The 57,671-nt window shown below is 59.2% G+C and carries 44 protein-coding genes and 3 pseudogenes (2 of these 47 cut by a window edge); 23 read left to right on the plus strand and 24 right to left on the minus strand.

Annotation, left to right across the window (positions count from 1 at the left end; all coding sequences use genetic code 11):
• Positions 1 to 1,815: the 3' portion of an AAA domain-containing protein gene (locus tag BLU48_RS09215; protein ID WP_057024079.1), read on the plus strand. Its footprint begins 1,689 nt before the window's first position; the window shows 1,815 of its 3,504 coding nt (coding positions 1,690-3,504); the start codon falls outside the window, past its left edge; its stop codon occupies positions 1,813 to 1,815.
• Between the two features lie 145 nt (positions 1,816 to 1,960).
• On the plus strand, positions 1,961 to 4,159 hold the full coding sequence (locus BLU48_RS09220) for an OsmC domain/YcaO domain-containing protein (RefSeq protein ID WP_057024078.1): 2,199 nt from the start codon (positions 1,961 to 1,963) through the stop codon (positions 4,157 to 4,159).
• Positions 4,160 to 5,297: 1,138 nt separating this feature from the next.
• Here the strand turns inward: BLU48_RS09220 and BLU48_RS09225 are convergent.
• The 5 genes from BLU48_RS09225 to BLU48_RS09245 form a co-directional block, all read right to left on the minus strand.
• Entirely contained in the window at positions 5,298 to 6,464 is a 1,167-nt protein-coding gene (locus tag BLU48_RS09225) for a cystathionine gamma-synthase (RefSeq protein WP_057024077.1), read from the minus strand.
• Positions 6,461 to 7,837 carry a pyridoxal-phosphate dependent enzyme gene (locus tag BLU48_RS09230; RefSeq protein WP_057024076.1) on the minus strand — a complete coding sequence of 459 codons (1,377 nt, stop codon included), beginning with the start codon at positions 7,835 to 7,837 and terminating at the stop codon, positions 6,461 to 6,463. The genes BLU48_RS09225 and BLU48_RS09230 overlap by 4 nt, the downstream gene beginning before the upstream one ends.
• Positions 7,838 to 8,117: 280 nt before the next feature.
• Positions 8,118 to 8,600, minus strand: coding sequence for a VOC family protein (locus tag BLU48_RS09235; RefSeq protein WP_057024075.1), 483 nt, complete (start codon positions 8,598 to 8,600; stop codon positions 8,118 to 8,120).
• Between the two features lie 54 nt (positions 8,601 to 8,654).
• Positions 8,655 to 9,056, minus strand: coding sequence for an ester cyclase (locus BLU48_RS09240; protein ID WP_057024074.1), 402 nt, complete (start codon positions 9,054 to 9,056; stop codon positions 8,655 to 8,657).
• Between the two features lie 16 nt (positions 9,057 to 9,072).
• Positions 9,073 to 10,278 carry an MFS transporter gene (locus tag BLU48_RS09245; protein WP_057024073.1) on the minus strand — a complete coding sequence of 402 codons (1,206 nt, stop codon included), beginning with the start codon at positions 10,276 to 10,278 and terminating at the stop codon, positions 9,073 to 9,075.
• Between the two features lie 94 nt (positions 10,279 to 10,372).
• Here BLU48_RS09245 and BLU48_RS09250 point away from each other — a divergent pair, with 94 nt between their 5' ends.
• Positions 10,373 to 11,266 carry a LysR family transcriptional regulator gene (locus tag BLU48_RS09250; RefSeq protein ID WP_057024072.1) on the plus strand — a complete coding sequence of 298 codons (894 nt, stop codon included), beginning with the start codon at positions 10,373 to 10,375 and terminating at the stop codon, positions 11,264 to 11,266.
• 148 nt (positions 11,267 to 11,414) lie between these two features.
• Here BLU48_RS09250 and BLU48_RS09255 read toward each other — a convergent pair whose 3' ends face one another.
• A complete protein-coding gene (locus tag BLU48_RS09255) occupies positions 11,415 to 12,341 on the minus strand; it encodes a universal stress protein (RefSeq protein ID WP_057024071.1) in 927 nt (308 codons plus the stop codon).
• Positions 12,342 to 12,600: 259 nt separating this feature from the next.
• Here BLU48_RS09255 and BLU48_RS09260 point away from each other — a divergent pair, with 259 nt between their 5' ends.
• The 3 genes from BLU48_RS09260 to BLU48_RS09270 are packed head-to-tail and all read left to right on the plus strand — an operon-like array spanning position 12,601 to position 15,207.
• The gene (locus BLU48_RS09260) at positions 12,601 to 13,674 is read left to right on the plus strand and encodes an NAD(P)-dependent alcohol dehydrogenase (RefSeq protein ID WP_057024105.1); all 1,074 of its coding nucleotides are present in this window, start codon (positions 12,601 to 12,603) and stop codon (positions 13,672 to 13,674) included.
• A gap of 36 nt (positions 13,675 to 13,710) precedes the next feature.
• A complete protein-coding gene (locus tag BLU48_RS09265) occupies positions 13,711 to 13,926 on the plus strand; it encodes a hypothetical protein (protein ID WP_057024070.1) in 216 nt (71 codons plus the stop codon).
• 42 nt (positions 13,927 to 13,968) lie between these two features.
• Positions 13,969 to 15,207 carry an MgtC/SapB family protein gene (locus BLU48_RS09270; protein ID WP_057024069.1) on the plus strand — a complete coding sequence of 413 codons (1,239 nt, stop codon included), beginning with the start codon at positions 13,969 to 13,971 and terminating at the stop codon, positions 15,205 to 15,207.
• On the opposite strand, the gene BLU48_RS09275 is transcribed toward BLU48_RS09270, so the two are convergent.
• Positions 15,149 to 16,108, minus strand: a complete 960-nt coding sequence (locus BLU48_RS09275; protein ID WP_057024068.1) for a diguanylate cyclase domain-containing protein — start codon at positions 16,106 to 16,108, stop codon at positions 15,149 to 15,151. The two genes, BLU48_RS09270 and BLU48_RS09275, sit on opposite strands and share 59 nt — an antisense overlap.
• Before the next feature lie 200 nt (positions 16,109 to 16,308).
• On the opposite strand from BLU48_RS09275, the gene BLU48_RS09280 reads away from it, so the two are divergent.
• The gene (locus BLU48_RS09280) at positions 16,309 to 17,223 is read left to right on the plus strand and encodes a universal stress protein (protein ID WP_057024067.1); all 915 of its coding nucleotides are present in this window, start codon (positions 16,309 to 16,311) and stop codon (positions 17,221 to 17,223) included.
• A gap of 208 nt (positions 17,224 to 17,431) precedes the next feature.
• Here BLU48_RS09280 and BLU48_RS09285 read toward each other — a convergent pair whose 3' ends face one another.
• Positions 17,432 to 17,995: a GNAT family N-acetyltransferase gene (locus BLU48_RS09285; protein ID WP_057024066.1), complete on the minus strand. Its 564-nt coding sequence runs from the start codon at positions 17,993 to 17,995 to the stop codon at positions 17,432 to 17,434.
• Between the two features lie 305 nt (positions 17,996 to 18,300).
• Positions 18,301 to 19,047, minus strand: a complete 747-nt coding sequence (gene fnr, locus BLU48_RS09290) for a fumarate/nitrate reduction transcriptional regulator Fnr (RefSeq protein WP_057024065.1) — start codon at positions 19,045 to 19,047, stop codon at positions 18,301 to 18,303.
• Positions 19,048 to 19,363: 316 nt separating this feature from the next.
• On the opposite strand from fnr, the gene BLU48_RS09295 reads away from it, so the two are divergent.
• Positions 19,364 to 20,260: a universal stress protein gene (locus BLU48_RS09295; protein ID WP_057024064.1), complete on the plus strand. Its 897-nt coding sequence runs from the start codon at positions 19,364 to 19,366 to the stop codon at positions 20,258 to 20,260.
• Between the two features lie 62 nt (positions 20,261 to 20,322).
• Here BLU48_RS09295 and BLU48_RS09300 read toward each other — a convergent pair whose 3' ends face one another.
• Entirely contained in the window at positions 20,323 to 20,865 is a 543-nt protein-coding gene (locus BLU48_RS09300) for an Hsp20/alpha crystallin family protein (RefSeq protein WP_057024063.1), read from the minus strand.
• Positions 20,866 to 20,942: 77 nt separating this feature from the next.
• Entirely contained in the window at positions 20,943 to 22,304 is a 1,362-nt protein-coding gene (locus BLU48_RS09305; RefSeq protein ID WP_231989057.1) for a basic amino acid/polyamine antiporter, read from the minus strand.
• Between the two features lie 465 nt (positions 22,305 to 22,769).
• Between BLU48_RS09305 and BLU48_RS09310 the strand changes: the two genes are divergently transcribed.
• From BLU48_RS09310 to BLU48_RS09320, 3 genes are all read left to right on the plus strand, one after another.
• Positions 22,770 to 23,984 (plus strand): aldose 1-epimerase family protein, encoded by a 1,215-nt coding sequence (locus BLU48_RS09310; protein WP_057024061.1) that lies wholly within the window; start codon positions 22,770 to 22,772, stop codon positions 23,982 to 23,984.
• Positions 23,985 to 24,217: 233 nt separating this feature from the next.
• Positions 24,218 to 25,096, plus strand: a complete 879-nt coding sequence (gene hchA, locus BLU48_RS09315; RefSeq protein WP_057024060.1) for a glyoxalase III HchA — start codon at positions 24,218 to 24,220, stop codon at positions 25,094 to 25,096.
• A gap of 23 nt (positions 25,097 to 25,119) precedes the next feature.
• A complete protein-coding gene (locus BLU48_RS09320) occupies positions 25,120 to 25,812 on the plus strand; it encodes a PA1136 family autoinducer-binding transcriptional regulator (RefSeq protein WP_231989027.1) in 693 nt (230 codons plus the stop codon).
• A 110-nt stretch (positions 25,813 to 25,922) separates the two neighbouring features.
• Here the strand turns inward: BLU48_RS09320 and BLU48_RS09325 are convergent, their stop codons facing one another.
• From BLU48_RS09325 to BLU48_RS09340, 5 genes and pseudogenes are all read right to left on the minus strand, one after another.
• Positions 25,923 to 26,675, minus strand: coding sequence for a methyltransferase domain-containing protein (locus tag BLU48_RS09325; RefSeq protein WP_057024058.1), 753 nt, complete (start codon positions 26,673 to 26,675; stop codon positions 25,923 to 25,925).
• Between the two features lie 302 nt (positions 26,676 to 26,977).
• Positions 26,978 to 27,841 (minus strand): methyl-accepting chemotaxis protein, encoded by an 864-nt coding sequence (locus tag BLU48_RS32620; protein ID WP_414896209.1) that lies wholly within the window; start codon positions 27,839 to 27,841, stop codon positions 26,978 to 26,980.
• A pseudogene (locus BLU48_RS32625) lies at positions 27,833 to 28,984 on the minus strand (MCP four helix bundle domain-containing protein); the annotation flags it as partial. The gene BLU48_RS32620 and the pseudogene BLU48_RS32625, both read right to left, overlap by 9 nt.
• Before the next feature lie 419 nt (positions 28,985 to 29,403).
• Complete coding sequence (locus tag BLU48_RS09335) at positions 29,404 to 29,844, minus strand: bleomycin resistance protein (RefSeq protein WP_057024056.1); 441 nt, start codon at positions 29,842 to 29,844, stop codon at positions 29,404 to 29,406.
• A gap of 236 nt (positions 29,845 to 30,080) precedes the next feature.
• On the minus strand, positions 30,081 to 30,668 hold the full coding sequence (locus tag BLU48_RS09340) for a TetR/AcrR family transcriptional regulator (RefSeq protein ID WP_046068320.1): 588 nt from the start codon (positions 30,666 to 30,668) through the stop codon (positions 30,081 to 30,083).
• A gap of 135 nt (positions 30,669 to 30,803) precedes the next feature.
• Here BLU48_RS09340 and BLU48_RS09345 point away from each other — a divergent pair, with 135 nt between their 5' ends.
• From BLU48_RS09345 to BLU48_RS09360, 4 genes are all read left to right on the plus strand, one after another.
• Positions 30,804 to 31,835, plus strand: coding sequence for an NADP-dependent oxidoreductase (locus BLU48_RS09345; RefSeq protein WP_057024055.1), 1,032 nt, complete (start codon positions 30,804 to 30,806; stop codon positions 31,833 to 31,835).
• 57 nt (positions 31,836 to 31,892) lie between these two features.
• Positions 31,893 to 32,339 carry a GNAT family N-acetyltransferase gene (locus tag BLU48_RS09350; protein WP_057024054.1) on the plus strand — a complete coding sequence of 149 codons (447 nt, stop codon included), beginning with the start codon at positions 31,893 to 31,895 and terminating at the stop codon, positions 32,337 to 32,339.
• Positions 32,340 to 32,451: 112 nt separating this feature from the next.
• Entirely contained in the window at positions 32,452 to 32,814 is a 363-nt protein-coding gene (locus BLU48_RS09355; RefSeq protein ID WP_057024053.1) for a VOC family protein, read from the plus strand.
• A gap of 106 nt (positions 32,815 to 32,920) precedes the next feature.
• The gene (locus tag BLU48_RS09360; protein WP_057024052.1) at positions 32,921 to 33,220 is read left to right on the plus strand and encodes a hypothetical protein; all 300 of its coding nucleotides are present in this window, start codon (positions 32,921 to 32,923) and stop codon (positions 33,218 to 33,220) included.
• A gap of 169 nt (positions 33,221 to 33,389) precedes the next feature.
• Here the strand turns inward: BLU48_RS09360 and BLU48_RS09365 are convergent, their stop codons facing one another.
• Positions 33,390 to 33,974, minus strand: a complete 585-nt coding sequence (locus tag BLU48_RS09365; protein ID WP_057024051.1) for a DUF6630 family protein — start codon at positions 33,972 to 33,974, stop codon at positions 33,390 to 33,392.
• A gap of 448 nt (positions 33,975 to 34,422) precedes the next feature.
• Here BLU48_RS09365 and BLU48_RS09370 point away from each other — a divergent pair, with 448 nt between their 5' ends.
• Together BLU48_RS09370 and BLU48_RS09375 are read left to right on the plus strand one after the other, a co-directional pair.
• Complete coding sequence (locus BLU48_RS09370; RefSeq protein ID WP_057024050.1) at positions 34,423 to 36,195, plus strand: ShlB/FhaC/HecB family hemolysin secretion/activation protein; 1,773 nt, start codon at positions 34,423 to 34,425, stop codon at positions 36,193 to 36,195.
• Between the two features lie 39 nt (positions 36,196 to 36,234).
• A complete protein-coding gene (locus tag BLU48_RS09375) occupies positions 36,235 to 42,360 on the plus strand; it encodes a YDG domain-containing protein (RefSeq protein ID WP_083348198.1) in 6,126 nt (2,041 codons plus the stop codon).
• 129 nt (positions 42,361 to 42,489) lie between these two features.
• On the opposite strand, the gene BLU48_RS09380 is transcribed toward BLU48_RS09375, so the two are convergent.
• The gene (locus BLU48_RS09380; RefSeq protein WP_082636685.1) at positions 42,490 to 42,933 is read right to left on the minus strand and encodes a winged helix-turn-helix transcriptional regulator; all 444 of its coding nucleotides are present in this window, start codon (positions 42,931 to 42,933) and stop codon (positions 42,490 to 42,492) included.
• A gap of 47 nt (positions 42,934 to 42,980) precedes the next feature.
• Here BLU48_RS09380 and BLU48_RS09385 point away from each other — a divergent pair, with 47 nt between their 5' ends.
• Positions 42,981 to 43,925: an aromatic alcohol reductase gene (locus BLU48_RS09385; protein ID WP_057024048.1), complete on the plus strand. Its 945-nt coding sequence runs from the start codon at positions 42,981 to 42,983 to the stop codon at positions 43,923 to 43,925.
• Between the two features lie 78 nt (positions 43,926 to 44,003).
• Here BLU48_RS09385 and BLU48_RS09390 read toward each other — a convergent pair.
• Together BLU48_RS09390 and BLU48_RS09395 are read right to left on the minus strand one after the other, a co-directional pair.
• Positions 44,004 to 44,105 (minus strand): annotated as a pseudogene (locus BLU48_RS09390) (methyl-accepting chemotaxis protein); the annotation flags it as partial.
• 65 nt (positions 44,106 to 44,170) lie between these two features.
• Positions 44,171 to 44,791, minus strand: a complete 621-nt coding sequence (locus tag BLU48_RS09395) for a LysE family translocator (RefSeq protein WP_057024047.1) — start codon at positions 44,789 to 44,791, stop codon at positions 44,171 to 44,173.
• Positions 44,792 to 44,934: 143 nt separating this feature from the next.
• On the opposite strand from BLU48_RS09395, the gene BLU48_RS09400 reads away from it, so the two are divergent.
• From BLU48_RS09400 to BLU48_RS09420, 5 genes are all read left to right on the plus strand, one after another.
• Complete coding sequence (locus tag BLU48_RS09400) at positions 44,935 to 45,723, plus strand: NAD(P)-binding domain-containing protein (RefSeq protein WP_057024046.1); 789 nt, start codon at positions 44,935 to 44,937, stop codon at positions 45,721 to 45,723.
• Between the two features lie 87 nt (positions 45,724 to 45,810).
• Positions 45,811 to 46,476: a TIGR02466 family protein gene (locus tag BLU48_RS09405; RefSeq protein ID WP_057024045.1), complete on the plus strand. Its 666-nt coding sequence runs from the start codon at positions 45,811 to 45,813 to the stop codon at positions 46,474 to 46,476.
• Between the two features lie 191 nt (positions 46,477 to 46,667).
• Complete coding sequence (locus BLU48_RS09410; protein WP_057024044.1) at positions 46,668 to 47,201, plus strand: sigma-70 family RNA polymerase sigma factor; 534 nt, start codon at positions 46,668 to 46,670, stop codon at positions 47,199 to 47,201.
• Positions 47,198 to 48,166 (plus strand): FecR family protein, encoded by a 969-nt coding sequence (locus BLU48_RS09415; RefSeq protein WP_057024043.1) that lies wholly within the window; start codon positions 47,198 to 47,200, stop codon positions 48,164 to 48,166. Before BLU48_RS09410 ends, BLU48_RS09415 begins: the two co-directional genes overlap by 4 nt.
• Positions 48,167 to 48,241: 75 nt before the next feature.
• Positions 48,242 to 50,671 (plus strand): TonB-dependent siderophore receptor, encoded by a 2,430-nt coding sequence (locus BLU48_RS09420; protein ID WP_057024042.1) that lies wholly within the window; start codon positions 48,242 to 48,244, stop codon positions 50,669 to 50,671.
• Positions 50,672 to 50,715: 44 nt separating this feature from the next.
• Here BLU48_RS09420 and BLU48_RS09425 read toward each other — a convergent pair whose 3' ends face one another.
• The 4 genes and pseudogenes from BLU48_RS09425 to BLU48_RS09440 form a co-directional block, all read right to left on the minus strand.
• Positions 50,716 to 51,843 carry a sensor histidine kinase gene (locus BLU48_RS09425; RefSeq protein ID WP_057024041.1) on the minus strand — a complete coding sequence of 376 codons (1,128 nt, stop codon included), beginning with the start codon at positions 51,841 to 51,843 and terminating at the stop codon, positions 50,716 to 50,718.
• 251 nt (positions 51,844 to 52,094) lie between these two features.
• Positions 52,095 to 52,610: pseudogene (locus BLU48_RS32635) on the minus strand (methyl-accepting chemotaxis protein); the annotation flags it as partial.
• 1,160 nt (positions 52,611 to 53,770) lie between these two features.
• Entirely contained in the window at positions 53,771 to 55,924 is a 2,154-nt protein-coding gene (locus tag BLU48_RS09435) for a TonB-dependent siderophore receptor (RefSeq protein WP_057024039.1), read from the minus strand.
• A gap of 293 nt (positions 55,925 to 56,217) precedes the next feature.
• On the minus strand, positions 56,218 to 57,671 hold the 3' portion of the coding sequence (locus BLU48_RS09440; RefSeq protein ID WP_057024038.1) for an autotransporter family protein. It continues 1,114 nt past the right edge of the window; the window shows 1,454 of its 2,568 coding nt (coding positions 1,115-2,568); its start codon lies beyond the right edge, outside the window; it ends in the stop codon at positions 56,218 to 56,220.

Below are 57,671 nucleotides of genomic sequence, written 5' to 3' on the forward strand. Positions count from 1 at the left end.
CAGCGCGAGCTGTTGAACTGGCAGGCGGTGATTGGCGTATTACCCGGCGCGACCGGCAAGCCTGCCGCACAGGTGACGCTGGAGGACTGCGACGCCTGGGCGGACACTTCGTTGCGCTTCGAGACCTTCCTGCTGGCCACCCATTATTGGGAGGGGCGTTGGTTGATGGAAGTCGCCGAGGAGTTGCCGCTGATCCTCAAAAGCCGTAAAAAAAATGGCCGCAAGACCCTGGAAAAAAACTGGCGGCGCTGGATGAAACTCACGCCTTGTGTGGTCGCGACGTTTCACCGATTACCGGGCGAGCTGTCGTGCAGCCGTCGTGATGGCGATGGTTATGTCAAAGACTATGGGCTGAACTTCATCGACCTGCTGATCGTCGACGAAGCGGGCCAGGTGCTCCCCGAGGTGGCGGCGCCGTCTTTCGCTTTGGCCAGGCAAGCTCTGGTGATCGGCGACACTCAGCAGATCGAACCCATCTGGTCGATACCGGCAGCCGTGGATATCGGCAATTTGCTCTGCGCCGGTCTGTTGTCACGCAGCAGCGTGGACGACGATTACGAGGCGTTCTGTGACAGCGGGCGCAGCGCCGCCAATGGCAGTGTCATGGCGATTGCGCAGTCGACCAGCCGCTATCACTACGACCCTGACCTGGCGCGCGGCCTTTACCTCTACGAACACCGCCGTTGCTATGACTCGATCATCGATTACTGCAACGCCCTCTGCTACAAGGGCAAGCTGCAACCGCGCCGGGGCGCCAAGCCGCAAGGTGGCTTGCCGGGGCTGGGCTACCTGCACATCGACGGGATGTGCCAGCAGAAACAGGGTGGCAGCCGTCATAACCTGCTTGAGGCACAGACCATTGCGGCCTGGATCAAGGCCAACGAACAGCAGCTCGTTGAGCGCTACGACAAAGAGCTCTGGGAGATTCTTGGGGTGATAACCCCCTTCGGCGCCCAGACCCGAGCGATCATCGAGGCCTGCAGCGCATTAGGCATTCGCACCGGTAAGCTCGACGGTGAGATGACCGTCGGCACGGTGCATTCTTTCCAGGGCGCAGAGCGTCCCGTGGTGATTTTCTCGGCGGTGTACTCCAAGCACGCCGACGGCGCGTTTATCGACCGTCGGGACAGCATGTTGAACGTGGCTGTGTCCCGTGCCAAAGACAGTTTCCTGGTGTTCGGCGACATGGACCTGTTCAGCCAGATACCCGCCAGTAAGCCTCGTGGGCGCCTGGCCCAGTACCTTTTGCACAGCCCGGAAAACGCACTGGCGTTCGACTTCCAGCCCCGGGTGGACCTGCTCACGGCGCGCACCGGCTTGAGCCACCTGCATGAATTTGCCGAGCATGACCGGTTCCTGTTGCGCACCCTGGAAACGGCACGCCAGCAGGTGCAGATCGTGACGCCCTGGGTCAAGTTGCGCGGAATGCGCGAAAGCGGCGCCTTGGATGCAATGGTCGGCACGGTGCAGCGGGGCGTGCAGGTGACGGTCTACACCGACTTGCGCTTCAACACCGACATCAACCCCGGCAGGTCCGAAGGCAACCCGGGCAAAATCGCTGAATTCAAGGAGGCGATTGCGGCGCTCAAACACCATGCCGTACAGGTGCGCGTGGTCAACAAGGTGCACAGCAAGCTGGTGATGGCCGATGAGGAGTTACTCTGCGTTGGCTCATTCAATTGGTTGAGCGCCGCACGTTCCGGCGATTACGTGCACCACGAAACGTCCATGGTCTATCACGGGCCGGACGTCAGCAGTGAGCTGACGATCAACCGCACGAGTCTGGCGCGACGCCTGAGCTCAAGCCAGCCTTAGCCTGGCGCAATGCTATGCCAGGGGGCTACAGGCTGCTGGCATAGCGACACCGATCGGCAGCCCGCACGCAAAACCCTGAGACTTCCCGGCGAAAATCTTCATAATGACGGCCAATTTGTTTAGCTCGTTATTCTGGTGTGCCCGCATGGAAATTAAGGTCAACTTTCTCGACAACCTTCGGCTTGAAGCCAAGTTCGATGACTTCACGGTCATTGCCGACCAGCCCATCCGCTACAAGGGCGACGGTTCGGCACCGGGGCCATTCGATTACTTCCTGGCTTCGTCGGCGTTGTGTGCGGCGTACTTTGTGAAGTTGTACTGCCAGACGCGCAATATTCCCACGGAGAATATTCGCCTGTCGCAGAACAACATTGTCGACCCGGAAAACCGCTACAACCAGATCTTCAAGATCCAGGTCGAGCTGCCTACGGATATCTCCGACAAGGATCGCCAGGGCATCCTGCGTTCCATCGACCGGTGCACCGTGAAGAAAGTCGTGCAGGCCGGGCCGGAGTTTGTGATTGAAGAGGTAGAGAATCTCGACGCCGACGCCCAGGCATTGCTGATGCCCAACTCGACGTCTGAGGCAGGCACCTACATCGCCGGCAAGGACCTGCCACTGGAACAGACCATCACCAACATGTCCGCGATCCTCGCCGGCCTGGGCATGAAGATCGAGATCGCTTCGTGGCGCAATATTGTGCCCAACGTCTGGTCGCTGCATATCCGCGATGCCCATTCGCCGATGTGCTTTACCAACGGCAAGGGCGCAACTAAGGAGGGCGCCCTGGCGTCGGCGCTGGGCGAGTTCATCGAACGGCTCAACTGCAACTTCTTCTACAACGACCAGTTCTGGGGCGAGGAGCTGGCCAATGCGCCGTTCGTGCATTACCCGGATGAGCGCTGGTTCCAGCCGGGCCCGGACGATGAGCTGCCGAGTGAAATCCTCGATGCCTACTGCCTGAAGATCTACAACCGCGAGGGCGAGCTGCGCGGCTCGCACTTGTTCGACACCAATTCCGGTAACGAAGCCCGCGGCATTGTCTCGTTGCCGTTTGTGCGCCAATCCGATGGCGAGGTGGTGTATTTCCCCTCCAATCTGATCGAAAACCTCTACCTGAGCAACGGCATGAGCGCCGGCAACACTTTGGCCGAAGCCCAGGTGCAGTGCCTGTCGGAGATTTTCGAGCGGGCGGTGAAGCGCGAAATCATCGAAGGCGAATTCGCGCTGCCGGACGTACCGGCCGAAGTATTGGCCAAATACCCTGGCATCCTCGCCGGCATTCAGGGCCTGGAAGCCCAGGGCTTCCCGGTGCTGGTCAAGGATGCGTCCCTGGGCGGTGAGTTCCCGGTGATGTGCGTGACCTTGATGAACCCGCGTACGGGCGGGGTGTTTGCCTCGTTCGGCGCGCACCCTAGCCTGGAAGTGGCGCTGGAGCGCAGCCTCACCGAGCTGCTGCAAGGCCGCAGCTTCGAAGGCTTGAACGACCTGCCGCAGCCGACCTTCGAAGGCCAGGCGGTCACCGAGCCGAACAACTTTGTCGAGCACTTTATCGACTCCAGCGGCGTGGTGTCGTGGCGCTTCTTCAGTGCCCAATCCGATTATGAATTCGTCGAGTGGGACTTCTCAGGCCACGGCGAAGATTCCAACGCCCAGGAGGCCGCGACGCTGTTCGGCATCCTCGAAGGCATGGGCAAGGAGAGCTACATGGCGGTGTACGAGCACCTGGGTGCCACCGCCTGCCGCATTCTGGTGCCGGACTACTCGGAAATCTACCCGGTGGACGACCTGATCTGGGACAACACCAACAAGGCGCTGTTTTTCCGCGAAGACATCCTCAACCTGCACCGCCTCGACGAGGACGAGTTGCAGGCACTGGTCGAGCGCCTGATCGAAAGCGAGCTGGACGACTACACCGACATCACCACCCTGATCGGCATCGAGTTCGACGACAACACAGCGTGGGGCCAGTTGACCATCCTTGAGCTGAAGCTGCTTATTTTCCTGGCCCTCAAGCAGTATGAAGAGGCCAAGGAATGCGTGGAGATGTTCCTGCAGTACAACGACAACACCGCCGAGCGTGGCCTGTTTTACCAGGCGATGAATGCGGTGCTGGAGATGGAGCTGGATGACGACCTGGAGCTGGCCGACTACGAAGCCAACTTCCGGCGCATGTTTGGCAATGAGCGCATGGATGCGGTGATCGGCTCGGTGGACGGCAGCGTGCGGTTCTATGGGTTGACGCCGACGAGCATGAAGCTGGAAGGGCTGGATCGGCATTTGCGCCTGATCGACAGCTACAAGAAGCTGCATGCGGCGCGGGCCAACGTAAGCCTTGGCTGATTTACACTGTCAATGCGGGAGGGGGCTTGCCCCCGATAGCGGTGGGTCAGTTGCAAATAAGCTGACTGATGCACCGCCATCGGGGGCAAGCCCCCTCCCACATTTTTGATCGATGTTTGACGTTAGATGTGCACCAGGGCTTGGGCCAGATCCTTGCGCAGATCCTCTACATCCTCAACCCCCACCAACATAATCTCGAGCTGATTGCGCATTCAATGTGGGAGGGGGCTTGCTCCCGATAGCGGTGGGTCAGTTGCAAATAAGCTGACTGATGCACCGCCATCGGGGGCAAGCCCCCCTCCCACATTTTTGATCGATGTTTGATGTTAGATGTATGCCAGGGCTCGGGCTGAATTGGCGCGCAGGTCCTCCACATTCTCAACCCGCACCAACATAATCTCGAGCTGATTGCGCATTCAATGTGGGAGGGGGCTTGCCCCCGATAGCGGTGGGTCAGTTGCAAATAAGCTGACTGATGCACCGCCATCGGGGGCAAGCCCCCTCCCACATTTTTGATCGATGTTTGATGTTAGATGTATGCCAGGGCTCGGGCTGAATTCGCGCGCAGGTCCTCCACATTCTCAACCCGCACCAACATAATCTCGAGCTGATTGCGCATTCAATGTGGGAGGGGGCTTGCCCCCGATAGCGGTGGGTCAGTTGCAAATAAGCTGACTGATGCACCGCCATCGGGGGCAAGCCCCCTCCCACATTTTTGATCGATGTTTGACGTTAGATGTGCGCCAGGGCTTGGGCCAGATCCTTGCGCAGATCCTCTACATCCTCAACCCCCACCAACATAATCTCGAGCTGATTGCGCATTCAATGTGGGAGGGGGCTTGCTCCCGATAGCGGTGGGTCAGTTGCAAATAAGCTGACTGATGCACCGCCATCGGGGGCAAGCCCCCCTCCCACATTTTTGATCGATGTTTGATGTTAGATGTATGCCAGGGCTCGGGCTGAATTGGCGCGCAGGTCCTCCACATTCTCAACCCGCACCAACATAATCTCGAGCTGATTGCGCATTCAATGTGGGAGGGGGCTTGCCCCCGATAGCGGTGGGTCAGTTGCAAATAAGCTGACTGATGCACCGCCATCGGGGGCAAGCCCCCTCCCACATTTTGATCGATGTTTGGCGTTAGATGTGCGCCAGGGCTTGGGCCAGATCCTTGCGCAGATCCTCTACATCCTCAACCCCCACCGACAACCGTACCAGCCCATCGCCGATTCCCAACTGCGCCCGCGTCGCCGCCGGGATGCTCGCATGGGTCATGATCGCCGGGTGTTCGATCAGGCTTTCCACGCCCCCCAGGCTCTCGGCCAGGGCGAAGATATTGATGTTTTCCAGGAAGCGCGTTGCACCGGCCAGGTCGCTGTTCAAATCCACCGAAATCATCCCGCCAAACCCGCGCATCTGCTGTTTTGCCAACTCGTGCTGTGGGTGGGATTTCAAGCCTGGGTAGTGAACACGCGATACCTGAGGCTGTTGTTCCAGCCAGGTGGCCAGGTCCAGGGCATTGCTGCAATGGCGCTCCATGCGCAGCGCCAGGGTCTTTACCCCGCGCAAGGTCAGGAACGCGTCGAACGGCCCGGCAATAGCGCCCACTGAGTTCTGCAGAAAGCCCAAGCGTTCTGCCAGCTCAGGGTTGTCGCCCACAACGGCGATACCACCGATCACATCGGAATGCCCATTGAGGTACTTGGTAGTGGAGTGCACCACAATATCGAAACCCAGCTCCAGCGGCCGCTGGATCCACGGGCTGGCGAAAGTGTTGTCGGCCACGCAAATAATCCCGCGGGCACGGCAGATACGCGCAACTGCGCGCAGGTCGGTCAGGCTCAGCAGCGGATTGCTCGGGGTCTCGACCCAGACCATGCGCGTGTCGTCCTGCAACGACGCTTCAAAGGCCGACAAGTCGCTCAGGTCGACATAGCTGAAACGGTGCCCGGCACTGCGCTGGCGTACCTTGTCGAACAGGCGGAACGTGCCGCCATACAGGTCATTGCCCGAGACAATATGTGCGCCGGCATCCAGCAGCTCCAGCACCGTGGAAATCGCCGCCAGCCCCGAGGCAAACGCAAACGCCTGGCTGCCGCCTTCAAGGTCGGCTACGCAGCGCTCCAGGGCAAAACGCGTGGGGTTGTGGGAGCGCCCATAGTCGAAGCCCTTGTGCACGCCGGGGCTGTCTTGCAGGTAGGTGGAGTTGGCGTAGATCGGCGGCATCAGCGCGCCCGTGGTCGGGTCGGGTGACTGCCCGGCGTGGATCACACGGGTGGCAAACGCGCTTTTATCGGGCTGACTCATGCAAGGGATCTCCGTAGGTGGTTAAGCAGGTCGACGCGGGTAATCAGGCCATGGAAGCCTGAGGCGTCAGCAATGATGGCGACCAGGCCGCGATCCAGTTCTGCCTGCAGTTCGGCCAGGCTGGCGCTGGGGGCCAGGGTGTGCAGGGTGTCGGTCATGGCGCTGGCGACGGTCATGGAAAAATCCGCGGCATCGTGGTGCAGGCCCAGCAGGATGTCGGACTCATCGATGACGCCCACCAGTTGTTGGCCGTCTACCAGCACCGGCAGTTGCGACACATCAGCCAGGCGCATGCGCTGGAAGGCGGTGAGCAGGGTGTCGTCGGGGCTGACGCTGATCACGCGGCCGTCTTCGAAGCGGCGGGCGATCAGGTCGCGCAGGTCGCCGTAATGCTTGTACTGCAACAGGCCGGCGTCGTTCATCCATTGGTCGTTGTAGACCTTCGACAAGTACCGCGTGCCGGTGTCGCAGACGAAGGTCACCACACGTTTGGGCGTGGTTTGCTCACGGCAGTAACGCAGGGCGGCGGCTAGCAGGGTGCCGGTGGATGAGCCCCCGAGAATGCCTTCGGCCTTGAGCAACTGGCGGGCGTGGTCGAAGCTTTCTTCATCGCTGATGGAGTAGGCGTGGCGCACACTGGAGAGGTCGGCAATCGAGGGGATGAAATCCTCGCCGATGCCTTCCACGGCCCAGGAGCCGGGCGTTTCCAGCTGGCCGCTGCGGCTGTACTCGGCCATTACCGAACCCACCGGGTCGGCCAGTACCATGGCCAGCTCAGGCTGCACGCGCTTGAAGAAACGGGTCAGCCCGGTGAGGGTGCCGGCCGAGCCGACGCCCACCACAATTGCGTCGACATCATGCTGGGTCTGCGCCCAGATCTCCGGCGCGGTGCTGGTCTCGTGGGCCAGGGGATTGGCCGGGTTGTTGAACTGGTCGGCGAAGAAGGAATCCGGAATATCCTTGGCCAGGCGTGCTGCAACGTCCTGGTAATACTCGGGGTGGCCCTTGCCCACATCGGAACGGGTGATATGCACCTCGGCGCCCATGGCCTTGAGGTGCAGCACCTTTTCCGTGGACATCTTGTCGGGCACCACCAGCACCACCCGATACCCCTTGGCCCGGCCCACCAGCGCCAGGCCCAGGCCGGTGTTGCCGGCGGTGGCTTCGATGATGGTGCCACCAGGGCGCAAGCGGCCGTCGCGTTCGGCGGCGTCGATCATCGCCAGGCCTATTCGGTCCTTGATCGAACCTCCGGGGTTTTGTGATTCAAGCTTGAGAAACAGTGTGCAAGGGCCAGTGTCGAAGCGGCTGACCTTGACCAGCGGTGTGTTACCGATCAGCTCAAGCACGGCGGGGCGTGAAGGTGTGGGCATGTCGTTACCTGGTTACGGGATGGGCGTAGGGTAGGGGGACAGCAAAATGCATGACTTCGAACATAGGCCGGTATCGCCCAGGTCGCAACCTGGCGGTCCGATGCATGACTTTTTTTGGCGCATGGGTGATGCGAGGGCGCGCGCAATGTAGGAGCCCGATGAAGAGCAAATGTGGGAGCGCTCGAGCTTTAGCGAGGCCGCGATGGCGGTGGGTCAGGCAGCACAAATGCCAGCAGTGCCGCCGCCGTCGCGGCCTCGCTAAAGCTCGTGCGCTCCCACATCAGTGACCGGCAATGGCAGCTTCGATAGTCGCTATGTCGATTTTGGTCATCTTCATCATCGCCTCAAACGCACGCTTGGCGACGGCGGTGTCCTTGCTGGTCACCGCATCGACCAACACCCGTGGCGAGATCTGCCACGACAAACCCCATTTATCCTTGCACCAGCCGCAGGCGCTTTCCTTTCCGCCATTGCCAACGATGGCATTCCACAACCGGTCGGTTTCCTCCTGGTCGTCCGTGGACACCTGAAAGGAAAACGCCTCGCTGTGCTTGAACGCCGAACCGCCATTCAGGCCGATGCACGGAATGCCCATGACGGTGAATTCCACCGTCAATGCATCACCCTGTTTACCGCAGGGGTAGTCGCCAGGGGCGTAGTGCACCGCGTTCACTTTGCTGTCGGGGAAGGTTTCGGCGTAAAAAGTGGCGGCCTCCACAGCGTCGCCGTTGTACCAGAGGCAGACGGTATTTTTGTTGTTCATCGCAAACTCCTCGGGTTGATAGGAGTATGAAGTCTAGACGAGGGTGCCGCCCTGTCAGCCGGCGTTCCCTTTCAGCTGATGGGCGACCGCTGCCTTATCGATCACCGACCAGACGTGAGCGAATTTACCGTCGACGCATTCGTAAAAAACGTTCTCGTCGAATACGACCGTCTTGCCGTTGATCGGCAGCCCGAAAAACTCGCCCCTGGGACTGACCCTGAAGTTCAGCCGACTGGCGACCGTCGGCGGGTCGGCAACCAGCAGCTGAACACGGAACACCAGGTCGGGGATTTCCCGAAAGTCGCGCTCCAGCATCGCCCGGTAGCCCTCCAGGCCAACCGGGCTGCCGTTGTAGGTCACATCAGGATGGACAAAATCGCCCAGGTGCTGCCAATCCTGACGGTTCAGACAATCGATATAGCCTCGGTAGAAGCTGGCGAGTTGGTCGCGGGTCATGGGCCGTTCTCCTGGTTTAAGCGCGCTCGTCCACTATCGCCGGCAAGCAGATGTCCCCGCAAGTGTGTGACCGGGTATGCCGCGAACGCCAGCTCAAACCCAGCACCATCAGCAAACCCAGCCCGGCCATCAGCGCGCCTGCCAGGGAAATGGCCGGGTAGCCCAGCCCGGCGTTGATCACCGCGCCGCCCAACGCCGCGCCAATCGCATTACCGAAATTGAATGCGCCGATGTTCATCGCGGAGGCCAGGTTAGGCGCATCCTTGGCGGCCTCCATCACACGCATCTGCAAGGGCGGCACCAAGGCAAAACTCGCGGCTCCCCATAGCAGGATCGACACGGCAGCAGGCAGCGGCCATTGCATCAGCACCGAGAAGGCCAGCAGCACGGCGATCAACACCACCAGGGAGGTGATCAAGGTACGGTCCACCGAACGGTCCGCAGACTTGCCACCCCACACATTGCCCAGGGTCAGGCCGATACCGAACAGCACGAGCATGCCGGTGACGAAGTTGGTCGAGGCGTGGGTGACGTCACGCAGAATCGGTGCGATATAGGTGAACACCGTGAACATTGCACTGGAACCCACCACGGTCAGCGCCAACGCAGCCAGCACCGGCCCGCGGCCCAGTACGCGAATTTCCGCCATCAGGCTGCCGCCTTTCGGCGCAGGTGTATTCGGCAGCGCCCACCACAGCGCCGCCATCACCACCGCACCGATGCCGCTGATGCCCCAGAACGCCGTGCGCCAACCAAAGTTCTCGCCAAACCAAGTGGCCAGGGGCACACCGCCAATGGTCGCCAGGGTCAGCCCCAGAAACATCGCCGCGACCGCCCCCGCGCGCTTCTCCGGCGCGACCACACTCGCGGCCACAATCGAACCAATGCCGAAGAACGCTCCGTGGTTCAGCGACGTCACCAGCCTGGCGATCATCAAGGTCTGGTAGTTGTTGGCCAACGCCGAGAGCACATTACCCAGGGTGAAAATCGCCATCAGCCCGATCAGCAGGTAACGGCGTGGCACCCTGGCCGTGGCGAGGGTCATGATCGGCGCGCCGATCAGCACGCCCATGGCATAGGCGCTCACCAACAGCCCCGCGGCGGGAATGGATACGCCAAGATCGGCGGCAATACCGGGCAACATGCCCATGGGTGCAAACTCCGTGACCCCGATGCCAAAGGCACCGATGGACAAGGCTACAAGGGGTGGATTGATACGCATGGTTGACTCCTCATCTGTGTGTCAAATGCTACAATCCAGCCTTTTGCAGCAGTAGCCCTTGGTTGGGAACTACAGCTTTGCGCAGGAGGCACAAATGGACATCGGTGGTCGCTCGGGAGAGATGGAAGTGTTCGCCATGGTCGCCGAGCACGGCAGCCTGTCGGGCGCTGCGCGAGCCCTGGGGCTGACGCCATCGTCCATCAGCCGCATCATCACCCGCACCGAACGGCGCATCGGTACCCGGCTGCTGCTGCGCACCACCCGCGCCATCACCTTCACCGTCGAAGGCGAAGCCTACCTGCGCGGCGCCCGGCGCATCCTTGCGGACATGGCCGAAGTCGAAGACGCCATCACCGACCAAGGCGCCCCCCGCGGCCGCCTGCGAGTCAGCGCCGCCCTGGCCCATGGCCGTATGACCATCGTGCCGCTGATCGCCGCCTTCAGCGCCCGCTATCCCGCCATCGTCGTCGACCTGATGCTCGGCGATGAAGTCGTGGACATCCTCGGCGGCCAGGCCGACGTCGCCATCCGCTTCGGCCCACTCGCCGACAGCCCACTGACCGCTCGCCACATCGGCTCCACCGGCCAGGTTATCGTCGCCTCACCCGACTACCTGGCGCGCCACGGCACCCCGGTTGCGCCGCAGGATCTACTCAACCACAACTGCCTGCGCTTCAACTTCCGCCGGGCGGCGCCTGACTGGCCGTTTCGGATGGAAGGGCGGGAGTTTTCGTTGAAAGTGGCGGGGACGATTGAAGGCAATAGTGGGGAAGCGTTGGCGCAGTTGGCGAAGCTGGGGGCGGGGATTGCGCGGATTGGGGCGTTTAGTGTGGTGGAGGAGGTGAGGCGGGGGGAGTTGGTGGTATTGCTTGAGGAGTTTAACCCGGGGGATGTGGAGCCGATTCATGCGGTGTTTGTGGGGGGAGGGGCGATGCCGGCGCGGGTTAGGGCGTTTGTGGATTTTTTGGTGGAGCGGCATTGCGTTTGACGAGGCGTGGGTTTGGAACTTTGGACGGAGCGTATTTGCCCGGAGCGGGATATTCAAAGCTGGGTCATACGGTCAAGCCGCCCACTCGAAGCACTCAAACTATTAGCCACGAATCGCTGAAGTGGACGACTCACACAAGGAGCCCTGTTCAGTCGGCGACATCCTCCGGCGAAACAACCCAAACACTGCAAGGCATTTTGTATAACAGTTGTTCCACCGTGCTGCCGATCAATTGGCCGATCCCACGATGGACGACTCGTCCCATGACAATAACGTCAATGTCATATGCATCCGCATAGCTGGAAAGCACCTTGGCTGGGTTGCCCATGATCATGTGCTGGTTTTCCGCTGGGATGTTATTGCGTGTGGCCAGCTCACGGAAAGCATCGCTCTGCGCATCGAACAGTGCCTTGGCGGCGCTTGAAGAGAAGAACGCCGAAGCATTATTGAAACCGAACTCAGCCGCACTGATCGAGGACAGATCGTGGGCGTAAATAACCTCGAGCTCAGCATTACAGTTGTTCGCCAGTTTTACCGCTTCGTGCAGAATCCTGTCGTTGAGGCCTTTGTAATGGTCATTGCGATGGAAAGGATCGACCGCAGCGACAATTCTACGCGGAAGGGCGTGGTGCACATGACTGACAAAGTGCAGTGGCACTGGGCATTCTCGTAGCAGATGAATGTCTAACGGTGTGAACATCAGGCGTGACAGGACTGACTCGTGCTCCAGAGCCTTCACGAGTGCTGTCATGGGTTGTTCCCGAAGGTGGATGAGAATCTCTTGCAGGGGGCTTTCCACCCAGACAACTTCAGTGGTGACGTGTACGCCGAGCTTACGCAGGGGGCGGGCCTGATCCTCAAGCCATTGGTGGTGGCGCTCGACATATCCCAAGCGGATCTGCTCCAGAGCTTGTTCATTGACCAGGCCAGCAGTCGCCAGTCCCTCCAGATAGTCGAATGCCACGATGTGCAAGGCCGCATCCGAGGCCTTGGCCAGAGCGGCGGCGCGCTCGAGGGCCGGGCTGTTTTTCATGAGGGGCGAGACAACGAGCATGAAGCGTGGTTGCGCAGACATGGCAAATCTCCCATAGATAATCGCTCAAACGCTCGTCAGTCGGGCGTCCGGCCAGTGAGCCTTGAGCCTATGGTCGCTCTGGCTACGATAACGGGTTTGATTTTTGTCAAAGAAACGAGGGAGGGCGCCGGTCAGAAGATGTGAGGCAAACGCGTTGGTTCACTGATTGTTGACCATTATCAATCTCCTAGAGGTTGTCTAGGCGCAGTCTCGGGTTAGTGCAGCACTCAAGAACTCGGTCTGCGTAGGGGAATCGATGATGGCCACCATGAAAGCCGCAATATTCGTTGAGAAGAACCGCATTGTGCTCGAGGACAAACCGATCCCCGAGGTCGGCCCTCTGGATGCATTGATTCGCATCACCACCACGACAATCTGTGGCACCGATGTGCATATCCTGCGCGGAGAGTACCCGGTGGCCAAAGGCTTGACCATCGGTCACGAACCGGTGGGCGTCATCGAACGGCTGGGCTCGCAGGTGCGCGGCTTCGTCGAAGGACAGCGGGTAATCGCTGGGGCGATTACCCCAAGTGGCCAGAGTTACGCCTGCCTTTGCGGCTGCGGCTCACAGGATGGTCCAGACACCCGGCATGGATTTCGCGCCACTGGTGGCTGGAAATTCGGCAATACCATAGACGGTTGCCAAGCCGAATACGTGCTGGTGCCAGATGCACTAGCCAATTTGTGCCCGATCCCTGACGGCTTGAGCGATGAACATGTGCTGATGTGCCCGGACATCATGTCCACCGGTTTCTCTGGCGCGGAGCGCGGCGAGATCAGTATCGGTGACACGGTCGCCGTATTTGCCCTCGGGCCGATCGGTTTGTGCGCCGTGGCCGGTGCTCGTCTTAAGGGGGCTACCACCATCATCGGCGTCGATGCGGTGGCAGAGCGCATGAGCGTTGCCCGTCAGTTGGGCGCGACTCACGTGGTCAATTTCAAGGACTCAAATGTGGTCGATCAGATCATGGCCCTGACCAATGGCCGGGGAGTTGATGTTTCGATCGAGGCTCTGGGTACCCAAGGTACCTTTGAGTCGGCATTGCGCGTGCTGCGTCCTGGCGGCCGCTTATCCAGTCTTGGGGTGTATTCCAGCGACCTGCGCATTCCGCTCGGTGCCTTTGCCGCCGGCCTCGGTGATTACAGCATCGTTACGACGCTATGTCCCGGCGGCAAAGAGCGGATGCGCCGGTTGATGGCAGTGGTGCAAAGCGGCGCCGTCGATTTGTCGCCGCTGGTGACTCACCATTTTAAACTCGATGACATCGAGGCGGCCTATGAGCTGTTTGCCAATCAGCGTGATGGCGTGATGAAAGTGGCGATCACTCCTTAAGGACCAGTGTTGTCTACCGTCTTTGTAGAGGTGCTCATGAACATTGAGATCACGCAAGCACGAAAACCCCATTGCTGGGTCGTGTATCTGGATGATCTGGCCGTGAACTTCAACAGTCTGGAGCAGGCGAACGCGTTCGTTGCCCAGCTCAAAGCGCGTATTGCAGCGCCACATGTATGGCCGCATGCGGGGCCCCGAGAGACTTTTGAGCGCACTCTGGCGCCACGCAAGGTGGCTGCGGCGATCAAGTGAAAAATAATCGCAGGCGCAAGCCGCTACTTGGTGGGAACCGCCATGAATGAAACCTTTGGCATGGCAGGGGCGGCCGCCGCGCTGGGGATCGGCATGCTTATCGGTCTTGAGCGTGAACGTCACAAAGGCACGGGAGATACCCGAGATTGCGCGGGATTGAGAACGTTCTCGATCACGGCGCTGCTGGGATATGTGGCGATGCAGGTGGGAGATGCGTTGCTGGTCGGAATGGTAGCGATCAGTCTAACGGCGTTGGCGAGTGTCGCGTATTGGCGAAGTTTGAGTGAAGACCCCGGCGTGACCAGCGAAGTGGCGTTGCTCACGGTGCTGATCCTGGGCGCGCTGTGCAGCACCGCTCCCGAGCTGGCCGTCGCTATTGGTGTGGTGGCTGCTGGGTTGCTGACGTATCGGGAGAAACTGCATCATTTCGCCAAAAGCCAGTTGACCGAGCCTGAAATGCACGATGGCCTCGTCTTACTGATTACGGCGTTGGTGGTGTTGCCATTGCTCCCGGATCGTTACATCGGCCCTTATGCAGCCCTCAATTTGCGCACCATCTGCAGTCTGACCGTTTTGTTGATGCTGGTGGGCGCCATGGGGCATATCGCTGTGCGTACCCTGGGAGCCGGCTACGGCTACGCCATCAGTGCTATCGCCTCCGGATTCGCCTCCAGTACCGTGACGATCGCCTCTATGGGGCATCGCGTCGTTACAGAGCCGGGCAATATCCGCTCCCTGAGTGCCGCGGCGATATTATCCAATTTGGCCACAGTCATTCAGGTCGGGCTGATTTTTGGCCTGGTTGATCCCGCGCTTTTGCGCAGCATATGGGGCCCATTGGCCTGCGGATTTGCTGCCACGGGTTTATATGGTGCGTGCCTGATGTTTCCCGTCCAGCGCAGGGGGACCAACGAGCCGGTCAAGGTAGGGGGCGCGTTCGATCTCAAGCTTGCCTTGATTGTGACGTTGACCATGACGGGAATTACTTTGGTTTCATCAGCGATGCTTCACCATTTCGGTCAGGTCGGGATACTGCTGACTGCGACCTTGACCGGTTTTGCCGACGCGCATTCTTCGACCGCGTCCATCGCCTCCCTCGCCAAGGCTGGTTTGTTGCCGCTCGATGCCATCGTCGGCCCGGCGCTGGTTGCCGTAAGCAGCAACTCTTTGAGCAAATGCCTGATGGCCTGGGTCAGTGGTGGCAAACGGTTTGCCGCCTATGTCATTCCGGGTCAGGTGTTGCTGACGCTGGCCATGTGGGCGGGCACTTTGCTGCATTAAGTTCGGCCGGTATGTCCGCAAGGCTGAAACGGCAAGCGTTGCCACCGTTTCTTTTGGCCAGATACATCGCGCTGTCTGCTCGGGCGAGCAAATCATCCACACTGCTGCCATCGCCGGGATACAGGCTGATACCGATGCTTATAGCTGTTTCGATCCGATGATTGTCCAGCATAAATGGCTGATGGATGGCGGCGACTAATTTGTTGGCCAATGGCTCAAGTTGGTCAATTTGGTTGATGCCGCAGATCAGGATAGCGAATTCGTCACCGCTCAAGCGGGCGACCAGATCGGAGCGGCGCACCGACTGGCCCAGGCGCTCAGCCACAGCGACTAATAGCCTATCTCCGCAAGCGTGGCCGAGTGTGTCGTTGATGGATTTGAAGTGATCCACATCGATAAACATCAGCGCCAATGGCTGCTTATGTTCCATCGCGCCATTGACTGCCTGGTTGAGCAGGTTCAGGAACAGCAAACGGTTGGGCAATCCCGTGAGGGCGTCGTGGTATGCCAGTTGCTGCATGGCGGTGCGCTCATCGTCGATGAGGCTGAAGTTGTGCAGAATGGCGATGAAGTGCGTCACCACGCCGTGCGGATCGAGCACCGGGGTGATGATCTGATTGACAGTAAAGGTGCCTCCATCCTTACGCCGCTCGACCATTTCGCCCTGCCAGGTCAGCCCCGCCATAATTGTCATCCATAGATTGCGATAGAACGTAGTGCTTTGTCTGTCTGAGGACAGCAGATGCGGGGTCTTGCCCACCAGTTCGAGCTTGGAATAGCCGCTCATTAGGCAGAACGCTCTATTGATCCACACGATGCATCCACTGCGCTCGGTGATCAGCACCGGGTTCGTTGCGGCGTCCAATGCCCTTACCAACACCTGCTGGTCATTTTCGATCATTGCCCATTCTCTCTATTGACACAGGACGCTTTGGTTCAGGCTAAGAGGGCGCAACGGGGTACTTGTTGATCAATATCAAGTTTATATGGGGTGATGTTCATCATTACGACCGGCATACCTGACATATATCAAACAGCGCAAGCCTGTGACGCTCAACCTTGAGAGGTATCTATCCAGATGGCCCTGTGCCGAGGTGCCCCATGTCACAGACTCAGCGTTTATTATTAATTGCCCCTCCAGCCATGATCCGCACCCCGGCCTTTGACCGTGCCACGGCTCTGGCTAAGGCGATGCAGCTGCCGTTGCACATCGTCGCGTTCGATTATCTGCAAGCGCTGGCGGTGGCAGGCTTATTTGCCCCCGAACAGATAGGGATAGCGCGGGAAGGGTATCTGCACACTCATCGACAGTGGCTCGAGGAACAGACCGAACGGATGCGCAAAGATGGAGTTGTGGCCTCCAGTGAAGTGGTGTGGGTACAGCATCCCTATGAAGAAATTTTGCGTTTCGTCAGTGAGCTGCCACTGGCACTGATCATCAAGGATGCTCACGAAGAGTTCGCTCTAAAACGGATATTTTATACCCCGCTGGACTGGCAGTTACTGCGTGATTGTCCTGTGCCGGTGCATCTGGTAATCAATGACCTGCATGCTTTACCCCGCCATATCATGGCTATTGTCGATGTCCTGCGCAGCGAAGAACAAGATAAGGTATTCAACGATCAGATCATCGGCGCAGCCGTGAAGCTGGCCGAGCAATGTGATGCCACATTGGAGTTGGTACATGTCTATGACTGGATGGCGGTGTATGCGACGGACCTGGGCGTTGGTGCGTTACCGCTGGCCACGGGTCTTTATGAGGCATTGGGCAGCGCAGAACGTGAGGCATTTGCTGCGTTAGCCGAGCGCCATCATGTGTCACCGCAGAACCGTCACTTTATCGAAGGTGCGCCTGTTCAAGGCATTTGTGAGTTTGCTACTAAATACGGTACTGACGTGATTGTCATGGGGACGGTGCAGCACAATGGTTTGGATAAACTCTTAGGTACAACCGCCGAGCAGCTTTTGCATAGGGCTCCTTGCAGTGTATGGGCGATAAAACCGTCGTGCGACTGATATGCGGCCCAGCTGGAAGATCTGACAGGCGAAGAGATGCTGCGGGCACTGTTGCTGGCAGCTATTGTCAGTTGCGGCCATCAACATGCCAAAGAGCTGATGCACGGCTGAATGCGGCGCAGAACAATGCCGCGCGCCTACAGGGGATTTCGATCGGCTAGGGGAGCCCCGCGATGTAGCGTTGACCTAAGCATCCCGGGGCATTTTTTTACAGATAGAGACGATGAATAACCTGAGATGAATTGTCGGGGTCGCTGGAGGTGTCGAATCCCAAGGTTCTTGCCAGGTCACGCATCGGCGTATTGCTTGCCGCATCAATCGAGTACATCTGGGTGAAAGCGTTCCGACGCGCTGCCTTGATCAAATGGGTCATCAGATGCGTGCCCAAACCCAGATGCTTCCACTCATCAGCAACAGTGACTGCGCATTCACATACATGTTCTCCGATGTCGGCATACCGACTGATACCGATTTCGGTAAGCGTGCCGTTGTCGTGAACCAGTGCGATGTAGGCCATGCGCTGGGCGTTATCAGTGTCCATCAACTGATCCAGCAGTGCTTTGCTCGGCTCTGTGATTTGGGCAAGAAATCGCATATGGCGGGACTCGGGAGACAGGCGTTTGATAAACGCATACTCACGATCACGGTCTTCATCTGTGAGCGGTCGTATTAGCACGTGGCGGCCGTCCTTAAGTGATTCGATCCAATGGTGGCCGGCCACTTTGGCGTAGACATCGACGGCGCGTTCATTGTGTTCTTTGACAGTTTGCATGAGAAGTCCTCCATCCAGTTCAAATCGGCGCGCCGTGAATACCGCGCGGGCCATTCCTTTCTACTTCGATGGGGCTGCTTGATTCTGATCTAAATCAGAAACCCGTGAGGCCGGCGTTCGATCATGAGGGATCCAGTCAAACCGCCATCGTGATGGCATCCAGTGAAATGCATCTGATCGCATAAACTTACCCTGCGCTGGCTGCCTTGGGCTCGAAGCCGGAGTAGGACGCGTTTGTGCATTCAATATGCTGACGGGATTTGCAGCACCCTGGCGCATGCAACGGGGTTCCACATTTTCGGGAGTTAAAGCATGGCCGGTCGATTGCAGCCTGCTACCAGTTGTTTAAGGCCCGCCATGTCCTGAATCTTGACGTTCCGACCGGCAATAACCACCAGGTTCAGGTCCCGCAGGTGTGCGATACCGCGGCAGATGGTTTCCAAGCGCAGCCCCAAGTAGGAACCGATTTCCTCTCGGCGCATTTTCAGAACAAAGTCCTTGGATGAATAACCACGAATGTTCAAACGCTGTGACAGGTTGAGCAGGAAGGCCGCTAGGCGCTCATCCGAGTTCATGTTGCCCATCAACATCAGCATTGTCTGGTCACGCACGATTTCCCGGCTTAACAAACGGTTAAGATTGTGTTGCAGCGACGGCAGGCTTTGCGAAAGTTTTTCCAGTTGCGCAAAGTGGATGGGACACACTTCGCTGTCTTCCAAGGCAAACGCGCTGCAAGCATGTATGTCAGCACTGATAGCGTCCAGGCCGAGCATCTCGCCAGGTATTTGAAAACCGGTGACCTGCTCACGACCGTCGACCGACACCATGCTGGTCTTGAATGAACCAATTCGCACGGCGTAAAGCGAGCGCAAGGGGTCGCCTGTGCGGTACAACGCAGCACCTTTTTTGACCTTGAAACGCTGCACGATAAGTTTGTCCAAGCGTTGCACTTCATCGCCCGATAGACCTATTGGCAGACAAAGCTCCAGAACACTGCACTCTGAACAGGCTGATTTGAGGCTCTGGACTTGCAACGGACGGGTTTCAGTCATCGGGCGTCGCTCCGCTAGGTATCTCCTGAGCATAGGGTGTGTGTGGGGGGGGCGCACTCTAATTACCCTTTTCAGGTTAAAAGGTGATGAGTGGAGGCGAAAGCTATTCGAACGAGTAGTCCTGCCGCTCCATGTTCCCCAAGTTGACTGGTGCATCTGAACTGGCAACGAGTGCTGGCTGCCCATTATTTACTTGATAAAGATCAGAGTCTGCCCTGGGCCGAATCCGATACTGCAGTCACAGCTGCGCATGAAGTCCGAACAGGGATGTCGGGTTTGCAGTCAGACACAACGCTGTTGTCAGGAGATCGCGGTGATGCAGAAACTGAAACGTATTTTATTGATCGTACCGACCGAAATGACCCGTACTCCAGCATTCGACCGCGCGCAGGCACTGGCCTGCGCCACCGGAGCGTTGTTGCACATAGTCGCGTTCGATTACGTCGAGGCATTGGCTGTAGCAGGCTTGTTCGACCATGACGCGATGACTCGTGCTCGAGAGGGTTATTTGCAAACGCATCGGCATTGGCTGGAACAGCAGGCGCGCCTTGCGGGAACCCAGGTGACCTGTGAGGTAGTCTGGGCTAAAGCAAATCCAGGCCATGTACTCGATTATGTGAATGACTTTCACGCAGATCTTGTGATCAAGGATACTCACCACGTGCCTGCACTTGAGCGGGCCTTTCACCAGCCACTGGACTGGCGGTTACTACGCGATTGTCAGGCGCACTTACATCTGGTGACTGAAGCCAGGCACCCAAAGCCTCTGAAAGTACTCGTTGCCATCGACTTGTCCCATCTTGAGGAGCTAACTCAGGGCGTCAATGAGCAAGTGCTTGACCTGGCGTCGACACTGGCGGCCTCCTGCGGTGCCAGGTTGAGCCTGCTGAGTATCAGCAACTGGTCGGTAGTGCACGATACGTCCAGGAGTGTGCCCACGCTGAGTCTGAAGGGCAGCCTTAGAGACGCGGTCAATGACGCGCAGGAGGAGGCGTTCGAGTTGCTTGCTTCACGCTACGGCATTGACGAAAACCGCCGGCACCTGCTGACGGGTATCCCCCACGCGGTCATAGAGCAATTCGCCCGGCAGGATGAATTCGATATCTTAGTGCTAGGCGCCACTCATGTTCGTGGCGGCGACCTGTTCATCGGCAGCACAGCCGAGCGTGTATTCAATCATCCGCCGTGCAGTCTGTTGATTGTGCAACCGTGAGCCCGAGCATGGGCAAAAAAGACCCCTTGCCAAGAGATGGTAAGGGGCATCTCGGTAAAGCGTTATTCGTCTTTGATGGCTACGACCTTATCTGCTTTCATGGCGTCGGGCTTCTTTGGCAGTGAGATGCGTAGCACGCCTTTACTGAAGCTCGCGTCAATTTTCTCTGCATCGACGCTTTTGGGCAGGCTAAACACTCGCTCGAACGTACCGTAATGCCTTTCGCTCAGGTGGTAGCTCTTGCGCTTTACTTCCTTGTCCTCTTTCTTTTCTCCTTTGATGATCAAGCTGCCGTTGGACAACGTGATTTGGATGTTTTTTTGATCCATACCGGGCAACTCAGCTGTAATTTCATAGCTTTTCTCCTTCTCGCTGATGTCCACCGCGGGCAGGTTGTGCCCAATCAGCTCGCGGCGCCAAACTGGCTCCGTATCAAACAGACCACGCCCGAAAGGGAAAAGCGCCGAGCCGCGATTGAACTCTTCAAACAGGTGGTCGACCTGCTGGCGCAACTTCTCCATTGGGCGCCAAGGCTCGGTGGCGAGAGATGGGTGGGTGGCTTTATCGTCTGTAGGTACGGGCATCTTTTTCACTGTACTGCTCATTTTTTGGACACTCCTCTTGAGTAGGGGGAGGGCTGAGAAACGCTGGATATCAACCCTCCCCGGAAAAAACAGGGTGGCTATAACGTCAGTGTCCCTGACCACAGCATCCAGCCGGCGACTGCTGCCGCCCCCCAGATAATTACCAATAACCCTGTTTCAGGGCCGCTGAAATGCCAGCCTTGGCGCGTACGCAGCGTCATCAGGTAAATCAATGTGCCAGGGGCATAGAGCAACGCGCTGAGCAGCATGTATTTGGGCCCGGCGGCGTATAACAGCCACAGACAATAAAGGGTGGCAACAGCGGCGATGGCCAGGTCACGCAACTGCAGGCGACGATGACCTGCGTACGTCTGGCCTTTCCAGGTCAGCTTCAACGCGTACAGCCCGCTGAACAGGTACGGCAACAGGATCATGGAGGTGGCCAGGGATATCAGGGCGAGGTAACTGGCGCTCGAATACAGCGTCAACAACAAGAACAGTTGAATGCAACCGTTGGTGACCCACAGGGCATTGGCCGGCACGCCCTGGGCGTTCTCCACGGCCAATGCACCCGGCATAACCTGTTCCTTCGCCGGTGTAAACACAGACTCGGCAGCCAAAAGGGTCCAGGCGAGGAGGGCGCCGCCCACTGAAATAATCAGGCCAATGCTGATCAACACTGCGCCCCATGGACCGGTTGCCGCTTGAAGCACGCCGGCCATCGACGGGTTTTTCAAGGCTGCCAGTTCCGGTTGTTTGAGAATGCCCAGCGACAGCAATGACACGGCAATCAGCAGCAACAGTGTGATCACGAAGCCAATCACTGTGGCGCGACCGACGTTGCTGCGTTTCGCCGCACGGGCAGAGAACACGTTGGCACCTTCGATACCGATAAACACCCACACCGTCACCAGCATGGTGCTTTTGACCTGATCCAGCGTGCTGCCCAGCGCGGGAGCGCCCCAGAAATCCAGGCTGAAGGTCTCACGCTGGAACGCTGCGATCACCAGGCCGATGAACAGCAACAATGGTACGATCTTCGCCACGGTCGTCAACGCATTGGCCCGCGCCGCGGTACGCATGCCCCTGAGGATCATCCAGTGCAAGCCCCACAGCACCACGGATGCCCCCACAATAGCGGCCTTGTTGTTGCCCTCACCGAACAGCGGAAAAAAGTAACTCAGCGCGGCGAACAGAATCACCAGATAGCTGACGTTGCCAATCCAGGCACTGATCCAATAGCCCCAGGCGGAATTGAACCCAAGAAACTCACCGCCCAATTCCCGGGCGTAGGCAAACACGCCGTTATCCAGGGACGGTTGACGGTTGGATAACATCTGGTAAACCAGCGCGAGGCACAACATGCCAACGCCTGTGATCAGCCAGCCAATCAGAATTGCCCCGGCACCGGCACTGGCCGCCATATTTTGCGGCAGACTGAAAATACCGCTGCCGATCATTGAACCCACTACCAATGCAATCAACAGGCTTAATGACAACCGCTTGGGTTCGATCTTTCGCGCACTATCGGCAAAGGTGGGGCGTGACGCGACGGGAGGAATCGGTTGCGGGACGTGCAGCTCGGTAGCCATGGGATATCTCCACAAGACGAGAGGTCGTGCGCTTTACCGCGAATACGGTGGCGAGAACCATGGCTGTCAATTTCTGCGGGAACCGGTTGCGTGTGTTTGATTTAAGTCAGAATCGTCAAAATAAGCGCGCGTTTGAACCGGCACGGATCGACTGAGGCGTACACGCCGTCCAACACGTTTGTTCGGTCCAGCATGCCTGCTATGGCATCAACTCAACCAGCCGAGGTATCCCAAGTCTCATTAGCACTTTCCCGAGATATGTCGCTTTTTAAGCTTGCTGAAACGTTTCATCGAGTTTATAAAACTGACACAACTCCAAGAAAGGCTGCCGTCATGACCCCACTCAAACTCCTCATCGCCCTCAGCACACTCTCCGTCACCTCCCACGCCATGGCCTGGGATTACGTTCTGCTCGACACCGATAAAGCCGCCCAGAACTGGCAGGTCACCAGCCAGCAACTCGGCATACAAACCGACAAACCCTTCAGCGTCTCCCTGCGCACCTTGCACGGCGGTCGGCAGGAGGGCGTCAGCATCGTCGATATCGATAACGGCACGATGAAACTCTCGGTGGTGCCGACACGCGGGATGAACGTGTTGCAGGCCTCGGTCGGCGATGTGCGCATGGGTTGGGATTCGCCGGTCAAGGAAGTGGTCAATCCGTCCTTCATTGAACTCAATGGCCGTGGCGGCCTGGGCTGGTTGGAAGGTTTCAATGAGCTGGTCACCCGCTGCGGATACGAATGGGTCGGCCACCCCGGCATCGACAATGGCGAACTGCTGACCCTGCACGGTCGGGCCGCCAACATTCCGGCGAACAAAGTCACCCTGCACATCGATGAAAAACCACCGTACGCCATCACCCTGCGTGGCGAGCTGAAGGAGCAGGCCTTCAAGAAGGTCGACTTCTCCGTCGCGACCGAACTGGTCACCGAGGCTGGCAGCGTGGTGTTCGCCCTCAACGACACCCTGACCAACAACGGCGACTATCCGAAAGAATACCAGGCGCTGTATCACAGTAATTTCAGCACGCCGTTCCTGGAGCAGGGCGCTCGTTTCGCTGCGCCGGTGAAACAGGTGTCGCCGTTCAACGACAAGGCCAAGGGCGAACTGGCCGACTGGCAAACCTACCGCGCACCCACCAAGGACTACGATGAAACGGTTTACAACGTGGTGCCGTATGCCGACGCCAAGGGCGATACGTTGACCGTGTTGCATAACAAGGCCGGCAGCCTGGGCGTTTCGGTAGGCTTCAATACGCAGACACTGCCGGTATTTTCCCTGTGGAAAAACACCGATACCCAAGGGCAGGGCTATGTGACGGGGCTGGAGCCGGGCACGAGTTTTTCCTACAACCGTCGTTATCAGCGGCCACTGAACCTGGTGCCTACCATTGGGCCGAAGGAACACAAGCAGTTCCGCATCAGCTACAGCTTGTTGGCGGATAAGGCGGCGGTAGACAAGGCCTTGAAGCAGGTGAGCGAGATTCAGGCTGGGCGGGAGACTGAGGTGCGGCAGACGCCGTTGGTTGATTTGACCAAGGGGTAACACAGGCGGGATCGGTGCGGACGATATTGCAGCTCCTGGGCCACTTGTTCGCGTCTGATCCCTTCGGCTTGTTCAAGGTCAGCCAGCGTGCTCGACCTTGAGCGGTTGATCGGTATGGATGCGCTAAACCCACGCAGGGCTCTGGCCCGCATTGCGGGAAATCCCTCATTGCAGCACCTCCATCACCCCACTAGCATGAGCCTCGACACCCAGCCAGTTCAGAGGGAAAGCTCATGACGACCCAACAACATGACGACAAGCAACCCACCCCGGATCCTGCAGAAAACAACGCATTTTTCCCCTCTCCCTATTCCCTCAGCCAGTTCACCTCACCCAAATCCGACCTCAGTGGCGCCGACTACCCCGACCCCTACAAGGGCGGGCGTTGGAAGGTCCTGGTGATCGGCGCCGATGAGCGTTACCTGCTCACCGACAACGGCACGATGTTCTCCACCGGCAACCACCCGGTGGAAACCCTGCTGCCCATGTATCACCTGGATAAAGCCGGCTTCACGTTCGATATCGCGACGCTGTCGGGCAACCCGGTGAAGTTCGAGTTTTGGGCCATGCCTTCCGAAGATGTGGAAGTGCAGGGCTTTTATGCCAAATACCGCGAGCAGTTCAAGCGCCCGCTCAAGCTGGCCGAGGTGATCGAGAATGCGCTGGGTGAGGACTCGGACTATATCGGCGTGTTTATCCCCGGTGGGCATGGAGCGTTGATCGGCTTGCCGCAGAGTGCCGAGGTGAAGGCGGTACTGGAGTGGATGGTCGCGAAGGACAAGTTCGTGATTTCGCTGTGTCATGGCCCGGCCGCGCTGCTCGCAGCGGGTGTGGGCGAGTCCAGGGATTCCTATCTGTTCAGCGGTTACAGGATCTGCGCCTTTCCCGATGCGCTCGATGCCACGACGCCTGATATCGGTTATATGCCGGGCCATCTGACCTGGAAATTCGGCGAGCAACTGCAAGCGCTGGGGGTTGAGATCGTCAATCAGGACATTACCGGGGCGACGCTGCAGGATCGCAAGTTGTTGACCGGCGACAGCCCGTTGGCAGGCAACAATCTCGGTAAGCTGGCCGCGCAGGCATTGCTCAAAGCGGTCGCGGCGGGGTGACTGAGGCCACTGCGGAGAGGGCGATGCGTGCCGTTTTCGCTATCGAGGCGGCGCAGACGCTGGAGGCCATCCAGCAGGCGGTGCGTGGTTTCGCCGAGGCCTACGGCTATGATCGGTTTGTGCTGTTTTCCGCCTCGTCAGCGAGTGAAGAAGTGGTGGAGCGCATCTATTGGGTGGAGGGCGATTGGTTCGGTAGTGGCCAGGATGTGGATGCCCAGACCTATGTGCGTCGCTGCCCGATCACGCGCCATGTGCTGGATAATCGCGAAGCCTTCTTCTGGATCAAGGTGCAGGACAAAGGCGGGGAGCGCTACCACGTGGTTCGTGCACCAAGCGGCCCTGGCGTGCAAGGACTGCAGGTGCCGGTGTTCGGTCCGCAAGGGCTTGAAGGTGCCATGAGCCTGGGCGGCGAGCGGGTGGACGGCTCGGCGCGAGTACGCCTGGGGTTGAGCATGGTCGCCACGGCGGCTTTTTTCTGCGCACGCAGGCTGCTTGAGCCGCCGGTGGCTGAATGGGTAGGCAAGCTTTCCCTGCGTGAGCGGGAAGTGCTGGCTTGGACGGCTGCCGGCCGGCGCCAGGCCGATATCGCGGCAACCCTCGGTTTATCGGAGCGCACCGTGGAGAATCACTTGCGCTCGGCGCGCCGGCGCCTTGGGGTGGCGACGACAGCGCAGGCCGTCAGGATTGCGATTCGCAAGGGGGAGATTGAGGGTTGAACAAGAGGTTTTTTGAAAACACGTTAGTTAATACACGGTGACGGCCCACGACGCTTGTCCTGGAGCGGAGATTGGCAAAAGCGTTGGGGCAGCATCGACATTTGAAAGAGTCAAACTTTGCGTGCCCAGCTTCCGAACATCACATCGCCGATGTAGATGCCTGAAGAGGCTGAACGCTCCTGATCCAAGCGCTCCTGCAGCGTTTCAATGTCGACGTCTTCTGCACTGGCCACCCCTAATGCAGTGATCCGCGGTAAGCACGCTCGAACGATGGCGCCAAGGTTGTAGGGTGTATCAGGTGTTTGTATCAGGCATTCAGCCCGCACGCTTTCAACAGTCAAGCCTGCCTGTGTAAAAATGCCGTGCAGATTAAAACCGATGTGTAGATCGGCCCCTTCGCGAGCAATCATTTCCTGTATCCAGGATTGCGCCGTTTTATGCAAAGGGAAGGGATCCAGGCTTGTGGGCACCATCGTCGTATCGTGCTCTTGAAAGACCACGATGCCAGTGGGGCGCAAGTACCTCGACAGCGCACGAATCGTTGCCACCGCATCCTTCTGATACATCAGGACACGCCGCCCAACGATTGCGTCAAAAGTGCCGAGAGAGTCCTGCAGTTCTGAAACATCACACTGCAAAAACTTCAGCGAAGGGTGGTTTCGTGATGCATTGCGCTGGCGTGCACTGGCGATGGCTGCGGCGTCACGATCGATTCCGACGATCTCTGCGTCATTCTCCACCAAATTACACAACAGAAATGAAACATCCCCCGAGCCGCAGCCAACGTCCAGAATTCGCATCCCTTTTGCGATTCCTGCGTCGATCAGCAAACGTGTGGTGAAGTCGGGTAGGTTGGTCGACATTACTAAGCCTCAATGAGTTTATAAGTAAGCGTAAGCTCTTATTGCCGTGCTTTTTGGCAGTGTAGAAGGTTTCACCCAGTCAGTGGCGAGTCTCCAATGCATGAAGTGTGACGCTGGCGGTATGTGGACTGGGATGTCCGCTTCTGGCCGATTGCTGCCCGTCACCAGCGCAGAAATCGGCCAATTGCAGACCTTGGATGTGTCTGGAAAACTGAGGGCGATTCACCTTGCGCAAGGTGTTGCGACAGGAACGCCATCGCAGAAGACACTAAAGTGTGCACAGGCTAAGGCAACGACGCGTGTCAGACCTTGAAGCGCGCCACTAAGTGATTGAGCTCAATAGCTAGGTTGGCCATCTCGCTGCAGGCGCTGGCGGTCTGACTGGCGCCTGCTGAGCTCTGGATTGACAGTTCACGGATAGTGGTCAGGTTCTGATCAGCCTCGCGGGCAACCTGAGCCTGCTCTTCTGAGGCGGTGGCGATCAGCAGGTTGCGCTCGTTGATCTGGGCTATGGCCTGGGCGATCTGTTTGAGCGACAGATCTGCATTCTGGGCCACCGCGATTGAGCTGCTGGCTATCTGGGCGCTGACGCTCATGGCTCTCACCGCCTGGGTCGAGTCGTCCTGGATCGCGTTGATCATCTGTTCGATTTCCTGGGTGGACTGCTGGGTGCGATGGGCCAGAGCACGCACTTCATCGGCAACGACCGCAAAACCGCGGCCTTGCTCGCCCGCACGGGCAGCTTCAATAGCCGCATTTAGCGCTAGCAGATTGGTCTGATCGGCAACCGCGCGAATCACTTCGACCACCTTACTGATGTCCTGTGCTCTGCCGGACAAGGCCTTGACCTGTTCACCAGTGCTGGCCACGTTGCTGGCCAGACCTTCGATGGCCTTTAGGGTCTGGGCCACGTTCTCGATCCCCGAGCGGGTGAATTCCGTTGATTCGCGGGAAGATTGGGCGGCGGCTTCGGCATTGCGTGCCACCTCGTCCACCGCTGCACTCATTTCGGTCACGGCGGTGGCGGCCTGATTGACCTCATCGTTCTGTCGCGCTAGTCCACGGCTGGCCTCTTCGGTCACCGCGCTCATCTCTTCAGAGGCGGATGCCAATTGGGTGGAGGAATCGGCGATACGGGCGATGGTTTCGCGCAGGTTGCTCTGCATCTTCGCCAAGGCGGCGAGCAGGCGGCTGGCTTCATCGCGGCCATTGATCACTACCTCCCGGGACAGGTCGCTGCCGGCGATGCGCTCGGCCACGGCCAAAGCTTCGCTGATCGGCGCCGTAATGCTGCGGGTCAGCATCGCAGCCAGTACGATGGTCAATATGACGGTCGCGACCAGCAGGCCGATTACCAGTGTCACACCATTGCTGTAAGTCGCGGAAGCATCCAGACCTGCACGCTTGGCGCCGTCATCGTTAAAATCTGCGAGCTTGTTCAGCTTGTCTTGCAGGCCATTGGTCATAGTACTGATACGGGTATTGATCAAGACGATGGCTGCGGCGTTATCACCACTTCGCAGCAACGGCTCAAGCTCATCCAGCAGCTTGAAATACTGCTGAATATCGTCGGCCACTGCCTGGTAGAGCTCACGCTCTGCCGGCCCGCTGATCAGGGGGGCGTAAAGGCTAATGGTGTTCTGCACCGTGCTGCGGTAGCCGCTCAACGCAGCGATGCGGGTTTGGCGCTGTTGCTCGTCGATTGTTACGATGCGGACGCTTTCAAGGCGCAGACGAAAGATGGCTACCTGCATCTTGCCGATTTCACGGATGCTTGCCATCCAATTATTTTCGACGACCTGCTCCGAGTCCCTAAGCTTGCCCATTTGCATCAAAGCGACAATGCCCAGAGCAAATACCACCAGGATAATGAGTGAGAAGAAGCAGGTCGACCGTGGAGCAAGGTTCATATTCCTGACGTTCATGTTTAACTCTCTTGGAAAGGTAGGTAGCCGGCATAGAGACTGGTCCGTGTAGAGAGCCCGGAAGTGTGCGATGGCATGAGGTACCTGCGAAATGGGAGGAACAATCAGGGGCACCTGCAAGGGTATGTATTCGCCCTTGGTCCGCATCCTGCGCAGGTATTCTTTTGTTAGACGGCAACGAGTAGCGGCGCTTTCCTGGCTAGCTAAAAGTTGTACAAATGTTGATACTTGTACAACTCTTGTACAGCTATTTTGCTGCGATGTCGTCATGACATCATGCGATCCCGATGAGCGGTCAGTAACCTCCAATTTCTGGCAGCCGCGAGAAATAGAGGTCTGGCTATCGGGCTGACTACTGTTTGGCGGCGATACAGCCAAGGCCATCTTTGGGCCGATAGAATCCTGCGCCTGTAAAAATGCGTAGCGCTATTTCTGTACAAGTATTTTGTATGGGGTGAGCTAGGGCGCGCTAATTGTGAGCATGCGCTGCGCTAGGGGCTGTTGCCGTTTTATCGCGAGCCGCGATGCTGCGAGAGATGGCTCCCGGTTATGGGGGGCGAGTTCATTCTCGGATCTCCATGCGAGATGGCGGGGCAGGTTTGCCCAACGTACGAGGGGGTTATGCAAATGGCGAGCGATGGTGTTGACTGCCCCACTTGCGGGACATTCATGCCGGCTGGCCGAGCATGAGAGGGACTAGCGGACTGATCGACATGCACGTCTAATTGGTCGATTTTGCCAGCTTATCTGCCGCCAATTATATCCGACGTTAATGTCTGCTTTTGGCCGATAGCTGCCGCTTACTAACGACCATTTTCGACCGAGAGCGGACGCTCGCCCAACCGCTCTACCAACCTTACGAGATAACCGTCGGCATCCTGGACGATGAATTCTCGCTGACCTACTTCTACATTTTCAGCCCGATACCAGGTGTCTTTGCATTCTCGATAGAGTGAAACACCAGCCTGATCAAGTCTTTGGATGACGGGGGCGACAGCTTCAATATCAATCTGTAGGTTCATGCCTCTTCCAAACGGCCTGCTCAACGGCGCCGTCAGCCATTGACCCGCGTGCGAATCAATCTGCTCAAGCATGACTTGAGCGCCATTCAAATCAAGGTATGCAAACCCATCTTCCGGGCGTTGATAAGCTACTTTGAACCCCAGGCAAGAGACCCAAAAAGCCAAGCTGCTCTGCAGGTTGGTGACCATTAACTCCGGAACCAGTTTGTTACGTTCGAACATGAGATGACTTCCATTTCACAAGGCCCATTTCTGCAGGCGGACAGGTGTCAGTATCCAACAAATTCGCCGCGATTCAAATGTGGGAGGGGGCTTGCTCCCGATAGCGGTGGGTCAGTCAACATCAATGTTTGCTGGGCTGACGTCTTCGCTGGCAAGCCCCCTCCCACATTTGGATCGTAGAGTATCAGTTAGATAGCGGTCGGTTGTCAGGCTCCAGGGAGAGCAAGCTTACTCCCCTATCGAAGCAGCCCCGATAGCAAAATACGAAAGCTGGCGATTGCTTGCGTCGATGCCAGGTGTGGATCAGCCGCACTCGCGATCCACAGAGACGCATTCAAGGCAGCGCCGTTGACGAGGTAAGCAGTCGCCTGTGCATCCACGGGCTTGATGACGTTCTGATCGATCAACACCTGAATGCTGTGCATGGTGCTGGCCAGGCACGCGCTTTGGCTGGCAGCCCGCGCCGGATCGCCAAGAACCGCAGGACCATCCAGCAGCACGATACGTTGAATTTCCGGTTCGAGTGCAAGCTTGATCCACTCGACGCACTCCTCAACGAAACCCTCCCACGGCGTATCTGCTGTTTCCACGACTGCACGTAGGCGCGCCGAGGATTCTTCGTCTATCTGAGCAATCACGGCTTCCAGCAGGCCTTTCTTGCCACCGAAGTGGTGATAGAGCGCGCCGCGTGTCAATTCGGCATCCGCGGTCAGATCCTCCATGGCAGTTTCGGCGTAGCCCTTCTCTGCAAAGGCTTTGCGGCCTGCCGCGATCAATTTGCTGCGCGTTGACGCAATCATATCTGCACGTTTTTGTCGCGCCATCAGGCTCTCCTTACTAGATCATGAATGCATTGACATGCAGTGCGTATGTTAATACATTAATCGCATACATTTTGTATGTGAGTGCGGCGGGAGCTGCCTACCGCATCATTTGGTCAACCCAAGCGCGAGAATGTCATGACAAAACTATCGAATCAGCAGGTCGTATTGGCGGCGCGTCCAGATGGAGATTTGAAGCCATCCGACCTACGTCTTGAGGATGTAGCAGTACCGATCCCTGGCGAGCGCGAAGTTCTGCTGGAAACCATTTACCTTTCCATTGACCCATATATGCGCTGGTGGATGAGGGCTGAAAAGTCATACAACGATCCTATCGAGATCGACCAGGTCATCGTCGGTGCTACGGTGTCCCGTGTGAGAGAGTCCCATCACCCCGATTGGCAAATCGGTGCTTGGGTATTGGCTTTTTCCGGATGGAAACGCTTTGCTGTTTCAGACGGCAGCGACCTGCGTCGACTTGAGCCAGACCTGGCGCCGCCTTCCACCGCACTGGGCGTGCTTGGAATGACTGGTTTCACGGCCTATGCGGGCTTGCGTAACATTGGCAAGCCCAAGCCTGGCGAAACCGTAGTGGTTGCAGCTGCCAGCGGCGCGGTCGGCTCTATGGTCGGACAAATCGCCCGTCTGCGTGGGGCACGAGCGGTAGGCATCACTACTGGGGCGCAGAAGCTCTCTTACGTGAAGGACGAGCTGCATTTCGATGCAGTGGCCGATTACAACGCGCCAGACTTCGCGGAACAACTGGCCAAAGCCTGCCCGGACGGAATTGACGTCTACTTTGAAAGTGTCGGCGGAAAAATCTGGGATGCCGTGCTGCCGCTCTTGAATACTTACGCTCGCGTACCTGTGTGCGGGGTTATTTCTCAATACGAGAAACCGTCCGGCGCCCAGGAAAACACCGATCGCCTCTCCAATACGATGGCGCAGATTATGGGCAAGAGCTTGACCCTGCGTGGTTTCATCCAGACGGAATATGCCCAAGAGCAGCTAGCTGATTTTCTCGAGGAGGCGGGCCAGTGGATCGCCGATGGAAAATTGAGTTATCGCGAACAGATTACCCATGGGTTGCATACCGCACCGCAAGCTTTGATCGACCAACTCAAGGGACGTAACTTTGGCAAGACGATTGTCCAGGTCAGTGAGGCGTAAACCGGTCTAGCTGAAGCCCTGCCCATTAAAACGAGCTCATACCAGGATAGGGGTGTTATGAAACGATTTGAGATTCAACAGATCGCGCAGCTTCCACCACAGATCCTGGCGCTGGAAAAAGAGGCCGTTGGTGAAGGTTTCAGGTTCCTCACACGCCTGATTACCGAGTGGCACTCTGGAGCAAACCGCTTTGACGCCCCCGGCGAGTGCCTGATGGGGGCCTATTTGAACCAGCAACTGATAGGCATTGGAGGTCTGTCAGTTGATCCATACGCTGGAAATAATGCGGCTAGACTACGACGGGTATACGTCGCAGCTTCGTCAAGGGGGCAACATGTGGGACAGACGCTAGTAAAGGCGCTGGTTGCACGTGCCGCGCTCAGGTTTCAGATCGTGCGTCTTTCCACTGATACGTCTGAAGGAAACGCGTTTTATACGCACTGTGGTTTCAAGCGAACAGATGATGCCCACGCCACCCATATCATGTTGCTTGGGGACACCTGAGGCGGGCAGTTATCGGCCGGCGGTCATTCACCAAGCCGAGCAATTCACACCGCTGCATAGGGACATCGTTATGCCCTTAGCTTGTCTCTTTCCAGTCAGCAAGGAAACGTTAATGGGAATCCGAGGAAAAGACCGTCAGATCGACAACATCGAGTTCAATGTCGTCGACATAGCCCGAAGCAAGGAGTTTTATGCAAGCGCATTCGATTGGAGCTTCGTGGACTATGGCCCGACATATTGCGAGTTCAGCGACGGTCGTATGACCGGTGGATTCACCACGGGAGAGCCGGTGAGGCCGGGAGGTCCTTTAGTCATTCTCTATGCCGACGATCTGGACCGAACCGAACTCAGGCTCAAAGCAGCGGGCGCTACGATCAGACGTGAGGTTTTCTCATTCCCAGGTGGACGCCGTTTTCACTTCATCGACCCAGATGGCTACGAGCTGGCGGTGTGGTCAGCTGATCCTGAGCCTTAAACCCTCGACGTCACTGTCCATTGGCGAAGTTGAACCGCACACGCCGGGAACGACCGACTGTGCCTGGAAGTCTACCTGTATCTACTCATGGGTAAGGTACAGGGCAATGGACAAGACAATCACTGTGGATCAACTGGCTACCACTGACCTTAGATCCATCAACGAGATATGGCTCGGCGGCACGCATACCCAGCTATGCCTATGGCGTGGCGAACAAGTCTTCACCCACGAAATGCTCAGCGAGGGCACCCACGATCAGAATGTGCGACGCCTGTGCTTGCAGTTGGTTAACCCTGACGATCAGGCCGCAGTGGCCAGCGTTGAGTTGATCGCGCGCGAACGGCTGGAAAAGATGGGGAAGAAGGGCGAGTTTTATCCGGCCGAAGAAGTGGATACTCATCGATAGTGGGCCGCTCTTTAGACGTTCACGCAAGGCGGCGAGCCCGGTTGGTGTCTTTGGATGGCGGACACCCGAACTGGCGACTGTACTCACCGCTCAATTGCGATGGGCTTTTTTGTGGTGCGTCCGACTGCCAGTCCGCACTGAGCGGTCATGGAAGGAGGGCGTGCTTTCGCTAGAAGCTCTCAAGACTGACGTTGATTCCAGCTCGTCCAGCCAGCTCAGTAATCGCTCCCAGCCGATCAGCGTCAACAATGACACCGTCGTAATTCTCACCGCCGGTGTCCAGGTGAAGGTAACGTTTACCGAACCGCGCCAGCCAATGATCAAAGTTGTGGAGCACCTCTGGCATTGATGAGGCGCCTTCGCGCACACACGCGTAGGGTACTTTCACACCACTGGCGCTGACCAGATAAGGCGCTTTATACTCAAATACGTCGTAGCCTCTCCAATCCAGGCTAAGGAGAACGAGGTGTTCAAGTTTTTGTCCCTTTGGGTCATTCAGGAATCCCTCCGTGAGAGCACTGGGTGCGTCGTCCCCCATTGCGTACCTACGCATGACACGTCTAACAAGTCTGGCGCCTTCTTTTTCCGGAATGAACGCTACCAGTGCCCAGGCAAAAGCCTCCAGTGCTTTTTTTTGACCGGAATCGCTTCGCTCGGGGCGCAGTTCCTTCATGATTGCTGAAGCGCTGAGGTTTGTCTCCTCGGGTGGAGGCATGGTAAAGCGCCCACCAAAAAGCCGATCTAAAATGCCCATGCCAGTCCCTTATGCCGGTGAGGAAAACATCGCGTTTAAATACTACATGAGCATTTCAAAAGCCGGGATGGCAAGTGGCCGACTGACGTTAAAACGGCGTGCCAGCTGGCTTTTGGTGTAGTTGCCAGAAAACCAGTCAGTGACCGGTCTGATTCGTTGATTCACGGGGGGACTCTTGGTTCCAGAGCATGATCAGTTATCTCCTGATCATGCGTATTAACCTGTAGACCATGCCCTCGATGGGCATCCGAGCATTTCGTGTCCTTCTGAAACGCAGCAACCGTTCGTTCGCCGCTTGATCTTTTTTCAGGCTATTTGGTCCGAATCCGCTCCAGCAAAAGTTTTACTCCGTCATTCAAACACGCTGTGGTGCGCAGCTTGGAAAACTGCGCGCCGTACATTTCCCGTTCCATGTCGGGGCGGACAGTTTCCAACGGAGTAACCAACGATGCGCAATTCTCACAAGGACTCGATGTATGTGAGCAGGCATCTGCTGCAGTGGACTATCGCCCTGATCGGTTCAACGACCGCCCCCTTCACGCTGGCACTGACAATTCCGGATGCCGGGCAACTGCTTAACGAGCAGCAGCAAACCGCGCCGACCGAACGTCAGTCGACCCAGCCGCCACCGGCCTTCGAAATTCCATCGGGCACCTCGTCGGTAAAAGACTCAGGGTTGCGCATCAAGCTCAATGCCATTCGTTTCAGCGGCGATACCCAACTGGCCGACCGCGAAAATCTCCAGGCGTTGGTCGCGCCGGTACTGGGCAAGACCCTCGATCACCCAGGCCTGCAGCAACTGGTGGAAAGCCTGACCCGTTATCTGCGCGGTCAGGGTTACGTCCTGGCGCGAGCGTATTTGCCTCGCCAGGACTTGACCGAGGGTGTGCTCGAAATCGCGATCGTCCAAGGCAAGCTGCAATCGGGGGCTGAACGTATCAAAGTCAGCGGACAAACCCGTACGTCTGCCCAGCGTTTGCATGACATTGCCAGCGCAGCCTTGCCTGAAGGCCAGGTACTGCGCGCCCAGGAGTTGGAGCGGGCGCTGCTGCTGATCAACGATCAGCCGGGTATCAAGGCCCAGTCGGCCCTGGATCGTGGCGTTGAACCGGGTACCAGCCAGTTGTTGATCAATGCCACGCAAGGGCCGATCTTCAGCGGCGGCGTTTCGGCGGACAACTACGGCAACCGCAGTACCGGCACGGCGCGCGGCAACGCGCAACTCAATGTCGATGATCCCTTCGGTTTCGGCGACCGCTTGTACCTCGGGCTCAGCAAAACCACAGGCAGCTCGGTGGTGGGCGGTGGCTATAGCTTGCCGCTCAGCCCGTCGGGGCTGCGCCTGCTCGCGGCCGCTTCCTACCTGCGTTATGACGTCGACCAGGAAGTATTCAGGCCGCTGGACCTGCGCGGCAACGCCAAAAGCGCTTCCCTGGGGCTGACCTATCCATTGATTCGCTCGCGCCTGCAAAACCTCGACGTCACCGCCACCTACGAGCGACGCGAACTCGAAGACCGTGGGCTGGGCAGCCAACTGCGTGAGCGCTCCCTGGACAACTTCACCTTCGCCCTGAACGGCAACCGCTTCGACAGTTTCGCTGGCGGCGGCGTGACCGATGCCAGCGTTGCCCTGACCGTTGGCAAGCTCGACCTTTCAGGCAATCGCGATGATGAGTTCGCCGACCGCATGAGCGCCAAGAGCGACGGTCAGTTCCATAAAGTCAATGTGCGCCTGTCGCGCCTGCAAAGCCTGGGCGCCGCTGACACTTGGACGGTATTCGGCGCGGTGTCCACTCAATGGGCCAGCCAGAACCTCGATTCGTCCGAGAAGTTCCTGCTCGGCGGACCGGCTGGCGTGCGTGCTTATCCGGTTGGCGAGGCCGCCGGCGATCATGGCTGGCTGGGCACACTGGAGTTGCGTCGCGAGATCGATCTCGGCCTGCCGATGGCCAAGTTCCAGGCCTTGGGTTTCTTCGACACCGGCCGTATCTGGCTGCATGAAAAGCAGTGGGAAGGCTCGGTCAACAATGCCGAAAACGCCAGCCGTTATGACCTCAATGCCGTCGGGCTGGGCGCCAACCTCTGGGTCGGCAATTGGACCGTGCGCACCGCGGTCGCGCGCACGCTGGGCGACAACCCCGGTCGCAGTCTGTCGGGCCATGACGCAGACAGTCGCTCCAGCGACTGGCGCGCCTGGCTACAAACGTCCGTCGCTTTCTGATCACGCCGTCAGCCCCCGAATTCTCAAGAGCATTCCATTATGAAGAACGCCTCGTTGAACCATGTTTATCGTTTGGTCTGGAGCGATGTCGCCCAGGCTTATGTCGCTGTTTCCGAACACACCAACGCCCGTGGCAAGCGGGGTGGGCTGATGGCTACGCTCGCGGCCCTGGGCCTTTTGGGCGCGAGCGTGGCCCAGGCGGCCGACCTGCCGACCGGCGGCACGATAGTCGGTGGCGCGGGCAGCATCTCGCAGAACGGCAACCACATGGTGATTGACCAATCCACCGGCAAGTTGGTGACCAACTGGAACAGCTTTGATGTGGGCCGTGACGCCAGTGTGACGTTCCAGCAGCCAAACAGCGCCAGTGTCGCGCTCAACCGGGTGGTCGGGGGCGGCAATGCCAGCCAGATCCTCGGCAAACTGAATGCCAACGGCCAGGTCTGGCTATTGAATCCCAGTGGCGTGGTCATCGGTAAAGGCGCCCAGGTCAATGTGGGCGGGCTGGTCGCCTCTTCGCTGAAGATCAGCGATGAAGATTTCCTGGCCGGTAAAACCACCCTCGGCGGCGGTGCCGGTGCCGGCGCGGTGAGTAACCAGGGGCGTATCACCACCACCGAAGGTGGCGTGGTCGCATTGATCGGGCCGCAAGTCAGCAACAGCGGGGTGATCCATACGCCTGGCGGCAGCACGGCGCTTGCCGCGGGTGACAAAGTCAGCCTGGATTTCACCGGCGATGGCCTGGTCAGCGTGAATGTCGACCGCGGCGTGCTGGATGCGCTGGTGCAGAACAGCGGCCAGATCAGCGCTGACGGTGGCCTGGTAACGCTGAGTGCACGCTCGGCCGATGCAGCCATCAGCAGCGTGGTCAACAACACTGGCCTCATCGAAGCCAAGGGCATGCTCAAGCGCAATGGCCGTATCGTGCTGGACGGTGACGATCAGGGCGGCTCGACCCAGGTGGCTGGGGTGCTCGATGTCTCTTCGCAGCAGGGCAAGGGCGGCGACATCGTTATCACCGGCGAGCAGATCGCCCTCACGGGGGCTGCGCTGGATGCCAGCGGCACCCACGGCGGCGGCACGGTCAAGGTGGGCGGCGGCTGGCAGGGCAAGGACACGAGTATCGCCAACGCGCGCAGGGTCACGGTGGATGCACGCACGACGGTGCGTGCCGATTCGACCGGCCAGGGCGATGGCGGTACCGCAGTGTTCTGGGCGGATGACAGTACGCGCTTCGCCGGCACCGTTTCGGTACGTGGCGGCGCGCAAAGCGGTAATGGCGGCAAGGCCGAGGTGTCCGGCAAACAGACACTGCAGTACAGCGGTGTCACCGATGCACGCGCCTCTCACGGGCGTACCGGCGATCTGTTGCTGGACCCCGCCACTATTACGGTCCGCGGCGGCGGTACAGCGGGTGACGCAATTACCGGCAGCAGCGTAACGGAAAAGGCACTGGAGGCGCAGACCGCTAACGTGCTGCTGCAAGCCACCGACTCCATTACGTTTGCCGATCTGACGCAAAATGGTGGCGATGGCACCATCACCATGCAGAATGATGTCAGTTTCCGCGCTGAAGCTGCGGGCGGCAGCGATGCGGTGATCAGCTTCGCCAATGCGGCCAATACCCTGGAAGTATCGGGTACCGGCAGTATCTACATGCAAGCGGGCGGCAGCGGGTCAGGCTCGATCAAAAACTCGTTCAACCTGATTGCGCACGGCGCGGGGGCCAACCCGGCGCTCGCTGACCTGCCTACGCATAATGTCGGGAATATCGGCAGCGGGGTTCCCGGCGCAGGCAGTATCACGCTCCTCGGCGCCGACGGCCTGACCATCGCCGGCGCCGTCAGCACCCATGGCGGTTATGTGCGGCTGTCCAGCGACTCGGACACGGGTGGGCGCGGGGCGTTGACCATCAACACGCCAATCAACACGGCCGGCGGCAATCTGTATCTGTCGTTTGGTGCAACCAACTACCCGGAAAGCATTGCCACGCTCACGGGCGATATAGCCCTCGGCGCGGGGCGGCTGTACTTCGGCGATGCGATGGGGGCCAAAGGGCTGGGCGGTTCGACAGGTGAAAAGCGCCTGGGCGGCAAGCTCACCCTCAATGGTGACGTCAACTTCTCGACGCCGCTGACCATGCTCGGTGGTGCATCGATTTACACCGACGGCAACATTAACTTCACCAGCAACGTCAAGCTCGATACCGGCAACGACGCACTGACCCTGCGTGCGACCAATATCGATTTCACCCAAGCCACGCTGCAGAATGTGTCGACCGCCAGCCTCAGGCTGGAGCCCTGGAACATCGCCACCAATATCTCCCTGGATGGCAGCGACGGCATTGCGACGGCCAATACGCTGGGCAAGCTCGACAACATCATGAACCTGACCATTGGCCGGCTGGACGGCACCGGCACCACGACCGTGAACAACAGCGGGTTCGGCTTCCAGGCCAACAACAGCCTGACCTTGCTCAATGGCAGCATCCAGGTCGACGGTGCCCTGCAGAACACCAGTTCGACCGGGCATGTGATCGCCCGTGCGGGCCAGGCGGATGTGGTGATCGGCAACGCAGGCAGCGTTACCGGCAAAGGCAGCGGCGACGCGGTGGTCTTGAGTGCTGCGCGCAACTTCATCAATAACGCAGGCAGTGCGGCGCTGAATGCCTCCAATAGCAATGGGCGCTGGCTGACCTATTCGACCAGCCCGGAGGCGGACGTACGCGGCGGCCTGCCGCTTGATTTCAAGCAATACAACGCTCATTACGGCGACACACTGGCGCAGTCTGGCGGAAACGGCCACATCTACACCGTCGCTCCCAAAGTCGCGGTGGGCCTGACCGGCGAGGTCAGCAAAACCTACGATGGTGATGCCCACGCCACCGTCAAGGCCAACAACTTCACCGCGACTTCAGGCGCTATCGATGGTGACGATATAAGCCTCATCATCGCCGGCTATGACACGGCAAGCTACGACACCAAAAACGCCGGAAGCGCCAAGACCGTCACCGTGAACGGCATCAGCCTTGGCGAAGCGCAGAACGGTAATGCCAAGGTGTACGGCTACCAGTTGGTCTCCAACACTGCCAGTGGTGATATCGGCAACATCGACAAAAAAGTCCTGACGGCGACCGCAGACGTTTCCGGCAAGGTCTATGACGGTAATACCGCAGCCGGCTTGAATAACATTCAGTTGGTCGGTGTGATCAGTGGCGATGTGGGCAACCTGGATGTGGTGGGCAACCAGGGCAGCTTTATTGACAAGAACGCGGGCACCGGCAAGTCGGTCACCGGTACGGGCATCAGCCTGGGTGGCGCGGAGGCGGGCAACTACAGTTTCAACACTGGCGCGCAAATCGGCACTGGCGTTATCGACAAGAAAACCCTGACCGCCACGGCGGATGTATCCGGCAAGGTCTACGACGGCAACACCACCGCCAGCCTGGGCAATGTCCAGTTGGTGGGTGTGGTTGACGGCGATGCTGACGAGCTGCAAGTGGTCGGCAACCAGGGCAGCTTTATCGACAAGAACGCAGGCATCGGCAAGTCGGTTACCGGCACGGGCATCAGCCTGGCGGGTGAAGAATCGGGCAACTACAACTTCAATACCGGCGCGCAAATCGGCACCGGCGTTATCGACAAGAAAACCCTGACCGCCACCGCAGATGTCTCCGGCAAGGTCTACGACGGCAATACCACCGCCAATTTGGGCAATGTCCAGTTGGTGGGTGTGGTTGACGGCGATGCTGACGAGCTGCAAGTGGTTGGCAACCAGGGCAGCTTTATCGACAAGAACGCAGGTGTGGGCAAGTCGGTAACCGGTACGGGCATCAGCCTGGCGGGTGAAGAGGCGGGTAACTACAGCTTCAATACCGGCGCGCAAATCGGCACCGGCGTTATCGACAAGAAAACCCTGACCGCCACCGCAGATGTCTCCGGCAAGGTCTACGACGGCAACACCACCGCCAACCTGGGCAATGTTCAGTTGGTGGGTGTGGTAGACGGCGATGCTGACGAACTGCAAGTGGTCGGTAACCAGGGCAGCTTTATCGACAAGAATGCAGGCGTGGACAAGTCGGTAACCGGTACGGGCATCAGCCTGGCGGGTGAAGAGGCGGGTAACTACAGCTTCAACACCGGGGCGCAAATCGGCACTGGCGTTATCGACAAGAAAACCCTGACCGCCACGGCGGATGTATCCGGCAAGGTCTACGACGGCAATACCACCGCCAATTTGGGCAATGTCCAGTTGGTGGGTGTGGTTGACGGCGATGCTGACGAACTGCAAGTGGTCGGCAACCAGGGCAGCTTTATCGACAAGAACGCAGGGGTTGGCAAGTCGGTAACCGGTACGGGCATCAGCCTGGCGGGTGAAGAATCGGGCAACTACAACTTCAATACCGGGGCGCAAATCGGCACTGGCGTTATCGACAAGAAAACCCTGACCGCCACGGCGGATGTATCCGGCAAGGTCTACGACGGCAATACCACCGCCAATTTGGGCAATGTCCAGTTGGTGGGTGTGGTTGACGGCGATGCTGACGAGCTGCAAGTGGTCGGCAACCAGGGCAGCTTTATCGACAAGAACGCAGGGGTTGGCAAGTCGGTAACCGGTACGGGCATCAGCCTGGCGGGTGAAGAGGCGGGTAACTACAGCTTCAACACCGGGGCGCAAATCGGCACTGGCGTTATCGACAAGAAAACCCTGACCGCCACCGCAGACGTCTCCGGCAAAGTCTACGACGGTAACACCACCGCCATCCTGGGCAATGTCCAGTTGGTGGGTGTGGTTGACGGCGATGCTGACGAGCTGCAAGTGGTCGGCAACCAGGGCAGCTTTATCGACAAGAACGCAGGGGTTGGCAAGTCGGTAACCGGTACGGGCATCAGCCTGGCGGGTGAAGAGGCGGGTAACTACAGCTTCAATACCGGGGCGCAAATCGGCACTGGCGTTATCGACAAGAAAACCCTGACCGCCACCGCAGACGTCTCCGGCAAAGTCTACGACGGCAACACCACCGCCAGCCTGGGCAATGTCCAGTTGGTGGGTGTGGTTGACGGCGATGCTGACGAACTGCAAGTGGTCGGTAACCAGGGAAGCTTTATCGACAAGAATGCAGGTGTGGACAAGTCCGTTACCGGTACGGGCATCAGCCTGGCGGGTGAAGAGGCGGGCAACTACAGCTTCAATACCGGCGCGCAAATCGGCACCGGCGTTATCGATAAGAAAACCTTAACGGCAGCGGTTGATATTGCCGACAAACTGCACGATGGGAGCACCACGGCGACGATCCGCGACGTGACGTTGGGCGGCGTTGTCGCGGGCGACAGTGTCGGGGCCATCGGCAGTGCCGACTTCCTGACTCCAGGGGCTGGCCGTAACAAGCCTGTCGCGGTGATCGGTCTGCAATTGATCGGCAATGACTTTGCCAACTACCAACTGGCAAGTGATCGCGTCAGCGGCAGCGCATCGGTCGATGCACCGCTCTACACCCCTGTTGGATTGCTGGGCAAAACCGAAGGCGCCAACGGCACCGCGCTGACGGCAAACCAGCCGCAGACCCGCCCTGACCAAGCCGCTGCGCGCTATACGCAGCCAATGGCAGCAACGGCCTTGGTGACCAATGAGTCGGCGATCACGCCGCGCGCCTTGGACATCGGCGCGAACGCGCCATTGCGTGGTGACCTGTTGAGTGCAAACGGCAACTTCAGCCTGGTCGTCGAGGATGGCGTTTCTACCCCAGCCACGAAAAACGTGTTGAATTTGTACAGTTCGCACGCCGGCAAGGAGCTGCTGGGCCAAGGGAAATACGCGGCGAGCGACATGGGCAACAATATTTTGCTGGAGAAAGTGGCATCGACCCTGCGTAACCTGCCGATGCTGCAAGAGCAAGGTGTATCGCGATCGCAAGGTTCGGTGGCACTGGGCACGGGCGAGCTTCTGCTGATCAGCGTCAGCATGCTGAAGGACGCCACGTTGCTGGTGGAGGCCGAGCCGGTCACCCAGGCGCTGTCGAACGAGGAGCTTGCGACCTATGGTCTGGCCATCGCGAAACAACATTTGGGCGTCACCGTCGACTCGATAAAAAACGTGGTGATCGAACATTCACCGCGCCAGGGAAGCGCCGGTCAAATCCACCATACGGGGGTGGTAAGCCGCTGATTGATCCCACCTGATGGCTGAATAGGTGGGCCCTGACAAAAACGCCCGATGCGCTGCATCGGGCGTTTTTTTTGCTGGTCCGGTTCTTTAGAGTAATCAGGCGCCGATGGCTTAGTCGATATCCGGCCCTTACTGTTCGTCATAACGCCTGCGCGCCTCGTTAAAATGCCCCGACTGCTCGATCACCCACGTCCACAGCGGAATCATCTGCACCAATAAGCCCATACCAAGATCGGTCAGGGCGTACTCGACCCGTAAGGGCTTTTCGCCAAAATCGTGACGAGAGATCAGCCCGTCGCGCTCCAGCTGACGCAGTGTGTGAGTGAGCATGCGTTGAGTGACGCCGTGCAATCGGCGACGTAACTCCGCGTGTCGCAAGGGGCTGGTCACGCCCAGTGCATGCACCACGCCCAGTGACCACCGATTGCCTGAATGGCCCAGGATATCGCGCTTAAGACCATCCTCGTCGTCGCTGAGCGCGCGACAGGCACCCTGCGAAAGCCGCACGATTTCCTGAGCGTCCAGGCCGCTCGGTATCACCGATGTACCTACTTTTTGCGCATCGATGCCCATGGCAAGATCCCCAGCTTCAAGTCAATTGCGCCAATCAGAGGTTTACCATGCAGGCTGCTAGTTCAAACGTCAAACAACGTATTCTGGTATTAGGCGCCGGTGAGCTGGGGCTTGCCGTGCTACAAGGCCTGGCCGCTCGATCAACCGAATTGGCGAGCATCAGCGTGCTGCTGCGCCAGGCGGCGTTGCAGAGCTCATCCCAGGAAAAACAACGGGAAATCGAAGCGATCAGGACGCTCGGTGTCGACATCGAGACAGCCGACATCACGCAGGCCGGCGAGGAAGAACTTGCCGCGGTGTTGGGACGCTTCGATACAGTGATCAGCTGCGTGGGGTTTGCGGCGGGCCGGGGCACCCAGCGCAAGGTGACCGAGGCCGCGCTCGCGTCAGGTGTGAAACGCTACATTCCCTGGCAGTTCGGCGTTGACTATGACGTGATTGGCCGTGGCAGCCCGCAAGACCTGTTCGATGAGCAATTGGATGTCCGCGACCTGTTGCGTGCGCAATCGCGGACTGAGTGGGTGATTATTTCAACCGGCATGTTCACCAGCTTTCTGTTCGATCCGGCTTTCGGGGTCGTTGACCTGCACGGCGGACAGGTCAATGCGCTGGGCAGCGTCGAGACCAGGGTTACGGTGACGACGCCAGAAGACATCGGCAAGCTCACCGCGGCCATCGTCCTCCAGCACCCGTGCATCGTCAATCAGGTGGTATACACGGCTGGCGACACCCTCAGTTACGGCGACGTGGCCGATCTGCTTGAGCGCGTCACCGGACAAAAAATCCAGCGCCGAGTGCTTAGCGTACAGCGATTGCTGGCAGACCTTGAGGAAATGCCTGACGATAATCTACGCAAATACCGCGCTGTTTTCGCGATGGGCCGAGGTGTCGCCTGGGATGTAGCGCTGACATTCAATGGAGCCCATGAATTACCTGTGACCAGCGCGGAACAATGGGCGCAGTCTAATTTAAGTCGTCGCGAGGGATTCTAGGCTTGCGGCAACATTAAACTGCTCGCCACCTCAGCACCGGCAATTCATTGGTGGGCTGTATCACAGGCGCGACGCGGCTCACCGAGCAATCATCCCGGCTGCTTGTTCGGTTGCTTCGGTGGTACGTGTCGCGAGTTTACGCACCTCGTCGGCCACCACAGCGAAACCGCGCCCATGTCCGCTGATGCGTGACTTGCGCCTCTCGCAGCGCATTCTGCTCGTGCTGCCTGGCGCCTACGGCCGGATCAAGCCCTGCGCGCTGTCAACAACACCGTCGCCGCCGCCGACAACAACCCCGCGCAGCAACGATTGAAGAGGCGCTTGCCACGTGGCTCGGCGAACCAGCGGCGCATATGCAGGCCCATATAGGCGTAGGCGCTGATGGCGACCCATTCCAGGGCCAGGAACATCGCGCCCAGCAGGGCGAATTGCGTGGTGATGGGTTGGCCGGGCACCACGAACTGGGGGAGGAAGGCGGTGAAGATCAGGATAGCCTTGGGGTTGCCCGCCGCCACCAGAAACTCCTGTCGCGCCAAGGCCAATAAGCCGACTTTGTTGGTGGCCGTTTGGGTCTCTGCCTGTGGGTCCGCACGCCATAGCTGATAGGCCAGGTAAAACAGATACGCCGCGCCGAGAATCTTGATTGCGTAGAACAACAATTCCGAGGTCTGCAGCACCACCGCCAACCCGGCAGAGGCGAGGGCAATCATGCCGGCGAAGGCCAGCAGGCGGCCGAGACCGGCCAGGCAGGAGGTGCGAAAGCCGTAGCGGGTGGCGTTACTCACCGACAGCAGGTTATTGGGGCCGGGCGCCATATTCAGGGCGAAGCAGGCGGGGAGAAAGAGGGCGAGGGTGGCGAGGTCCATGGCGGCTCCAGGTGACAGGTGGCAGAGGCATGAGCATAAGGCTACGTGGCGCGGTTGGACAATCCTTGCGTTGGCCCGCTGCCTTGTAATCTGGCTATGATGCTGCGACACCCTTCACGGGCTTTCGAAACGGAGGAAACACCTTGCTGAGCATCGGCATCCTGGGCGTCGGCGAATTGACTGAAAAAGTGGTGATCGGCTTGCGTCGCGGCGGTTTCAGTGGGCGGGTGCTGCTGTCGCCACGCAACCGTGAGCGCGCCCGGCAGTTGGGCAGGGCCTGGGCTGGTGAGGTCATGGCCGACAACCAGGACGTGGTCGATCAGGCGGACCTGTTGTTCCTGGGTGTGCGCCCTGAGGTGGTGGAGGCGCTTTCCAGGGAGGTCCGCCTCAAGCCAGGGCAACCCCTGGTTTCCCTGGTCGCCGGCATGAAATTGAATGACCTGCTGCGTTGCTTCCCACAGGCGCAGCCCGTGCGGGCGATGCTGTCCTATGCCGCGCAGATCAACCAGTCGACCGTGGTGGTCACGCCAGCGGGGCAGGCCCATGAGGCGTTGTTGGGCACCCTTGGATCGTTGATCGTGCTGGATCAGGAAGATGCCTTCGAACTGGCCACGGTAACAGCCTGCATGAACGGCTGGTTCTATTTCTTTCTCAATGATCTTCAGCAGTGGTTTACCGATAAAGGACTGAGTCCGGAGCATGCCCGGCAATTGGTGATGGGCAATATGCAGGACTGCCTGGCGAGCGCCGGTCATCAGCCCCAGGCGCGCATGGACACCTTGGGCAATGCCATCGCGACGCCGGGCACCTTCACGGCTGCCGGGCTCGAAGTGCTGCGCGACAAAGGCGCGCCGCAGGCGTGGGCAGCGGCGTGTGATGAGGTGCTGGAGCGCCTGCAGAAAACGTCGCAGGGGCACTCCGGCGATCAATAACCCTCAAGTTCTTAACAAAGGTTTACACCACTGGGCGCGCTCATTCGGTATGTTTTTCAGCCACTTGCGTAACCGGGTAGTGCCTCGATGCAGACTTGTCATCAGCGGTTGGATCCGCAGCTCATCACCATCCGCCGGCTGTTTCCAAGCCCGTTGGCCAGCATCCAGGTGCCGGATGCGCAATGGCTCAACGGCGAGCTCAAAGCCCTGATTGCCCAGCGCATGGCCGCCGACACCCTGGGGGCGCAGCGCAGCAATACCGGCGGTTGGCAGTCCGCCCATGATTTCCCGGAGTGGGGCGGGGTAGCCTGCGAGACACTGGTGAGGTTTGCCACAGAGTTCGCCACTCAACTGACAGCAGTGCATAGCGAGCAATACGGCTTTATCGAGCCCGGTTTCGAATGGAAGATCAATGCCTGGGTGAACGTGAATGAGGCCGGGCACAGCAATGCATTGCACGGCCACCCGGGAGCGTTCTGGTCCGGGGTGTATTGGGTCGATGCCGGTGGCCGGGAGGACGATCCGGCAGTGGGTGGGGACCTGGAATTTCTCGACCCGCGCGGCATGGTGGCCTCGACCTATAACCCGGCCCTGCGAATGAGAGTGGAGGACTGCCTGACTGCCGGGTTCAGTAGTACCTGCGCGGCGGCCAGTGGCACCTTTGTCATGTTTCCGTCTTGGCTGATGCACTCGGTACGACGCTTTTCAGGTACGCGGCCGCGGATCTCAATTGCGTTCAACTTTGGGGTTTGAGCGTGCCCGGCCGGGGGCGCAGCCGCCTGAGTAGAGATAGCATCGGGCGTCAGGGTCGTGGAATACCCCTCAGAACATCGCCGATTGTTGCCCGCCAATACCGCTGCTTCATTGCAGGACTTTTTACGTGTACGGGTAAGACGTTTCACTGATAGAATGCGATGAATTCTCATTAACATCTGTCTTATACCGTGCAACCAACTTCACCAGCCAATCATCACGTGTCTCAATCTATCGGGCAACTCTACAGCCACCACCACGGTTGGCTGCAGGGTTGGTTGCGCAGGCGTCTGGGCAATGCGGCTGATGCGGCAGACCTGGCCCAGGATACGTTCGTGCGTTTGCTCAGCAGTGGGCCTGGCGAGCCGCTGAACTTCACAACTCCACGTGCGTATCTGGCCACTGTTGCCAATCGCCTCACCCTCAACCTCTACCGCCGTCGCTCACTGGAACAGGCCTACCTGGCTGCGCTGGCGCAAACCCCGGAAGACCTGGCGCCGTCGCTGGAACATCAGGCGCTGGTGCTTGAAGCCCTCGACGAGATCGACCAGGTACTTGCGCTCTTGCCGGCCAAAACCCGGCAAGCGTTCCTGATGTCACAACTGGAGGGGTATACGCAGGAAGAGATCGCCAGCCGGCTCGGTCTCAGCGTGCGTTCGGTACAGCGCTACCTTGCGCGGGCTCTGGAAGAATGCATTGTGCTCGCCAGCCAGAGCGCGGCATGAATAACACGCCCATCGACCGGCGTATTGCCCGCGAAGCGGCCAACTGGTACGTACGCTTGCAGAACAGCAACACGTGCGCCGCCGAGCATGCCGCTGGCGCCGAGTGGCGGGCGCGGCATGCCGACCACGAACGGGCCTGGCAACTGGCCGAACAGTTTTGCGGCCGAGCCCAGCAGCTTGCCGCACGTGCAGAGCGCGCAGCGCTTGAGCGCCCACGCGGCCTGGAGCGGCGGCAGGTGCTCAAGACCCTGGCGATGCTGATCGCTGCCGCTCCGCTGGGCCTTGCCGCCCATCGGGGGCTGCCATGGCGCGAGTGGCAGGCGGACGAGCGCACCGCCGCAGGCGAGCAGCGCACCCTGAACCTGCCGGATGGCGCGCAGATTCGCCTGAACACTGGCAGCGCTGTCGACATTGCCTACGACGGCAGCGTTCGTCGCATACGTCTTATCGCAGGCGAGATGCTCTTTGAGGTGCCCCACATGACTGCGGGGCCGCCGTTCATCGTCGACACCGCCGAAGCCCACATCGTCCTTTTCGGCAACCGCCTAATGGTGCGCCAATACCCGCAGCGCACTTACCTCGCCGCGCTGGACGGCACGGCCGTGGTGCGCCCGCGGCTGTTACCCGGGGAGGAGGGCATGATGCGCCTGGCAGCGGGCCGGCAGACCTACGTCAACAACCAGGCCGTGGAACCTTCGATGACACTGGCGCATAACCGTCTGGACTGGCTTGCCGGTGTGCTGCGCGCAGAAAAGATGCGCCTGGATGATTTCATCACTGAGTTGAATCGCTATCGTCCCGGCCTGCTGCGTTGCGATCCAGCCGTCGCAGGGTTGCTGATCTCCGGCACCTTCCAGTTGCGCGATACCGACCAGATTCTCCAGGCTCTCAGCCAGACGCTGCCGGTAAGCGTCCTTTACCGCACGCCCTACTGGGTGACTGTCACCACGCGTAGAAACGCGTAAATAAGCGTGTCGTGTTTTTGCCCAGCTACGTGTCCCTCTCATAACAACATCACTTTCATGGGCGGGGACGAACACATGGCGACGACGCTGGGCATGCAACCATTGGCGCGGGCGGTACACGCGACCGCACTGGGCCTGATCATTGCGGGTGGCGGCCTGACTTGCGCTACGCTGCTGGCCGCCGAGCAGGGCGCGCAGCAGAGCCGGGCCTATCAGGTGCCGGCCGGCAACCTGAGCAGTGCACTCTCTACCTTTGCCAGCCAGGCGGGTATCACCCTGCCGATCGAGCCTGGGATGGTGGAAGGTCTGCGCAGCCCTGGCCTGCATGCCGCCACCAGCGTGGACGATGGCCTGCAGCAACTGCTCCAGGGCACCGGCCTGCAAGCCTCGGCGCAGGGTAATGGTCTCTACGTGTTGACACCGCAGGTGGCGGATACAGCCCTGGAGCTGGGTGCGACCAGCATCACCGGCCAAGGTCTGACAGCGACGACCGAAAACAGCGGCTCCTACACTACCGGAACCATGCAGACTGCCACAAAACTGCCCTTGAGCCTGCGCGAAACGCCGCAATCGGTCAGCGTGGTGACGCGCAAGCGCATGGATGACAAGGCCATGACCAGCATCAGCGACGTGGTCAAAAGTGCTCCGGGGCTTTTCCTGAATAACTCTGGCGGTGCTGGGCGGCCGACGTTCAGCGCACGGGGATTCGACGTCGACAACATCATGTACGACGGTTTTCCCACCAGCTTCCTCACCTATCTGCCCAGCGGCGAGGCCAACCTGGCGATGTATGACCGGGTGGAGATCGTGCGCGGCCCCAACGGGCTGGCCCAGGGCGCCGGCAGCCCTGCGGGTGCTATCAACCTGGTGCGCAAGCGTCCCACCCCTCAATTCCAGGGCACATTCACCGGCAGTGCCGGCAGTTGGGATGATTACTCCGGTACGCTGGATGTCGGTGGCCCGCTCAATGACAGCGGCACCCTGCGGGCGCGTACCGTGGTTTCGCGGCAAGACGCCAAGAGTTTTCGCGACTCGGTGGAGAGTGACAATGATCTGTTCTACGGCGTGGTCGACGCCGACCTGAGTGAAACGACCACCCTGACTCTGGGCGGTTACCGCCAAAAGAGCCACACCAACTATATCTGGGGGGGATTGCCCATGGCCCGTGGCGGCGGTCATCTTGGACTGCCCCGCGACACCTTCCTGGGGCAGGACTGGGAATACTCGGACAATCGCACCACCGGCTATTTCGCTACCCTGGAGCAAGGCTTGCCCAATGACTGGACGCTGCGTGCGGCCGCCATGCAGTCCAAGACCGACACCGACGTGCTGGCCTCTTCGATCTGGGAATACAACCGCCGGTATCTTTGGACGGAAGCCATGGAGCAGAAGGAAACCGGCTACGACCTGGCGCTCAGCGGCCCCTTCCAACTGCTCGGCCAACAGCATGACCTGACCCTGGGCGTCAGCAGGCGCAAGCTGGATTATCGCTCCGGCAAAGCCTGGAGCGCATACACCGACGCCGGCATCAACCCTTTTACATGGGATCCACGTGGGCATGCCAAGCCGGATTACGTCAGGGGCAGTAATGGCCTTCCTGAAACCACCACCCAGGACAGCGTGTATGCCAGCACCCGTCTGCGCTTGACTGAGCCGCTCTCGCTGATCCTTGGTGGTCGTGTCGACTGGTATGAGTTCGACGACAGTGCAAACAGCGAAAGCAACTACAAGGTCACGCGCAATCTGACGCGCTACGCCGGCCTGGTCTATGACCTGGATACCCATCATTCGGTGTATGTCAGCTATACCGATATCTTCAAGCCGCAGAGCGAAAAAGGCGTTGATGCAAAAGCCATCGTTCCTGTCGTGGGTGAGAACTATGAAGTGGGTATCAAAGGCGAATATTTTGACGGCGCATTGAATGCCAGCATGGCGGTTTTCCAGATTGACCAGAAGAATCGCGCCCAAGAACTGACTGACGTCAAAGGCTGTGGCTCGGGCCCGGCCAGCGCCTGTTATGAAGCTGCCGGCCTGGTGCGCAGTCGCGGTATTGATATGGAAATCCAGGGCGCCCTCACCGATAACTGGCAGTTGGCAGGTGGCTACACCTACACCCAGACCCAATACGTCAGCGATGCCAATGCGGCCCGTGAGGGCGAAGACTTCGATCGCAAGAAACCGCGCCAACTGTTCAAGCTCTCGACCATCTACACCTTGCCTGGTGAGTTGCAACGTTGGCGCGTTGGCGGCGATGTCTACCAGCAAAGCCGCATCCGCACCGCGGGAGGCGCCGGTGCCACAGCCTGGAAAAACGAACAGGGCTCGTACACCGTGGTCGGTCTGGTAGCAGGCTACAAGGCCAGCGATCAATTGGACCTGCAGATGAACCTCAACAACCTGTTCGACCGTGTGTACTACAGCAGCGTGGCCAATGGTGCCTATAGCCCGTACGACATTTATGGCGACCCACGTAATTTGAAATTGACAGCGCGCTACAGTTTCTAGTGAAGCTCTTATCGCTCGATCAAGCCATTAACGGCGTGGGTGGCTTACCGGTCGAGGGGGAGCCTCACGCTAAATACAGTGCCCTGTTCTGCATCCGAGCTGACATCGATGGAGCCGGCATGGGATGCCACGATTTCCGAGGCAATGAAAAGGCCCAGGCCCAATCCTTCTGCGGAGCCGAGATCTGTTACCGAGCGCTGGGAGAAACGGCCCATGGGGTTGAATATGAAGGGCAGCACGTCTTCGGGTATCGCCTCGCCGCGGTTGTGCACGGTGAATACCGCGCACGCCTCCGCGGTGCCTAGCTCGACCTTGATCGGGAAGGTGGTGTCCCCATGCTCCACCGCGTTGCTGATGATGTTCGAGAAGACCTGTTCCATTCTGGCGCCATCAAATTTTCCTGAAACGGCAGTCTTCATGTCGAAAACGACATTGGCCTCAGGATGAAACGCCTGGATTTCTTCCACCACCCGCTGGCACAGCGGTGAGAGATCGATATCCGCGGTTTTTACCGGGATGCCCGGGCCCATCTGGCAACGTGTCAGGTCAAGCAGGTCGCCAACAATCCGGCTCGCTCGGCGCACACTGGTGTACATCTGGTTGGCAATTTTGTTGTCCCGGGCGCCGATGTCCTTTGAACGCCTGAGCACGTCGGCTCCCAGCAGGATCGCGCCCAGCGGCGTGCGCAGGTCGTGGCCGAGTATGCCCAGGAACACATTGCGTGATGCCTCGACCGCACGTGAATAGCTGGCGATGGACTCGGCGAGCGCCTGATCGATGGCTTCATGGAACCGGGTCATGTCGTCGACATTGATCGGCGTCCCCTCGTTGACCTGCCTCATCCATTGGCTGACCACACTGGTTCTGAGGGCGCGGTATTCCGAGACCATTTGATCAATCGTGAAACCGGCCATCAGGCGCGTCATTGCGTGGGTTTCAGCGGCGGTTTCCTGGTCATCGGCCGGAATCAGCCCTTGGGCCTTGGCGGTTTGCTCTCGCTTGGTCTGCGTGGTGCGCAAGTCGGTCACGATCGCCCGCAACATCTGCTCGGCATGATCGCGCAGCGCCACGCTATCGAGGTCCCCGCCCGGCGTCTTGATGGTTCTGGCGAAGTCTTCCCAGGCCTGCAGGATCGGTTCGAGGTGCTCAAGGATGAAGTCGGGCAGGCGCATGTCTGGGGTCCTGGTAAGAGGCGAGGCGGGCAGAAAAGCGAGGCTGCGCAGGTAAGTATGAATGTCGGCAGTGTAGGAGGTTGTCGGTTGCTTTAATAGCTCGACCGGTGGCGGGCACTCTAGCCGCGGTCCAACTGTGGGAGGAGGCTTGCCTCCGAAGGCGGCCTGACAGCCGACCTTGTGTAGATACCTATGGCCATCGGGGGCAAGCCCCCTCCCACATTTTCACCCACGTGTGTCTGCAGCTCTACTTAAGAATGAAACCTGCGCCCCAGCGCATCCAACCGCACCGCAATCGGCGGCAGGCGTTCGCTGCTGCGGGCGAGGGTCTCGACGTCGTCGGCGGTGTTCTGGGCGATGGTTTGCACAGACTGCAAGCGTTCGACAATTTCCAGGTTTGCCGAGGTCTGCTCGCGGGTGGTGGTGACAATGCGGCCGTTGAGTTGATCGATGTGGGCAATGTCCTGGCCCACGGCGTGGAGCATGTCCACCGCCAACTGGCTGTCTTCCACACAGCGCTCCACGCCTTCGCGGCTGGCGTGCATGGCTTCGACGGCCTGGCGGCTGCCCTGTTGCAGGCCCTCGATGATGGTCTTGATTTCCTGGGTGGACAGGGCAGTGCGCTGGGCCAGGCTGCGCACTTCATCGGCCACCACGGCAAAGCCCCGGCCCTGTTCGCCGGCGCGGGCGGCTTCGATGGCGGCGTTGAGGGCCAACAGGTTGGTCTGGTTGGCGATGCTGCTGATCACTTCCAGCACCGAGCCGATTTGCTCGGCCTGCACGGCCAGGGATTGCACGGTGGTTTCAGTACCGTTGATGCGTGACGCCAATTGGCTGATTTCATGCTGGGCGCGACCGACGCTTTCCTGGCCGCGAACAATCTGCTGACTGGCCTGGCCTGCGTGTTCCACCGCTTGTTCGACCTGCACCGTGATGTGGCCCATGGCGTCTTCCAGGCGCTGCATCGAACCGGTCATCTCGCCGATCTGCGCCAGTTGGTGCCGCGCACCTTTTTCCAGGGTGCCGCTGGCGGTGGCCAGTTCCTGGCCGAGTTGCCCCAGGCCGTGGGAATCGCGGGCAACGCCATCGATCAGTTGGGTGAGCTGTTGCAGGAAGTGGTCGAAACGCGTGGCCAGGGAGACTCGCGTCTTGCCTTCACCCTTGGCCGATTCCACGGTGAGCTGCGAGGTGACGGCGAGCATCTTCTCGAGCATTTCCTGGCTCTCGACCGCTTCGGCCTGGCTGTGCACCGCCAGGTAGAGCAGGGCGACGGTTTCCATCACCACGTAGAACGCATGAACGAAGATCATCGTCCAGCCGCCGTGATGCTCCATCACAAACACCGGAAAACCCTGATGTTGCAACGCGTGGAACACCAGGTGATGCGCGGCGATGGTCAGCGCCGCCACCAGGATCGGCAGCCAGTCACGGTAGAAGGTCAACACCGCCAATAATGCGAAGATGCCGAAGTGGGCTTCGATCACCCCATGCGCCTGGTTGATGTGCAGCGCTGCCATTACCATCAGGCCGGCGCCCAGTGCGCAGCGCATCACACGGGTGCCGCCGATGACGCGGTAGAGCGCCGTCAGCACCACGCCGGTGCCGCCACCGACGATCAGCGCCTGTAGCCAGGTGTCATGCCAGAACGCCAAGCCCAGGGAGAATAGCGACATCAGCCAGATCAATGCCAGCATGATGCGGTCGGCCTTGCGGTAGTGCTCAAGAAAACGGGGGCGGACGGGCATTCACTCTTACTCCATGAGGGTGGGGTGCCGAGGTCAAGCAAGCACGCAGCGTGCCACGAAGGCCTGCCGCTGTGGAGTGAAGCAGATGTTCGGGATTTTTGCGGTTGCCAACGCTTTATCGGCAGGCCTTTTGCGGACTTTAGAACGGCTGCCCGAACAGGCAGCCGCGGCGGCATGGACGCTTAGAAGCTGTACTTGGCGGTCAGCATCATGTTGCGCGGAGCACCATAGGAATCACCGCCATAGCTCGCAGAGTTGGCAATGGCCTGATAGTACTTGCGGTCGAAGATGTTGTTGGCGTTGAGCTGCAGGTCCAGGTGCTGGTTGACCCGGTAGCCGGCCATCAGGTCGGTGACGGCATAGCCGCCTTGCTTGAGCCGATATTGGCTGCCATCCGCCAGTGCGATGTCGTTGTACATGCGGCTCTGCCAGGAAATGTTGCCGCCCACGCGAAGTTTTTCCAGCGGGCCCTGGAAGTTGTAGCGGGTGGTCAGCTTGAACAGATGCTCCGGGGTGTCGGTGTCGAACTGCTTGTTGACCTTCTGTGGGTTGGCGTCGTCCTTGATGGTGTGGGTGCGCGCGTAGGTATAACCACCGCCGACCTGCCAGTTCTCAGTCAAGGCGCCTTGCAGTTCGAAGTCGATGCCCTGGCTGCGGATTTCGCCCGAGGCTTGGTAGCAGGAGGCCTGCGGGCAATCCGGCACGACGATCTGTACGCCGCGGTTTTCCTGGTCGACGCGGAACACCGCCAGGCTCGCATTCAGCGCGCCGCCCAGGTATTCGCCCTTGATACCCACTTCATAGTTCTTGCCGACAATCGGCTTGAGCGGGGTGGCGCTGGTGTTCTTTTCCTTCTGCGGTGTGAAGATATCGCTGTAGCTGACATACACCGAGTGCTGGTCGTCCAGCTCGTAGATCAGGCCGGCGTAGCGGGTGAGGTTGCGGGTGACCTTGTAGTCGCCATCGCCATCGCGGTTATCGTAGTCGTACCAGTCCAGGCGCCCGCCGAGGATCAGCTTGAGCGGGTCGGCCAGGCTCAGGCGCGTGGTCAGGTAGAAACCATCCTGGGTGGTGACGTCGCGCGCGTTGTTGGTGTGGACGAAATTCGGCTTGCCGGCATTGAGCGGCCAGTTCATGTCGTACGGGCTGTAGTTGTGGGTGGTCATGTCGTAGATACGCTTGCTGGCGCCCACCACCAGTTCGTGGGTGCGCCCGAATGCCTGGAACGGGCCGCTGGCAAAGGCGTCGAGACCCGCCTGGTTTTCATCATAAGTGGCCTGGTACACCGTGCGGGCCAGAGTGTTGTTGGTCCAGCGCGACTGGTAGGAGCCGGAAAACAATGCATCCTGTTCGGAATAATTGGCGTTGACCTGCAGGTTCCAGTCATTGGCCAGGCGCTGGCGCAGCTCGGCAAATACCGTGTTGATTTCCTGGTCCTTGTTCTCCCAGTCGGTGCCCGGGTTATAGGAGCGCGACAGGTTCAGGTGGTGACCATCCTGGCCGATCATCGACGAGCCCCAGAAGTAGTTGGTCTTGTCCTTCTGGTTCGAGAAACCGAGGGTAAGGCTGGTGTCTTCGCTCAGGTCGGCTTCGGTCACCGCATAGAACAGGCCGTGATCCTGCTCGGCTTTATCGATGAAACTGTTGGCATCGCGGTAGGAGGTCACGACCCGGCCGCGCCAGGTACCACTGTCGTTGAGCGGGCTGGAGGCATCGAGCTCGCCGCGGTAGTCGTCCCAGCTACCGGCGGCACCGGTCAGGGTGACTTTCTGCTCATACAACGGCCGCTTGCGGATCAGGTTGATGGCCGCCGAAGGGTTGCCCGCGCCGGTGACCAAGCCGGTGGCGCCGCGCACCACCTCGACGCGATCGAACATCGCCAGGTTCGGCTGCGCGCCTACCGACGCGCCGTTATAGCCGCTGGGGATACCGTCATACATGAGGTTGTCGATGTCAAAACCGCGGGCGGTAAAGGCCTGGCGGCCAGGGCCGTTGGAGTAGTTCAGGAACAGCCCGGGCGTGGCGTTGACCACATCGTTGATGCTGGTCATCGCCTGGTCGTCCATGCGCTGACGGGTGATCACGGTCACGGCCTGCGGGGTTTCGCGCAGGGTCAGGGGGAGCTTGGTCGCGGTGTTCATCGAGCCAGTAGTGTACGACTCGGTGCCTTCGGTCGTTTGGCCCAGCTGTTGGCCGGAGACCTCGGTGGCGCCCAGTTCAATGGTGGCCGGTGCTTCGGCATCGGCGGCCAGGGCCGCGTGCGAGGTTGCCAGGCAGATAGCAATTGCCATCAAGCTGGGTGAAAAAACGTTGCCGCCGCGTTGTTGCACAAACATTGTTATAGGGCTCCCCAGAGGCCATCCGTGGCGAATAATAAATCTGTTGATAATTATTCTCATCAGTGTGGCAGATTGAATCCGTAGGAAAAAGCCTTGGGGAAGAATTAGTTAACGAAATTCTCCATGAGTTGCGGGCAGGCGTTTAGCCATTATTTGATGCCCGCCGGGTTTCTCCGGCGGGGCACCGTTCTGCAGTTTTCAGGCGTTCAGGGGGCCAACTTGGTAGAAATAGTTGTGCAAGGGTTATGTACCGCAGTGGCTCTCGTACACACTGCGGTACAAAGATCGCCTCAGAACGCCATTCTCAGACCGAACGTGCCCTGGCGGCCGCGGAGCATATTGCTGTCCAGATTCTTTTCGGTGCCGAGCTCACCATACAGGCTCACACCCTGTGCAACTTCCAGGGTAGCGCCAAGGCTGACATCCACAGTGGTGGATTTCTGCTTGGTGTCGATACGGGTTTCATGGTTGAAAAGCACACTGTTGTCTCCGGCGCTGGCGTGCCAGACATTTGCCCTTACATAGGGCTGCAGCGGCATGCCATTGACCCTGTAATCGCCGCGCAGGCGCACGCCCAGGCGCGTGGTGACGTTGGTATCGGCGTCATAGGAAACGTCTGAAATGCCATCATTCTGGCTATCCAGCTTGGTCTTGCCGACGATCAACTGCGCCTGGGGCTCCACGACCCAGTCGGCGCTAAGCGCCAGCGGCCAGCCGATTTCGGCGGAGGCGGTGACGTTATGCCCGCGGGTTTTCATCTTCACGCCACGGTCGGACTCGGTGTTGCCATCAAAGCGAGTACCCATAAGCACCAGATCGAGGTAAGCCTGGTTGGCGCCGATCAGCGTCCAATAGGCCCCCAGGCTATCGCCGCGCAATGTGGTCTTGCCGGCGTCCTTGTCCTCCCAGCCGCTGTTGAAGCCTTTCACATTGCCCTTGAGGCGGCTATGACCGACGAAGAACCCGAGGCGCTGCAGCAGGCCGTTGTCCAGGTGGCTGGCGAACACATCGGTGCCCACTTGGAAGGCTGTCAGCGAACCGTCCAGGGTAGGGCTGACCGTACCGGCGTAACCCTGGCGGCTGCTGTTGCCGTAGACCCGGCCCCAACCCGCCGGCATGATGCCGGTATGCTGCTGGCGGCTCTGATCGCCCATGCGCTCGTGATAAGTACCGAGCATGCCTTGCACGATTTGCTGCGCGGCGGGAAACAGCGCAGCGTACAGCGGTACTTCGGGACGATAGATCGGGACCTCCTTGTCAGTGGGACCAGGCAGAGGCGGAGTTCCTTCCACCGGTTCCGGCACTGGGATGGTCGGTACTTCAGGGTCAGGGTTGGGCAGGGGGGCGGGCGGTGTAGTGGAGCGCAGATAGAAGTTCTCTGCCGTTCCAGGGGTGACCCCGCCTTTGTACAGATAGTAGTCATACGCCCCGGCGCTTACTGTGTTGGCCAAGGTAAACGCGCTTTCAGGTCCGCTGGCGCCATTAAGCGCTTGCACTACCAGGATGCCGTCTCGCACTGTCGCCGCACCCGCGCCCCCAAGGTTGTTGATCAGCACGCCGGTATTGCCTGCGAATGTGCCGTTGCTGACCACCAGTTTGTCGCTGGCCGAGTCGTCTGCCCCCAGCACGCTTTGTAACGCCAGACGCCCGCCGTTGCCGGTGTAATTGCCGTTGATGGTCAAGGTGTCGTTGGCGGTGGAGCTGCCGGTGGTCATGTCGAGGGTGCCGCTGTTGGTCACATTGA

The sequence above is a fragment of the Pseudomonas synxantha genome (genome assembly GCF_900105675.1).
In the GTDB taxonomy this organism is placed as follows: domain Bacteria; phylum Pseudomonadota; class Gammaproteobacteria; order Pseudomonadales; family Pseudomonadaceae; genus Aquipseudomonas; species Aquipseudomonas synxantha.

What these genes read in the sequence shown, in the direction of transcription:
- BLU48_RS09425 (WP_057024041.1), bottom strand. Translation starts at nt 51,843, where the DNA reads ATGCGCCTGCCCGACTTCATCCTTGAGCACCTCGAACCGATCCTGCAG.
- BLU48_RS09295 (WP_057024064.1), top strand. Translation starts at nt 19,364, where the DNA reads ATGCAGAAACTGAAACGTATTTTATTGATCGTACCGACCGAAATGACC.
- BLU48_RS09255 (WP_057024071.1), bottom strand. Translation starts at nt 12,341, where the DNA reads ATGTCTGCGCAACCACGCTTCATGCTCGTTGTCTCGCCCCTCATGAAA.
- BLU48_RS32620 (WP_414896209.1), bottom strand. Translation starts at nt 27,841, where the DNA reads ATGCAGAGCAACCTGCGCGAAACCATCGCCCGTATCGCCGATTCCTCC.
- BLU48_RS09275 (WP_057024068.1), bottom strand. Translation starts at nt 16,108, where the DNA reads ATGATCGAAAATGACCAGCAGGTGTTGGTAAGGGCATTGGACGCCGCA.
- BLU48_RS09420 (WP_057024042.1), top strand. Translation starts at nt 48,242, where the DNA reads ATGGCGACGACGCTGGGCATGCAACCATTGGCGCGGGCGGTACACGCG.
- BLU48_RS09230 (WP_057024076.1), bottom strand. Translation starts at nt 7,837, where the DNA reads ATGCCCACACCTTCACGCCCCGCCGTGCTTGAGCTGATCGGTAACACA.
- BLU48_RS09245 (WP_057024073.1), bottom strand. Translation starts at nt 10,278, where the DNA reads ATGCGTATCAATCCACCCCTTGTAGCCTTGTCCATCGGTGCCTTTGGC.
- BLU48_RS09345 (WP_057024055.1), top strand. Translation starts at nt 30,804, where the DNA reads ATGACAAAACTATCGAATCAGCAGGTCGTATTGGCGGCGCGTCCAGAT.
- BLU48_RS09375 (WP_083348198.1), top strand. Translation starts at nt 36,235, where the DNA reads ATGAAGAACGCCTCGTTGAACCATGTTTATCGTTTGGTCTGGAGCGAT.
- BLU48_RS09365 (WP_057024051.1), bottom strand. Translation starts at nt 33,974, where the DNA reads ATGGGCATTTTAGATCGGCTTTTTGGTGGGCGCTTTACCATGCCTCCA.
- BLU48_RS09225 (WP_057024077.1), bottom strand. Translation starts at nt 6,464, where the DNA reads ATGAGTCAGCCCGATAAAAGCGCGTTTGCCACCCGTGTGATCCACGCC.
- BLU48_RS09415 (WP_057024043.1), top strand. Translation starts at nt 47,198, where the DNA reads ATGAATAACACGCCCATCGACCGGCGTATTGCCCGCGAAGCGGCCAAC.
- BLU48_RS09335 (WP_057024056.1), bottom strand. Translation starts at nt 29,844, where the DNA reads ATGTTCGAACGTAACAAACTGGTTCCGGAGTTAATGGTCACCAACCTG.
- BLU48_RS09320 (WP_231989027.1), top strand. Translation starts at nt 25,120, where the DNA reads ATGCGTGCCGTTTTCGCTATCGAGGCGGCGCAGACGCTGGAGGCCATC.
- BLU48_RS09285 (WP_057024066.1), bottom strand. Translation starts at nt 17,995, where the DNA reads ATGCAAACTGTCAAAGAACACAATGAACGCGCCGTCGATGTCTACGCC.
- BLU48_RS09265 (WP_057024070.1), top strand. Translation starts at nt 13,711, where the DNA reads ATGAACATTGAGATCACGCAAGCACGAAAACCCCATTGCTGGGTCGTG.
- BLU48_RS09260 (WP_057024105.1), top strand. Translation starts at nt 12,601, where the DNA reads ATGGCCACCATGAAAGCCGCAATATTCGTTGAGAAGAACCGCATTGTG.
- hchA (WP_057024060.1), top strand. Translation starts at nt 24,218, where the DNA reads ATGACGACCCAACAACATGACGACAAGCAACCCACCCCGGATCCTGCA.
- BLU48_RS09250 (WP_057024072.1), top strand. Translation starts at nt 10,373, where the DNA reads ATGGACATCGGTGGTCGCTCGGGAGAGATGGAAGTGTTCGCCATGGTC.
- BLU48_RS09270 (WP_057024069.1), top strand. Translation starts at nt 13,969, where the DNA reads ATGAATGAAACCTTTGGCATGGCAGGGGCGGCCGCCGCGCTGGGGATC.
- BLU48_RS09370 (WP_057024050.1), top strand. Translation starts at nt 34,423, where the DNA reads ATGCGCAATTCTCACAAGGACTCGATGTATGTGAGCAGGCATCTGCTG.
- BLU48_RS09305 (WP_231989057.1), bottom strand. Translation starts at nt 22,304, where the DNA reads ATGATCGGCAGCGGTATTTTCAGTCTGCCGCAAAATATGGCGGCCAGT.
- BLU48_RS09340 (WP_046068320.1), bottom strand. Translation starts at nt 30,668, where the DNA reads ATGGCGCGACAAAAACGTGCAGATATGATTGCGTCAACGCGCAGCAAA.
- BLU48_RS09280 (WP_057024067.1), top strand. Translation starts at nt 16,309, where the DNA reads ATGTCACAGACTCAGCGTTTATTATTAATTGCCCCTCCAGCCATGATC.
- BLU48_RS09300 (WP_057024063.1), bottom strand. Translation starts at nt 20,865, where the DNA reads ATGAGCAGTACAGTGAAAAAGATGCCCGTACCTACAGACGATAAAGCC.
- BLU48_RS09435 (WP_057024039.1), bottom strand. Translation starts at nt 55,924, where the DNA reads ATGTTTGTGCAACAACGCGGCGGCAACGTTTTTTCACCCAGCTTGATG.
- BLU48_RS09385 (WP_057024048.1), top strand. Translation starts at nt 42,981, where the DNA reads ATGCAGGCTGCTAGTTCAAACGTCAAACAACGTATTCTGGTATTAGGC.
- BLU48_RS09325 (WP_057024058.1), bottom strand. Translation starts at nt 26,675, where the DNA reads ATGTCGACCAACCTACCCGACTTCACCACACGTTTGCTGATCGACGCA.
- BLU48_RS09355 (WP_057024053.1), top strand. Translation starts at nt 32,452, where the DNA reads ATGGGAATCCGAGGAAAAGACCGTCAGATCGACAACATCGAGTTCAAT.
- BLU48_RS09360 (WP_057024052.1), top strand. Translation starts at nt 32,921, where the DNA reads ATGGACAAGACAATCACTGTGGATCAACTGGCTACCACTGACCTTAGA.
- BLU48_RS09395 (WP_057024047.1), bottom strand. Translation starts at nt 44,791, where the DNA reads ATGGACCTCGCCACCCTCGCCCTCTTTCTCCCCGCCTGCTTCGCCCTG.
- BLU48_RS09405 (WP_057024045.1), top strand. Translation starts at nt 45,811, where the DNA reads ATGCAGACTTGTCATCAGCGGTTGGATCCGCAGCTCATCACCATCCGC.
- fnr (WP_057024065.1), bottom strand. Translation starts at nt 19,047, where the DNA reads ATGACTGAAACCCGTCCGTTGCAAGTCCAGAGCCTCAAATCAGCCTGT.
- BLU48_RS09380 (WP_082636685.1), bottom strand. Translation starts at nt 42,933, where the DNA reads ATGGGCATCGATGCGCAAAAAGTAGGTACATCGGTGATACCGAGCGGC.
- BLU48_RS09235 (WP_057024075.1), bottom strand. Translation starts at nt 8,600, where the DNA reads ATGAACAACAAAAATACCGTCTGCCTCTGGTACAACGGCGACGCTGTG.
- BLU48_RS09350 (WP_057024054.1), top strand. Translation starts at nt 31,893, where the DNA reads ATGAAACGATTTGAGATTCAACAGATCGCGCAGCTTCCACCACAGATC.
- BLU48_RS09240 (WP_057024074.1), bottom strand. Translation starts at nt 9,056, where the DNA reads ATGACCCGCGACCAACTCGCCAGCTTCTACCGAGGCTATATCGATTGT.
- BLU48_RS09220 (WP_057024078.1), top strand. Translation starts at nt 1,961, where the DNA reads ATGGAAATTAAGGTCAACTTTCTCGACAACCTTCGGCTTGAAGCCAAG.
- BLU48_RS09310 (WP_057024061.1), top strand. Translation starts at nt 22,770, where the DNA reads ATGACCCCACTCAAACTCCTCATCGCCCTCAGCACACTCTCCGTCACC.